The organism is Cupriavidus sp. 291-E7, assembly GCF_057798835.1.
This window is the reverse complement of record NZ_JBYOJV010000004.1, coordinates 1-57,671: the sequence shown is the minus strand read 5'-3', so window position 1 is coordinate 57,671 and position 57,671 is coordinate 1. Positions and strand designations below refer to the sequence as shown.

General features: G+C 65.8%; 45 protein-coding genes and 2 pseudogenes. 25 read left to right on the top strand and 22 right to left on the bottom strand.

Translation table 11 applies throughout. The annotated features are described in order from the left end of the window. Positions 1-37: 37 nt before the first annotated feature. From AC3FLX_RS08840 to AC3FLX_RS08820, 5 genes are all read right to left on the bottom strand, one after another. On the bottom strand, positions 38-637 hold the full coding sequence (locus tag AC3FLX_RS08840; RefSeq protein WP_488695700.1) for a helix-turn-helix domain-containing protein: 600 nt from the start codon (positions 635-637) through the stop codon (positions 38-40). 470 nt (positions 638-1,107) lie between these two features. Next, positions 1,108-2,484: a sigma-54-dependent transcriptional regulator gene (locus tag AC3FLX_RS08835; RefSeq protein ID WP_488695698.1), complete on the bottom strand. Its 1,377-nt coding sequence runs from the start codon at positions 2,482-2,484 to the stop codon at positions 1,108-1,110. Then, positions 2,474-4,366, bottom strand: a complete 1,893-nt coding sequence (locus tag AC3FLX_RS08830; RefSeq protein ID WP_488695697.1) for a sensor histidine kinase — start codon at positions 4,364-4,366, stop codon at positions 2,474-2,476. Before AC3FLX_RS08830 ends, AC3FLX_RS08835 begins: the two co-directional genes overlap by 11 nt. A 236-nt stretch (positions 4,367-4,602) precedes the next feature. Beyond that, the gene (locus tag AC3FLX_RS08825) at positions 4,603-5,907 is read right to left on the bottom strand and encodes a dicarboxylate/amino acid:cation symporter (RefSeq protein WP_488695695.1); all 1,305 of its coding nucleotides are present in this window, start codon (positions 5,905-5,907) and stop codon (positions 4,603-4,605) included. Positions 5,908-6,208: 301 nt separating this feature from the next. Further along, positions 6,209-9,580: a diguanylate cyclase gene (locus AC3FLX_RS08820; RefSeq protein WP_488695694.1), complete on the bottom strand. Its 3,372-nt coding sequence runs from the start codon at positions 9,578-9,580 to the stop codon at positions 6,209-6,211. A 312-nt stretch (positions 9,581-9,892) separates the two neighbouring features. On the opposite strand from AC3FLX_RS08820, the gene AC3FLX_RS08815 reads away from it, so the two are divergent. The 4 genes from AC3FLX_RS08815 (at position 9,893) to AC3FLX_RS08800 (ending at position 14,189) form a co-directional block, all read left to right on the top strand. Beyond that, positions 9,893-10,285, top strand: coding sequence for a nuclear transport factor 2 family protein (locus AC3FLX_RS08815; RefSeq protein ID WP_488695692.1), 393 nt, complete (start codon positions 9,893-9,895; stop codon positions 10,283-10,285). Positions 10,286-10,418: 133 nt separating this feature from the next. After that, positions 10,419-11,297 (top strand): c-type cytochrome, encoded by an 879-nt coding sequence (locus AC3FLX_RS08810; protein WP_488695690.1) that lies wholly within the window; start codon positions 10,419-10,421, stop codon positions 11,295-11,297. 164 nt (positions 11,298-11,461) lie between these two features. After that, positions 11,462-11,926 carry a (2Fe-2S)-binding protein gene (locus AC3FLX_RS08805; RefSeq protein WP_488695689.1) on the top strand — a complete coding sequence of 155 codons (465 nt, stop codon included), beginning with the start codon at positions 11,462-11,464 and terminating at the stop codon, positions 11,924-11,926. Positions 11,927-11,936: 10 nt separating this feature from the next. Further along, positions 11,937-14,189 (top strand): xanthine dehydrogenase family protein molybdopterin-binding subunit, encoded by a 2,253-nt coding sequence (locus AC3FLX_RS08800; protein ID WP_488695687.1) that lies wholly within the window; start codon positions 11,937-11,939, stop codon positions 14,187-14,189. A gap of 82 nt (positions 14,190-14,271) precedes the next feature. On the opposite strand, the gene AC3FLX_RS08795 is transcribed toward AC3FLX_RS08800, so the two are convergent. Next, positions 14,272-15,069, bottom strand: a complete 798-nt coding sequence (locus tag AC3FLX_RS08795; RefSeq protein WP_488695685.1) for an anti-sigma factor family protein — start codon at positions 15,067-15,069, stop codon at positions 14,272-14,274. Then, positions 15,056-15,670, bottom strand: coding sequence for an RNA polymerase sigma factor (locus AC3FLX_RS08790; protein WP_488695683.1), 615 nt, complete (start codon positions 15,668-15,670; stop codon positions 15,056-15,058). The genes AC3FLX_RS08795 and AC3FLX_RS08790 overlap by 14 nt, the downstream gene beginning before the upstream one ends. 176 nt (positions 15,671-15,846) lie before the next feature. Between AC3FLX_RS08790 and AC3FLX_RS08785 the strand changes: the two genes are divergently transcribed. From AC3FLX_RS08785 to AC3FLX_RS08765, 5 genes are all read left to right on the top strand, one after another. After that, entirely contained in the window at positions 15,847-16,773 is a 927-nt protein-coding gene (locus AC3FLX_RS08785; RefSeq protein WP_488695682.1) for a metallophosphoesterase family protein, read from the top strand. 4 nt (positions 16,774-16,777) lie between these two features. After that, positions 16,778-17,131, top strand: a complete 354-nt coding sequence (locus AC3FLX_RS08780) for a cupredoxin domain-containing protein (protein WP_488695680.1) — start codon at positions 16,778-16,780, stop codon at positions 17,129-17,131. A gap of 165 nt (positions 17,132-17,296) precedes the next feature. Beyond that, positions 17,297-17,581, top strand: a complete 285-nt coding sequence (locus tag AC3FLX_RS08775; protein ID WP_488695678.1) for an ArsR family transcriptional regulator — start codon at positions 17,297-17,299, stop codon at positions 17,579-17,581. A 117-nt stretch (positions 17,582-17,698) separates the two neighbouring features. Then, positions 17,699-18,988 (top strand): MASE1 domain-containing protein, encoded by a 1,290-nt coding sequence (locus tag AC3FLX_RS08770; protein ID WP_488695677.1) that lies wholly within the window; start codon positions 17,699-17,701, stop codon positions 18,986-18,988. Further along, positions 18,985-20,199 carry an alpha/beta fold hydrolase gene (locus AC3FLX_RS08765; RefSeq protein WP_488695675.1) on the top strand — a complete coding sequence of 405 codons (1,215 nt, stop codon included), beginning with the start codon at positions 18,985-18,987 and terminating at the stop codon, positions 20,197-20,199. The genes AC3FLX_RS08770 and AC3FLX_RS08765 overlap by 4 nt, the downstream gene beginning before the upstream one ends. A gap of 3 nt (positions 20,200-20,202) precedes the next feature. Here the strand turns inward: AC3FLX_RS08765 and AC3FLX_RS08760 are convergent, their stop codons facing one another. Further along, positions 20,203-22,509 (bottom strand): patatin-like phospholipase family protein, encoded by a 2,307-nt coding sequence (locus AC3FLX_RS08760; RefSeq protein ID WP_488695674.1) that lies wholly within the window; start codon positions 22,507-22,509, stop codon positions 20,203-20,205. 318 nt (positions 22,510-22,827) lie between these two features. Here AC3FLX_RS08760 and groES point away from each other — a divergent pair, with 318 nt between their 5' ends. Both groES and groL read left to right on the top strand, forming a co-directional pair. Beyond that, entirely contained in the window at positions 22,828-23,118 is a 291-nt protein-coding gene (gene groES, locus AC3FLX_RS08755) for a co-chaperone GroES (protein ID WP_008644494.1), read from the top strand. Between the two features lie 90 nt (positions 23,119-23,208). Next, positions 23,209-24,852 (top strand): chaperonin GroEL, encoded by a 1,644-nt coding sequence (gene groL, locus AC3FLX_RS08750; protein WP_488695673.1) that lies wholly within the window; start codon positions 23,209-23,211, stop codon positions 24,850-24,852. A 171-nt stretch (positions 24,853-25,023) separates the two neighbouring features. On the opposite strand, the gene AC3FLX_RS08745 is transcribed toward groL, so the two are convergent. The 3 genes and pseudogenes from AC3FLX_RS08745 to tssG form a co-directional block, all read right to left on the bottom strand. Continuing rightward, positions 25,024-25,812 carry a metallophosphoesterase gene (locus tag AC3FLX_RS08745; protein WP_488695672.1) on the bottom strand — a complete coding sequence of 263 codons (789 nt, stop codon included), beginning with the start codon at positions 25,810-25,812 and terminating at the stop codon, positions 25,024-25,026. Positions 25,813-25,960: 148 nt separating this feature from the next. Further along, a complete protein-coding gene (gene tssJ / locus AC3FLX_RS08740; protein ID WP_488695671.1) occupies positions 25,961-26,593 on the bottom strand; it encodes a type VI secretion system lipoprotein TssJ in 633 nt (210 codons plus the stop codon). 32 nt (positions 26,594-26,625) lie between these two features. Then, positions 26,626-27,321 (bottom strand): annotated as a pseudogene (gene tssG, locus AC3FLX_RS08735) (type VI secretion system baseplate subunit TssG); the annotation flags it as partial. A 41-nt stretch (positions 27,322-27,362) separates the two neighbouring features. Between tssG and AC3FLX_RS08730 the strand changes: the two are divergent. Continuing rightward, positions 27,363-29,051, top strand: a pseudogene (locus AC3FLX_RS08730) (AAA family ATPase); the annotation flags it as partial. Further along, complete coding sequence (gene tssE / locus AC3FLX_RS08725; protein WP_488695669.1) at positions 29,051-29,482, top strand: type VI secretion system baseplate subunit TssE; 432 nt, start codon at positions 29,051-29,053, stop codon at positions 29,480-29,482. The pseudogene AC3FLX_RS08730 and the gene tssE, both read left to right, overlap by 1 nt. An 85-nt stretch (positions 29,483-29,567) precedes the next feature. Here tssE and AC3FLX_RS08720 read toward each other — a convergent pair whose 3' ends face one another. After that, complete coding sequence (locus AC3FLX_RS08720; RefSeq protein ID WP_488696210.1) at positions 29,568-30,485, bottom strand: LysR substrate-binding domain-containing protein; 918 nt, start codon at positions 30,483-30,485, stop codon at positions 29,568-29,570. Between the two features lie 90 nt (positions 30,486-30,575). On the opposite strand from AC3FLX_RS08720, the gene AC3FLX_RS08715 reads away from it, so the two are divergent. Next, positions 30,576-31,838, top strand: a complete 1,263-nt coding sequence (locus AC3FLX_RS08715; protein WP_488695667.1) for an MFS transporter — start codon at positions 30,576-30,578, stop codon at positions 31,836-31,838. 50 nt (positions 31,839-31,888) lie between these two features. On the opposite strand, the gene AC3FLX_RS08710 is transcribed toward AC3FLX_RS08715, so the two are convergent. The 3 genes from AC3FLX_RS08710 to AC3FLX_RS08700 are packed head-to-tail and all read right to left on the bottom strand — an operon-like array spanning position 31,889 to position 33,869. Next, positions 31,889-32,404: a TPM domain-containing protein gene (locus AC3FLX_RS08710; protein WP_488695665.1), complete on the bottom strand. Its 516-nt coding sequence runs from the start codon at positions 32,402-32,404 to the stop codon at positions 31,889-31,891. An 11-nt stretch (positions 32,405-32,415) separates the two neighbouring features. After that, a complete protein-coding gene (locus AC3FLX_RS08705) occupies positions 32,416-33,243 on the bottom strand; it encodes a TPM domain-containing protein (RefSeq protein WP_488695663.1) in 828 nt (275 codons plus the stop codon). Positions 33,244-33,266: 23 nt separating this feature from the next. Continuing rightward, positions 33,267-33,869, bottom strand: coding sequence for a LemA family protein (locus AC3FLX_RS08700; protein ID WP_488695661.1), 603 nt, complete (start codon positions 33,867-33,869; stop codon positions 33,267-33,269). 364 nt (positions 33,870-34,233) lie between these two features. Here AC3FLX_RS08700 and dapA point away from each other — a divergent pair, with 364 nt between their 5' ends. Beyond that, positions 34,234-35,127 carry a 4-hydroxy-tetrahydrodipicolinate synthase gene (gene dapA / locus AC3FLX_RS08695; protein ID WP_488695659.1) on the top strand — a complete coding sequence of 298 codons (894 nt, stop codon included), beginning with the start codon at positions 34,234-34,236 and terminating at the stop codon, positions 35,125-35,127. On the opposite strand, the gene hemL is transcribed toward dapA, so the two are convergent. After that, positions 35,114-36,406, bottom strand: a complete 1,293-nt coding sequence (gene hemL, locus AC3FLX_RS08690; RefSeq protein WP_488695658.1) for a glutamate-1-semialdehyde 2,1-aminomutase — start codon at positions 36,404-36,406, stop codon at positions 35,114-35,116. The genes dapA and hemL overlap by 14 nt on opposite strands. A gap of 254 nt (positions 36,407-36,660) precedes the next feature. On the opposite strand from hemL, the gene AC3FLX_RS08685 reads away from it, so the two are divergent. The 6 genes from AC3FLX_RS08685 to AC3FLX_RS08660 all read left to right on the top strand — a co-directional run bounded on the left by AC3FLX_RS08685 (position 36,661) and on the right by AC3FLX_RS08660 (position 46,953). Further along, positions 36,661-36,831 (top strand): rubredoxin, encoded by a 171-nt coding sequence (locus AC3FLX_RS08685; protein ID WP_414221383.1) that lies wholly within the window; start codon positions 36,661-36,663, stop codon positions 36,829-36,831. Positions 36,832-37,192: 361 nt separating this feature from the next. Next, positions 37,193-37,687, top strand: coding sequence for a response regulator (locus tag AC3FLX_RS08680; RefSeq protein ID WP_488695656.1), 495 nt, complete (start codon positions 37,193-37,195; stop codon positions 37,685-37,687). Between the two features lie 33 nt (positions 37,688-37,720). Continuing rightward, positions 37,721-38,089, top strand: a complete 369-nt coding sequence (locus AC3FLX_RS08675; RefSeq protein WP_488695654.1) for a response regulator — start codon at positions 37,721-37,723, stop codon at positions 38,087-38,089. Between the two features lie 124 nt (positions 38,090-38,213). After that, on the top strand, positions 38,214-38,756 hold the full coding sequence (locus AC3FLX_RS08670; RefSeq protein WP_488695652.1) for a chemotaxis protein CheW: 543 nt from the start codon (positions 38,214-38,216) through the stop codon (positions 38,754-38,756). A 179-nt stretch (positions 38,757-38,935) separates the two neighbouring features. Continuing rightward, entirely contained in the window at positions 38,936-40,993 is a 2,058-nt protein-coding gene (locus AC3FLX_RS08665) for a methyl-accepting chemotaxis protein (RefSeq protein ID WP_488696208.1), read from the top strand. Positions 40,994-41,031: 38 nt separating this feature from the next. After that, positions 41,032-46,953, top strand: coding sequence for an Hpt domain-containing protein (locus AC3FLX_RS08660; RefSeq protein WP_488695650.1), 5,922 nt, complete (start codon positions 41,032-41,034; stop codon positions 46,951-46,953). Positions 46,954-47,150: 197 nt separating this feature from the next. Here the strand turns inward: AC3FLX_RS08660 and AC3FLX_RS08655 are convergent, their stop codons facing one another. The 4 genes from AC3FLX_RS08655 to AC3FLX_RS08640 form a co-directional block, all read right to left on the bottom strand. Beyond that, the gene (locus AC3FLX_RS08655; protein ID WP_488695648.1) at positions 47,151-48,464 is read right to left on the bottom strand and encodes an MFS transporter; all 1,314 of its coding nucleotides are present in this window, start codon (positions 48,462-48,464) and stop codon (positions 47,151-47,153) included. A gap of 50 nt (positions 48,465-48,514) precedes the next feature. After that, positions 48,515-49,276, bottom strand: a complete 762-nt coding sequence (locus AC3FLX_RS08650; protein WP_488695646.1) for an SDR family oxidoreductase — start codon at positions 49,274-49,276, stop codon at positions 48,515-48,517. Between the two features lie 95 nt (positions 49,277-49,371). Next, positions 49,372-49,611 carry a hypothetical protein gene (locus AC3FLX_RS08645; protein WP_488695644.1) on the bottom strand — a complete coding sequence of 80 codons (240 nt, stop codon included), beginning with the start codon at positions 49,609-49,611 and terminating at the stop codon, positions 49,372-49,374. Beyond that, complete coding sequence (locus tag AC3FLX_RS08640; protein WP_488695642.1) at positions 49,604-51,040, bottom strand: aldehyde dehydrogenase family protein; 1,437 nt, start codon at positions 51,038-51,040, stop codon at positions 49,604-49,606. The genes AC3FLX_RS08645 and AC3FLX_RS08640 overlap by 8 nt, the downstream gene beginning before the upstream one ends. Positions 51,041-51,223: 183 nt before the next feature. Between AC3FLX_RS08640 and ppa the strand changes: the two genes are divergently transcribed. Further along, on the top strand, positions 51,224-51,751 hold the full coding sequence (gene ppa / locus AC3FLX_RS08635) for an inorganic diphosphatase (RefSeq protein ID WP_488695640.1): 528 nt from the start codon (positions 51,224-51,226) through the stop codon (positions 51,749-51,751). 134 nt (positions 51,752-51,885) lie between these two features. Next, complete coding sequence (locus tag AC3FLX_RS08630) at positions 51,886-52,461, top strand: cytochrome b (RefSeq protein WP_488695638.1); 576 nt, start codon at positions 51,886-51,888, stop codon at positions 52,459-52,461. A 22-nt stretch (positions 52,462-52,483) separates the two neighbouring features. Here the strand turns inward: AC3FLX_RS08630 and AC3FLX_RS08625 are convergent, their stop codons facing one another. Beyond that, positions 52,484-53,674: a GNAT family N-acetyltransferase gene (locus AC3FLX_RS08625; RefSeq protein ID WP_488695637.1), complete on the bottom strand. Its 1,191-nt coding sequence runs from the start codon at positions 53,672-53,674 to the stop codon at positions 52,484-52,486. Between the two features lie 166 nt (positions 53,675-53,840). On the opposite strand from AC3FLX_RS08625, the gene AC3FLX_RS08620 reads away from it, so the two are divergent. Both AC3FLX_RS08620 and glnK read left to right on the top strand, forming a co-directional pair. Next, a complete protein-coding gene (locus AC3FLX_RS08620; RefSeq protein ID WP_488695635.1) occupies positions 53,841-55,913 on the top strand; it encodes an NAD(+) synthase in 2,073 nt (690 codons plus the stop codon). Positions 55,914-55,978: 65 nt separating this feature from the next. Then, positions 55,979-56,317, top strand: a complete 339-nt coding sequence (gene glnK / locus AC3FLX_RS08615; RefSeq protein WP_006162803.1) for a P-II family nitrogen regulator — start codon at positions 55,979-55,981, stop codon at positions 56,315-56,317. Between the two features lie 54 nt (positions 56,318-56,371). On the opposite strand, the gene AC3FLX_RS08610 is transcribed toward glnK, so the two are convergent. Then, the gene (locus AC3FLX_RS08610) at positions 56,372-57,592 is read right to left on the bottom strand and encodes an ISL3 family transposase (protein ID WP_488694692.1); all 1,221 of its coding nucleotides are present in this window, start codon (positions 57,590-57,592) and stop codon (positions 56,372-56,374) included. Positions 57,593-57,671: the final 79 nt, after the last annotated feature.

Below are 57,671 nucleotides of genomic sequence, written 5' to 3'. Positions count from 1 at the left end.
ATCTGGGCTGTTTTTCAATTCTGGCACTGACGATACGTTAAGCGCCCCCGCGCCCCATCATCAGTTGTGCGCGCAGGAAGCCCTTGATTTCCTCAAGCGATGGCGTCTTCAGGAACACCATGATGCCCCATTGCTGCAGCGCGTCGGCCACGCCGTCATAGGCCTGGCGATTGGTAATGACCGCGAAGATCACGCGCTGGCGCGCAAAGAAATTCTGCAGCTTCTCGATCGTCGCCGATTCGGCATCGTTGAGCTCTTCCACGTAGTAGAGCACCACGCGCGGACGGGAATCGACCGATGTGATGACGGTATCGACCACGTCTTCCAGCACCTGGGTCTTCAGCGGTAGCGACCATTTGCCAAGCTGGGCGCTGATGCGCAGTGCCTCAGTGTGGTTCGGATGGAAGACCACGAGGTCGAGGTTGTGTTCGACGCTGGCGTCCGGCATTGCGCGGTCGGCAAGCAGGCGGTGCACGGTTTCCTTGTGAATGCGCCGGTGACCACCATTGGTTTTCCAGGCACCAAGCTCGCCGCGTTCCACCATTTTCTGAACGGTGCCTAGCGATACATTGAGAAGTTTTGCAGCGGTTCGCGTGCTGTAGTACGGCTTTTCGGCCAGTTCTGGATCCAGTTTCATCCAATCACCCGTAGTGTCGATCAGCAGCACAGCACGACTGGCGTACTGCACGGGCGTCCTCGGACACGCCTCGTCGGTCATTGACCGGGCTGCTGTTTTTACTGACCCTGATGCTTGTTGCGACCCGCTCCCCGGCCGGTCTTTTTTGTTGCTTTGATTCCAGTTGACGTAGCAACGGCTTCAGGTGGCCGTTACACGCTTTCAGCAATACGTACCTCCAACACGCTCCCATTGCCGAACGCCAATAGTATGGCTTCAAGATGATTCGTTGCTACAGGGAAAGCAATGATTGGCGTCACACTTTTGTTGTTTAACGAACATCGTTGCAATTCGGTGGACAACGTTGCATTCCTGCCATGACGCTCGACATGTATGCCGAGGACGTCGCGCACACGATCACTGACCGCTCATACGCCACGCGGGTTCCCGCGCGATATACATTTGACACATTTGTGCGCCCGGTATTGCACTCAGCCTGCCGATCCGGAAGACAAACCGTACTTTCGCACCTTGTCGAACAGCGTTGTCTTGGCAACGCCCAATGCTTCGCCCGCGCGCGACAGGTTGCCGGCATGGCGGCGCAATGCGTCGGCGATCAACGCCCGCTCGAACTGTTCGACGGCCTGTGGCAGCGGCAGCGCGGCGGGAGCCGAGTCACCCTGCGCGGGGTCGCAGCCCAGGCCCAATACGTGCCGTTCAGCCAGATTGCGCAGTTCTCGCACATTGCCGGGCCACGGATAGGCCACCAGCGCTGCCATTTCCGCGGCAGTGGCCGGCATGGCTTCACGTTCGAAACGCAATGCGGCCTGGGCGACAAAGTGTTCGAACAGCAGCGGCACGTCTTCGCGGCGCTCGCGCAGCGGCGGCAGCTCCAGCGTGACGACGTTCAGCCGGTAGTAGAGGTCGGCGCGGAACTGGCTGGCATCGGCCAGGGCCAGCAGATCGGCCTTGGTGGCCGCCACCACGCGCGTGTTGACCGGCACCGGCTGGTTCGAGCCGAGGCGCTCCACCACGCGTTCCTGCAGCACGCGCAGCAACTTGATCTGCATCGGCATCGGCATGCTCTCGATCTCGTCGAGGAACAGCGTGCCGCCCTCCGCGTGCTCGATCTTGCCGATACGGCGCTTGGCCGCGCCGGTGAACGCGCCGGCCTCGTGACCAAAGATCTCCGATTCGAACAGCTGCTCGGGCAGTCCGCCGCAGTTGATCGGGACGAAGTGCCGCGCGCGGCGGCCACTGGCTTCGTGCAGGCAGCGTGCCACCAGTTCCTTGCCGGTTCCGGTTTCGCCGTGGATCAGCACGTTGGCCGCTGTATCGCCGATGCCGGCGATCATCTGACGCAGCCGTTCGATGGCCGGTGAATGACCGATCAGCCGCGCGGCCAGGCCTTCGCGCCCGGCCAGCCGCGCGCGCAGCTCCGCCACTTCCAGCGCAAGACGGCGCTTGTCCAGCGCGCGGCGGCACGTGGCGACGAGCCGTTCCGGCGAAAACGGCTTCTCCAGGAAATCGTAGGCGCCTTGTTTCATTGCCTGCACCGCGAGCGTGACATCGCCATGCCCGGTGATCATGATCACCGGCAGCGATGCGTCGCGCGTGCCCAGCTCGCGCAGCAAGGCCATGCCGTCGGCACCGGGCAGGTGGATGTCGCTGACCACGATGCCCGCAAAGCCGGTTTCCACTTCGCGCAGCGCCGCTTCCGCGCTGCCCACGGCGCGCGTGGCGATGCCTTCGAGCCTGAGCGCCTGTTCGCAGCCCAGCCGCACATCGGCATCGTCCTCGACGATCAGCACCGTCAGCGCGGCCGGCGCGCTGGCCGGCTCCGGGATTTCGATCGGTTTAGCCGACATGACGGAGTTCCTCGCGTGCCTTGGGCAGCGCCACGGTAAAGCAGGCGCCGCCGTCGGGGTGGTTGATCGCGGTAAGGGTGCCGCCGTTTTCGCTCAGGATGCCGGCGGACAGCGTCAGGCCCAGCCCCAGGCCCTCGCCGGCGGGCTTGGTGGTGAAGAACGGCTCGAACAGCCGGGCGAACGCGGCCTCGGACAGGCCGGGGCCGTTGTCCCGCACGGTCAGGTGCGCCATGCCGCCGGACTCGTAGGCGTGCAGGGACAGACGCGGATCACGGCGGTCCTTCAGTGCGTCGAGTGCGTTGCCGATCAGGTTCACCAGCACCTGCTCCAGCCGGTTGGGATCGCAGGCCACCACCAGGTGTGCGTCGATGTCGCGGTCGATGCGCGGCGCCACGGCAGCCACGCGCGTTTCCAGCAGGAACAGCGCGTTGTCCACGGCGTCGGCCAGTTGCGCGATGTGGCGCTGACCGGCGGCGGGATTGCGCGCGAACGATTTCAGGGCGCCGGTGATGCGTCCCATGCGCTCCACCAGGCTGATGATCCGGTCGAGGTTGCCTTGCGCCGTGTCGTAGTCGCCGTGCGCGATGAACTTGCCCGTGTTGCCGGACAGCGTTCTCAGCGCGGCCAGCGGCTGGTTCAGCTCATGTGCGATGCCGGCGGACATCTGGCCCACCGCGGCCAGCTTGCCGGCCTGCATCAGGCCGTCCTGCGCCTGGCGCAGGTGCGATTCGGTGCGGATGCGTTCGGACACCTCGGTCTGAAGCAGCTGGTTGGTCGCGGACAGATCGGCGGTGCGCTCGGCCACCTTGCGTTCCAGCTCGCTGTTGGCGGCTTCGAGCGCGGCCCGCGCGGCCAGACGCTCGCCGATGATGCGGCGGCGCACGTTCCACGCGGCGGCCAGCAGCAGCACGAAAGCGGTCAGCACGCCAGCCAGCGCGGCACTGTTGAGCGCGGCCACGCGCGCTTGCGAGGTATTGGTCAGCAGTGTCAGATCCCAGTCGGTACCGGGCAGCGCCAGGTGCTGCGCCAGCATCGGCGGACCCTGGCGCAGCCGCACCAGCGCGTCGCCACCCTGGGAAGGCCCGTTGGCCAGCGTGCGCACCGTGCTTAGTTCCAGTTGCGGCAGCGGGGCGCGGTTGTATTGCAGGCTGCGGTCCAGCCGGGTGCGTTGATCGTCGGAAAGCGGGCGCAGCGCCGCCAGCTTCCAGGATGGGTCCGAGGCCAGGATCACCACGCCGTTTTCGTCGGCCAGCAGCATCTGGGCATCGTTGCCTTGCCAGCGGTTTTCCAGCGGTTCCAGACCGATCTTGACCACGGCCACGCCGACCGGCTTGTCGCGGTCGCCCAGCGGGGCGGACAGGTAGTAGCCCGATTCACTGCGCGTGGTGCCCACGCCATAGAAACGGCCGAGCTGGCCTTCGATGGCGGCGCGGAAGTAGGGGCGGAAGCTCAGATCCTCGCCCAGATAGCTGTCGGGGCGCTGGAAGTTGCTGGTGGCCAGCACCTTGCCGCGAGCGTCGAGCAGGTAGATCACGCGCGTGCCGGCGCGGCCGTTCAGGGCGGCCAGGTAGGCGTTGGCGTCGGCCACGCGCGCGGACGATGCGGGCTGGCGCAGCAGGGCATCGATTCGGGCATCCAGCGACAGCAGGCTCGGCACGTAGTCGTACCGGGCCAGCTCGCTTTCAAGGGCCTGCGCGTACAGGCGCATCTGTACCTGGCCGCGTTCGGCCTGGCGGCCCAGCGCGGTGTCATAGGTATAGCGGTAACCCAGCCAGCCCGCCCCCGTGACCAGCACGGCCAGCGCAAGCAGGGCGACGAATGGGGCAGCACGGCGCCACATCGATTGGGACGTATGGGTGCCGTCGGAGGGGGACACAATCATGCGGATTCGGGAATGCGGACGCTGCCAGGTGGCGTATCGGACAGTTCGCATGGCGCAAAATTCCATGCGCGAGCCGTACAAGTCCATCGGCAAGGCGACGTTTTACCACACCCCGCGCTGCGTCCGGCCGAAGTGCCGGCGGTGGCGTCCCCCGTTCGGGTCTTTTCGGGGGCCGCGTAAACGCAAAAAGGCCCGGCTGCCTGATCAGCAGCCGGGCCCTGGCACGCCTGGGCAGCTTACTTGCTGGCCAGGGCCTGAGCGGGTGTCAGGCCGGCATCGTCCGCCGAGGTGTCAGCCTCGTCAGACAGTTCCGGCGCGCCAATCGCGTTCTCGCTTTTGGCGACAACGGTCGTGGCAATGGCATTGCCAAGTACATTGGTCACGGTGCGGCCCATGTCCAGGACATGGTCGATGCCGAGCACCAGCAGGATGCCTGCCTCGGGCAGGCCGAACATCGGCAGCACGGCGGCCACCACCACCAGCGATGCGCGCGGCACGCCGGCGATGCCCTTGCTGGTCACCAGCAGCACCAGAAGCATGGTGATCTGTTGCGACAGCGACAGCTCGATGCCGTACACCTGCGCCACGAACAGCGCGGCGAACGACGTGTACATGATCGAACCATCGAGGTTGAACGAGTAGCCCAGCGGCAGCACGAAGTTCGTGATGCGGCTCTTCACGCCAAAGCGGTTCAGCTGGTCGATCACCTTCGGGTAGGCCGATTCGCTGCTGGCCGTGGCAAAGCCGATCATCAGCGGCGCGCGCAGCTGGCGGATCAGCTTGAAGACATCGCGGCCCAGGAAGAAGTAGCCACCGGCGATCAGCGCGATCCACAGCAGTGCCAGCGCGGCGTACACGCTGCCCAGCAGCTTGGCGTAGACCACCAGCACGCCCAGGCCCTGCGAGGTGATCACGGCCGCCACGGCGCCGAACACGCCGATCGGCGCAAACGCCATCACATAGTTGGTGACCTTGAGCATGATGTGGCCCAGGCCGTCGATGCCAGCCAGCACGGGCTTGCCCACGCCGTCCTTGAGCGTACCCAGCGCGAAGCCGAAGAACAGCGAGAACACCACGATCTGCAGCACCTCGTTGGTGGCCATCGCCTCGACAAAGCTCTTCGGGAACATGTGCGCGATGAAGTCACGCAGGTTCAGCGCGCCGGTCTTCAGGTTCGACGCGGCGTCAGCGGCCGGCAGCGGCAGGTTCATGCTATGCCCCGGCGCCAGCAGGTTGGCCATCGCCAGGCCCAGCAGCAGCGACGTGATCGATGCCGCCATGAACCAGGCCATCGCCTTCAGGCCGATGCGGCCGACGGTCTTGCCGTCGCCCATGCTCGCAATGCCGGACACCAGCGTGGCGAACACCAGCGGGCCGATGATCATCTTGATCATCCGCAGGAACACGTCGGTCAGGATCGACAGCTTGTCGGCGATCGACTTCGCGGTTTCGGCGTCGGGCGCCATGTTGTGCGCGGCGGTGCCTGCCAGCACGCCGAGCAGCATCGCAACGAAAATCAGGGTTGGCAGTCGTTTTGTCATCGTGGGTCCTTCCTCCTTTGTGCCGGTTCGGGCACGCGACCCGATTGGGGGAGGTCTGCGCGGCCGGCCGGGATGTCATACGGCGGCGGCTAGAGTGCACGTCCCGTGCCAGCGCAGTTGCGTCTGGATACAGATGTAAAACGATGAATACAAAGGGATTTTTCGGAGGGCTACGAAGGTGCGTTCGGAAAACCGGACAGGGAAAGCAAAACGCCGTTCGGAAATCCGGACGGCGTTCGAGGGAAATGTGAGGCCGGGCGCATAACGAGCGCCCGGCGCGTGGGAAGGGGTCAGGCCGGGGTCAGGCCGGCAGGCCTTCGCAGGTGTCGAGAAAGGCTTCCAGCGGCATGGGCTTGCCGATGGCGTAGCCCTGCGCATAATCCACCCCGATGGCTCGCAGCGCATGGAGCGTGCCTTCGTCCTCGACCCATTCGGCCACGGTGCGCACGCCGAGCCGATGGCCGATGTCGTTGATCGAGCTGACGATCTCGCGGTCTACCGCGTTGCGGGACAGGTTGCGGATGAAGCTCCCGTCGATCTTGAGGTAATCCACCGGGAACTGCTTCAGATAGGCGAACGACGACAGGCCCGAGCCGAAGTCGTCGAGTGCCACGGTGCAGCCCGCGCTGCGCATATCGGCCACCACGCGGCTGGCGGCGGTCATGTTGTTGATCAGCGCGGTCTCGGTGATTTCCAGTCGGATGCGGTCGGCCGGCAGGGCGGAGTCTTCGAGCGCGGCATGCAGGAACGGCAGCAGGAACGGCTCGCCCAGCGAGTTGGCCGACAGGTTGATCGACACCGACAGCCCCGGCACGCTGGCCAGCCGTTCGCCAAACTGCTGCAGCACGTTGCGGATCACCCAGCGATCGATATGGCCCATCAGGTCGTAGCGCTCAGCGGCCGGGATGAATGCGCCGGGCATGATCAGCGTGCCCTGTTCGTCCACCATGCGCACCAGGATTTCCACGTGGCGCGAATCGTCCTGACCCGGACGCAGCGAGCGGATTTCCTGCGCGTAGAGCCGGAAGCGGTTTGCCTCCAGCGCCGAATGGATGCCGGCCGCCACCTCCAGTTCACGGTGATGGCGGCGCGCGTCGCTTTCATCGCGGCGATAGACCGACACCCGGTTGCGGCCGGCGGCCTTGGCCGCATAGCAGGCCACGTCGGCACGGCTCATCAGTTCGCTGACGGGCGGCACGTCGTTGTCGATGGCCGCGATGCCGATGCTGGCGCCCACGTCATAGACGCGGCCGTTCCACGGGAAGCGGCGCTCGCGTACCGAATCGATGACCTTCAGGCACACCTGCTCGGCGTGTTCCACGCTGCAATCGTTGAGCAGCAGCGCAAATTCGTCGCCGCCCAGGCGGGCCAGCAAATCGTCCGGACGCACCTGGTGGCGGATCACGTAGCCCAGTTCGCGCAGCAGCACGTCGCCGGCGCCGTGGCCTGCCGTGTCGTTGACGATCTTGAAGCGATCCAGGTCGATGAAGCAGAGCGCGGCGCGGTGGCCATGCAGGCGGGCGTGCTCGCAGGCTTCGCGCAGGCGTTTTTCGAACCAGGCACGGTTGGGCAGCCCGGTCAGCGCATCGTGCGTGGCCGAATGCGCCAGTTCGCGCTGCAGCGCACGCGAGGTGGTGATGTCCTGGAACACCAGCACCGCGCCCAGCACGCCGCCGTCGTTGGCCAGCACCGGCGCGGCGGAATCCTGCACGTCATGACGCTCGCCGGTCAGGCTTTGCAGCACCGCGCCTTCCTGCAGATAGGCTGGGCGCAGTGTTTCCAGGCACTGCTCGACCGGGCTTGGAATCGTCAGGTCGGTGTCTTCGTCGACGATGCGGAAGACCTGCTCCAGCGGCTGGCCCATCGCGGCGTCCATGCTCCAGCCGGTCAACTGCTCGGCAATCGGATTCATGAAGGTCACGCGCATGACGCGGTCCGTGCAGATCACGGCGTCGCCAATCGAGCGCAGCGTGATATGCAGCCGCTCCTTTTCCTCGAACAGCGCGCGGTTCAGGTTGCGTTGCTCGGTGATGTCCCAGTTCGTACCGACCAGCGCGCGCGTGGTGTCGTCCTCATGGCGCGAGATGGTGGCCATCGCGCGCACGTGGCGAATTTCGCCAGTGGGGCGCACCACGCGATATTCGGTATCGAAGCGGCGCGTGCCGCGGATGGCCTGGCGCATCTCGGCGCTGACACGGCTCACGTCTTCGGGGTGGACCATCGCGATCCACTGGGCCAGCGTGGGCGGCCCCAGTTCCGGCGCGGTGCCGTGCAGCGCGTGCATGCGCGCGTCCCAGGTGATGGCTGCCTGGGTGAAATCCCATTCCCAGATGCCCACGCCCCCGGCTTCCACCGCCAGCTGGGTGCGGCGCGTCAGCTGTTCGAGCTGCTCCTGCGCCAGCTTACGCGTGTGGATGTCTTCCACCTGCGAGATGAAATGGTCGGGGCGCCCGGTGTTGGCGTCGCGCACCAGCGACACCGCCAGCAGCGTCCACAGGTAGTGCCCGTCCTTGTGGCGATAGCGCTTTTCCAGCCGGTACGAGTCGATCTCGCCGGTCATCAACTGTTCGACCAGGTGCAGGTCCGCGGCGAGGTCGTCGGGGTGGGTCAACAACTGGTACGGCAGGTCGCGCAGTTCGTCGGCCGTGTAGCCCAGCAGGTCGATCATGGCGCGGTTGACCATCTGCCAGTGTCCGTCCAGACCGACCAGCGCCATGCCGATGGCCGAATGCTCCATCGCCTGACGGAAGCGCCGCTCGCTGCTGCGCAGTTCGATCCGGCCCTTGCGGTTCTGTTCCATCATGAACGCGATGCAGACCGGGAACACCATGATCAGCGCCCCCGACAGCGGCATCGAGCGCGAGGCCAGGAATTCCATGCCCGACACCAGGCCGATGCATTCGGCGGCCGCCGCGGACAGCAGCGTCAGCAGTGCCGTGGCAAACGGATTGCTGGCCAGCGCCACGATCACCAGCGGCAGCGACATCACCACGAACGGGTCGTGCCCGGCGCGGATCGCGCTGGCGCCAATCGCCACGCATAGCGTGAAAAGCCCGACGATCCGAATCAGTTGCGGACGCTGGTACGTGGCGCGCACGCGCTCGCGCGAGATCGACACCATCAGCGGCAGCAGCAGCACCATGCCGATGGCGCCCGCGTTCCACCAGTTCCACCAGACTTTCGGGAACGGCGTGCCATATTGGGCCGCAATGACGGAAGCGCCGAGCAGGCCGCTCAGCGCCGGGCCAACGGTGGAGGCAATGCCAAGCGTCAGCGCGAAAGTGCCCAACTGACTGGTACGGGCAATCGCATTGCGGCCGGCCATGAATCGCAACAGCAGCGCGGAGCCTCCCATCTCGGCCAGGTTCGCCACGGATAGCAGCAGCGCGGACCCAGGCGGGTGGCTGGCGCCAAGCATGTCGGCGGCAATGTTGGCGGCCAGCATGGCAGCCAGCAGTGACGGCGCCTCGCGGCTTGGACGGTGTAGCAGCAGCCCCAGGCCGAAGGCGTTGGCCATCCATACGGCGGCGGCGTGTCCCGGAATGCGTGCCAGCCACAACCCCGCAACGGCCAGGGCGAAGTAGCCCGCGGCCGCCAGCAGCAGCGGGCGCCAGTGGCGCAAATTTGCCCTGGACGAGGTATCGGAAGGAGGCGCGGCCGTGTCAGGCGTCATCTGTTTCGGGTTCCTTGGCGCGCCACGCGCGCCGAAAGCGATGCCGGCAGGGATGCGATGGCCGCACCGTGCCCAGCGTAGGTGGCACTTTAGTCGCGCCAGGCGGAATTCGACAGTGGGGAAAGGGGCAACTGCACGGCTTTGTTGGGACTGGCGCTGTACGCCGAAATTTGGTATGGCGGCGAGGGCGGACCGGACTGGGACTGGCGGGGAATCGCCGTGATTACCTGAGGCGTAATCGCGCGCCGGGCGGCCGGCATCCATCATGAGGCCATCACGCAAACGCCAACCGCTGATACAAAGGAGCGCAACATGACCGTAACCGCCCCCAACCCCGCCCTGATCGCCCTGGCCGACCGCTACCTGGCAGCCTGGAACGAGACCGATGCGGACCGCCGCCGTGCGCTGATCGGCCAGACCTGGACCGAATCAGCCGTCTACGTGGACCCGCTGATGCGCGGGGAAGGCCATGCCGGCATCGACGCGATGATTGCCGGCGTGCAGGCCCGCTTTCCGGGATTCGTGTTCCGCCGGGTCACGCCGGTGGACGCGCATGGCGAACACCTGCGCTTTACCTGGGAGCTTGGCCCGGCCGGCGAGTCCGCGCTGGTCGTCGGGACGGACTTTGCCACGGTGTCCGACGATGGCCGGCTCAAGGGCATGACCGGCTTTATCGACCGGGCGCCGGCCGGACTGGCTGGCTGAGCAACACCGGCCCCCCTCGGCTGGTCGCGGCGCGGCATCTTCTGTACGATCCCGCACGGAACAAGTGGCGCCGGGCCGATTCAATCGGGCGGCGCAATCTGCGCACATCCGATGGCCGCTCACGGGGGCACTCATGGACGTCAAGCGATTCTTCCGCATCGCCAGTTCGGCGATGGTTGCCTTCACCGTCTTTGTGGTGCTGGCCGTTGGCAGTACGTATTGGTGGGGCGGGCGCAAGCTCGTGCGCAAGATCGACGTTCCGGTGCAGGCGGTAGCCATCCCGACCGATACCACGGTCATCGCCCACGGCAAGTACCTTTACGAGTCGCGCGGCTGCGCCGATTGCCACGGCGGCAAGGGCAACGGCAAACAGGTGTTCGACGAAGCCAATGGCTTCCGGGTGTTCGCCCCAGACCTGACCCGAGCCAATCCGGATATTGCGAAGTATCAGCCGGAGGATTGGGATCGCGCCATCCGGCACGGCGTGGCGCCGTCGGGCCGGCCGCTGCTGGTGATGCCGAGCGAGGATTACAACCGCTTGTCCAACGATGACTTCGGTGCACTAGTGGCCTACGTCCAGAGCCTGCCTCCGGCCGAGGGCCGGCGTGGCGAGATTCATCTGCCCTGGTATATCCAGGGCATGTACGGCGCGGGTGTGATCAAGGACGCGGCGGAGAAGATCGATCACAGCCTGCCGCCCGCGGCGCCGGTCGCCGCCGCGGTGAACGTGCAATACGGCGCCTACGTTGCCAATTCCTGCAAGGGTTGTCACGGGACGGAACTGCGCGGCGGCCATATCCCCGGCGCGCCGCCGGACTGGCCACCCGCCGCCAACCTGCAGCCGGGCGGTGCGATGAAGGCGTACCCGCAGGCCGACCTGTTCGTGGCCATGATGCGTACCGGCAAGCGGCCCAACGGCACCGACGTCAGTCGCGTCATGCCATTCAGCGCCTTCGCCAAAATGAATGACACCGACCTCCAGGCGCTCTATCTGTTCCTCAGCCAGAAATAATCCCGATTATGGTGCGCGCAGCATGATGTGAGTGGTGCTGCGCAAGGATTTCATATTTCTACTATGCTCCTCGGGTTCGCCGGGTGGCCAGGGATCGTTTTGCCATTGGCCCGGCGTGACTTGCGAATAACCGACTGGGCCAAGCACCCAAGGAGTTCCCCCAAATGACGACCCTCACCCTCAACGGCAAGACCGTGGAGGTGGACGCCGATCCGTCCACGCCACTGTTGTGGGCCCTGCGCGACAACCTCGGCATGACCGGCACCAAGTTTGGCTGCGGCATGGCGGCGTGCGGTGCCTGTACCGTCCATATCAATGGCGCGGCCACGCGCAGCTGCGTGATGCCGATCTCGGCCACCGCCGGCAGCAAGATCAACACGATTGAAAGCATGGCCGACGACAAGGTTGGCAAGGCCGTGCTGGCATCCTGGCTCAAGCACGACGTCGCGCAATGCGGCTACTGCCAGAACGGCCAGGTCATGAGCGCCGTGGGATTGCTGCGCAGCAAGCCGCGGCCCACCGACGCCGACATCGACCAGGCGATGGCTGGCAACGTCTGCCGATGCGGCACCTATCAACGGATTCGCGCGGCCATTCACGATGCCGCGCGCGCCATCGCCAAGGCATAAGGGGGCAGTCATGCGTATTAGAGGCATTGAAGCCCTGGCGGGCGGCAGCGGCGCGTCCGCCGCGCAACCGGAAGCACCGGCCACGCTGTCGCGGCGCAGCTTCCTGAAGCTGTCCAGCCTGGCCGGCGGCGGGTTCGCGCTGGGTATCGCGGGTCTGGAAAGCGCGCAGGCGCAGCAGGCCGGGGCCAAGCCGGCCACGCCGCCGCAGGCGTTTTTGACGATCGCGCCGGACAACACGGTGACGATCGCCGTGAACCGGCTCGAATTCGGGCAGGGCGTGCATACGGCCCTGCCGATGGCGCTGGCCGAAGAGCTGGACGTCGACTGGAAGAACGTGCGCGCCATCCTGGCCCCGGCCGGCGATGCGTACAAGGACCCGATGTTCGGCATCCAGATGACCGGCGGCTCCACCGCGTTGAACCACTCGTTCGAGCAGTACCGGGAACTCGGTGCGCGGGCGCGCGCCATGCTGATTACGGCGGCTGCCCAGAAATGGGAAGTCGACCCTGCCAGCTGCACCGCGTCGATGGGTGTGGTGACGTCGGGCAACAACCGCGCTACCTATGGCGAGCTGGGCCAGACGGCCATGAGCCTGCCGGTGCCGGCACAGGTCAAGCTCAAGGACCCGGCCCAGTTCCGCATCGTCGGCAAGCCCACGCCGCGTCTTGACTCCGCGTCGAAGCTGCATGGCGACGCCGTGTTCGGCATGGACGTCCGGCTCAAGGACATGATGGTGGCCGTGGTGGCCCATCCGCCGCGCTTCGGCGGCAAGGTCAAGTCGTTCAACGCGGACAAGGCTCGCCAGATCAAGGGCGTGGCCGACGTGATGCTGGTGAACACGGACCGCGGCGGATCGGGCGTGGCCGTGGTGGCCGACGGCTACTGGCCGGCCAAGACCGCGCGCGACGCGCTGGAAATCGTCTGGGAAGACACCGGATCGACAGTCAGCACCTCCGCGCTGTTCGACCAGTACAGCAAGCTGGCCGCGCAGTCCGGCATCGTCGCCAAGCCGCTGGAAGGCGGCAGCATCGATAGCGCACTGTCCGGTGCGGCCAAGGTCATCGAGGCTGAATACCGGGTGCCGTACCTGGCCCACGCCCCGATGGAGCCGCTGAACTGCACGATGCAACCCGAAGTCACCGCCAACAAGGTGACGGCCGTGAAGGTGTGGGTGGGCTCGCAGTTCCAGACCATCGACCAGGCTGCCATCGCACGCACGTTGCAGGTTGCGCCGGAGAAGGTGGCGCTGAACACGATGATGGCCGGTGGCGGGTTTGGCCGCCGCGCGGTGCCGACGTCGGATTACCTGGTCGAATCGGCCAACGTGCTGCGTGCCTGGGTGGCCAATGGCCACACCGAGCCGCTCAAGGTGATGTGGAGCCGCGAGGACGACATCAAGGGCGGCTACTACCGTCCGCTGCACGTGCATCGCGCGCGCATCGGCGTGGATGCGCAGGGCAAGGTCGTGGGCTGGCAGCATACGATCGTCGGCCAGTCGATCATCACCGGCACGCCGTTCGAGCCGATGATGGTCAAGAACGGCGTCGACGCCACGATGACCGAAGGCATCATCGAAAACGACTACGACCTGCCGCTGCAGCTGCACGTGCATCATCCGAAGGTGGATGTGCCGGTGTTGTGGTGGCGCTCGGTGGGCAACACGCACACCGCGTTCGTCAAGGAAACGCTGGCCGATGAAATGGCCACGGCGGCAAAGCAGGACCCGGTGGCCTGGCGCATGGCGCGGCTCGACGAAAAGAAGCACGCGCGCCACCGCGCCGCGCTGCAGCTGGCCGTCGACAAGTCCGGCTACGGCAAGAAGAAGTTGCCGAAGGGACATGCCTGGGGCGTGGCCGTGCACGAGTCATTCGGCTCGGTGGTGGCCTACATCGTCGATGTGTCGGTGGTGAAGGGCGAGCCGCGCGTGCATCGCGTGACAGCCGGGGTGCATGCGAACCGCGTGGTCAATCCGTTGACCGCCGAGGCGCAGATCCAGGGCGGATGCGTGTTCGGTCTGTCGATGACCAAACCTGGGTTTGCCATCGAGATCGAGAACGGCGTGGTCAAGAACAGCAACTTCCCTGACTATCCGCCGCCGCGCATGCCCGATGCGCCAGTGGTGGATGTGTTCTTCGTGCCGTCCAACGACAATCCGACCGGCCTGGGCGAACCCGGTACGCCGAGCATCGCGCCGGCCGTGGCCAACGCGCTGTTCCGCATCACGGGCAAGCGTCAGCGGCAGTTGCCGTTCGTACTGGCCTGAGCGGGTTCTCCCTGCTCATGGTCTGCTCCCCTCTCCCGCCTACGGAGAGGGGAGTCAAGCAGCGGTCTGGTCCTTCCACACCTCACCGCTGCTCCCCGTCCTCCGCATTCCGCCACGCCTGCACGAACTTGCGCAGATCGCCCGCCGATGCATCGGTGATGGCCACAAAGCGCATGTCATTCGCCGTCCAGCTTTCGAGCTGATATCCCTGCCGTACCCGTTCCCCCACCCCTGAGCCTGCACCTGGAATCACGAACACGTCGACCGGATGCTGGTTGCGGCGATAGACCAGCACGGCCACGCGCCGGCCGTCGATGAAGTCCACGCGGCCGCCGACGAGCGGAAAGCCCGCCGAGGCCAGGTCGCGCACATCGGGCGCGTAGTCGATGCGGCCGTTGAACCAGGGTTTGACCGTGTGGCTGTCGGTGGAGATCACGTCGCTGGCGCGGTTCGAAATCAGGCCACGCACATGGCTGGCGACAATGGCGTTGGCCAGCAGGTCGTCGGGCGATGGCCGCGCCTGATACTGGAACACGCCCAGTCCCACGGCAGCCGCGGTGATGGCCGCGAGCGCGGCGTTGGCCCCCGGCGACCACGTGAACCAGCGGCGCCAGCCCGCCTGCGTTTCCGGCACGGCATCGAAAAGGTCATCTTTCGGCGGGGCGGGCAGTGCATCGATGATCCGTGCACGCAGTTCGGCAGGTGCGCGATGGTACGAGGCGCCACGGCGCGTGGCGCGGCGCAGCGCCTGCAGGTTGCCCAGCGCCTGCACGCAGCCGTCGCAATCTTCGAGATGCCGTTCGAGCCGCACGCTGTCAGCCGCGCCTACCTCGCCGTCGGCGGTGGCCTGCAGCAGGTTGCGGGCCTCATTGCAATCCATGACGCGGGCCTCCTGCGGGTGGAATGGGGTCGGCGGATGCCGGCTGATCTTGCGCGGTGTTGCGCGGCGGGCCATCGCGCAGTGCCACCACGGCCGCGGCCAGCATGCGCCGGCCACGCGCCAGGCGTGACATCACGGTGCCGACCGGGATGTCGACGATCCGCGCAATATCGCGATAGTGCAGTTCCTCAAGCTCACGCAACACCAGTACCTCCCGAAATACCACCGGCAACTGCTCCAGCGCGGCGTGTACCAGGCGCACGTCTTCCTCGCGCAGCAGCCACTGCTCCGGGTCGCCCGGCGCGCCGTGCCAATCGGGCAGGTCGATATCGGCCTGCGACTCGTCATAGCCGGTTTCCGCGGCGGCCTTGCGCTTCTGCCACGTGGTGAACCACGTGTTGCGCACGATGGCCAGCAGCCAGGGCCGTGGCTGGTCTCCGCGGAAACTGGCGAACAGCCGGAACGCGCGCAGAAAGGCCTCCTGCACCACGTCGTCGGCATCGCCCGTATTGCCGCAAAGCCAGCGGGCAAGGTTGTACGCGGCGTCCAGGTGCGGCAGCACCAGGGCGTCGAATCGGCGGCGCATATTGGCGGCGTCCAAGTCAGTCCTCGAGGGGCGGATCGGCAGGGCACTGCATCATGGGGCGTCTCCCTTGTATTACCGGCGCTGCGCCGATTCTATTCCCGCAGGATTCAATCCGCCAATGGTGTTCTCCCTCCCCCACACGCGGAAGGTGGGGCGCCGTCCATCGGGAATAAATCCGGTGCGGCGCCGGTATGACAGACACCATCCAACCAATGGAGACGGTCATGAATGGAAACTGGAGCCGGCGCGACATCCTGCGCCTAGCGGGCGCGGCCGGCGGCGCCGTATGCGCTTCGGCATTGCCCGGCTGGGCGGCCACCCGCGACGAGGATTTCGTCTTCGTCCAACTGTCCGATGCGCATTGGGGCTTTGAAGGGCCACCCAATCCCGATGCGCGCGGTACCTTGCCCAAGGCAGTGGCGGCGGTCAACGCATTGCCACAGCCGCCGGATTTCGTGATGTTCACGGGCGACCTGACGCATACCACCGACGACCCGGCGGAGCGCCGCCGCCGCATGCGCGAGTTCCGCGACATCATCGCGCCGCTGCGGGCCGGCGCCGTCCACCTGATGCCCGGCGAACACGATGCGAGCCTGGACAACGGCGCCGCTTATCAGGAGTTGTTCGGCCCCACGCACTACACGTTCGACCACAAGGGCCTGCATGCGATCGTGCTCGACAACGTGTCCGACCCCGGCGGACAGGTGGGCGACGCGCAGCTCGCATGGCTGGCCGCCGATCTTGCAAAGCAGCCGCGCGATGCACGCATCGTCGTATTCACGCACCGGCCGCTGTTCGATCTCTATCCACAATGGGACTGGGCCACGCGCGACGGTGCCAAGGTGATCGATCAGTTGATGCCGTACCGCAACGTCACCGTGTTCTACGGGCATATCCACCAGGAACACCACCGCATGACCGGCCATATCGCGCACCACGCGGCACGCTCGCTGATGTTTCCACTGCCTCCGGCCGGGTCGCAGCCGCGCCGGCTCCCCGTGCCGTGGGACGCCGCGCATCCGTATCAGGGACTGGGCTGGAGGGAGGTGAACGCGACGGCAACGCCGGGCAAGGACGCGTTCCGGCTGGCCGAGCAGCCGGTGACCGGGAGGGGATGACGCCATGCCAACCGTGAACCGGCGCAAGTTGCTGGGCCTGATACTGATCGCCGCTATGACGCCCATGCTGGGCGCCGCCGCGCCGCGCGTGATTCCGATGCGCGCGCGGCGCTTTGTCTTTATCCCCGACCGGATTTCGCTCAAGCCTGGCGAGACGGTGGTGCTGGCGATCACGGCGGAGGACGTGATCATGGGGTTTTCGGCGCCCGACTTTGCCGTGCGGGCTGACGTGCCGCCGGGCAAGGCCGTGGAGGTGCGGCTGACCGCGCCGAAGCGGCGGGGCAGCTATGCCTTCCTGTGCGACATCTTCTGCGGCTCGGGCCACGAGAGCATGGGCGGCACGATCGAGGTGGCCTAGCCGGGGCGGCCGCCGCGCCCGGCGCGCCTGACGCCGGGTGTGCAGCCGCGCCACACTCTCCCGATCCCCCGATTCGACGGGCGTATGACCGTCTTATTTGAGCGTACGATGGCGGTGCATTGAGGCATCATCGGGCTTGCGGCCAATACCTTTCAGGCGGACACCATGGAAACCCAGGAAAGCACCTTGACCCTTGCATTGCTGACGGTGCCGGCCCGCGCGGCCATCTGCCGCGCGCTGCTGGCGGCGGGCGAGGATGGCCTGCCGGCCATCGTGCTGGCCGAGGCGTCGGGCGTGACGCTGCGCCGCGCGGCCCACCACTTCCAGGAGATGGTCCAGGCCGAGGTGCTGGCGCTCGCCATCCGGGATCACCAGGTCTGCTATATCCTCAAGGCCCGTCGCGCCGTGCGCGAGGCGCTCGAATACGTCGATCGCAGCGGCCTCAACTAGCAGTGCCTTTCCGGGCGCTTTTTTGACTGCGCCGGTCAACTGGCCGGCGGGGTTCTCCGTTCATCCAGCGTGGCCCGCGTCCCTTGCGCGTCGCGCCTCGCATCAGGAATCCCAACCGTGAAACTCGCAAACCGGATCGTCACGCTGCCGCTGTGGGCGATCCTGTACTTCGTATTCGGCTACGCATCCCACAAGATCAATGGGCCGTTTGCCGCGACCGGCTATATCTGGCTGCCCGCCGGGGTGACCGTGGCCGCGTTCATGCTGGCGCCGGCGCGCCGCTGGATTGGGTTGTCCCTGGCGTTCCTGGTCGCGCAGATGCTGCTTGGCGTGGTCGAAGGACGCGATCCGTTCCGCATGCTGCTGTTCTCGCTGGACGAGATCGGCTTTGCGGCGGTGGCCGTGGCGCTGGTGCACATGATGCGGTTTTCGCTGGAGGGGCTGGCGTTTCTGCGTGGCCTGCTTGTGGCCGCCGTGGTCAGTAGCGTCGGCGGCGCGGTTTTCGGCGCGGGCTGGTTCTGGCTGTTCATGGATGTGCCGTTCTGGGCCACGGCCAAGGTGTGGGCGGCCGCGGACTTTGTGGGCGTGCTGATCGTGACGCCGGTGTTCGCGGGATGGGGCCGCTTCAGCGCTGCCCGCTCCGGCGGCCGGCGCCGCGGTGAATTCCTGGCCGGCATTGCCGCGCTGCTGGCCGTACTGGTTGCCGTGGCCGCCGTGTTCGACGGCACGCGGCTCGTGCAGCTCTCGCTCGGTGTGGCCTACGCACTGACCTATATTCCGCTGTTTTTTGTGGCAATCGTGGCGCTGCTGCTGGGTGGGCGCGGTGGATCGGTGGCGGTGGCGTTGCTGTCGGCACTGGTGTTGCTCAATACCGCGCAGGGCGATGGCCCGTTTGCAGACACGGCCGTCTATCACGGCTATTCGCTGCTGGTGGCGCAGCTCTATCTGGCGGTGGCGGCGCTGCTGACGCTGCTGATCAGCACGCTGCGCACCGCGCGTGAGCAACTGCACGAGGCGGCCGCCAGCCGGCAGAACGACGTGGAGCTGGCACTGGCGGCCAGCGGCCAGCTCGTCTACAACCTCGATCCGCACAGTGGCCGGTTGCGCTGGAGCGGCAGCGTCGAACAGGCGTTTGGCTTGCCTGAGTCCGCCTTTGCCACGCTCGACGATGTGCTGGCCAGCGTGCATCCCGACGATCGCGCCGAGGTGCGCCGCCGCTGGCTGCGCGAAAGCGACGGCGAAGTGCGCGGCGATCTGACGTTCCGCCTGCTGCTGCCGGCGGGCGCCACCACGACCGTCGTCGACATGAGCGGTCCGCTGCTTGACGGGGACGATACCGTGGCGCTGATTGCCGGTGCCTGGCGCATCGTGGCAAGCCACGATACTGAAGGACGGCGCGCGGCATGACGACCGATCGGGCCCCGCGCGTCGGGGCCTTGCTGATCCACGGCCTTGGCGGTACCCAGTACGATCTGGGGCCGATGCACAAGGTGCTGCGCCGCGGCGGCGTGGAAACGCACGCCGTCACACTGCCGGGCCACGGCGGCACGCCGGAAGACCTGCTGGCCGTGCGGGCCGAGCAGTGGATCGATACGGTCACCGAGGCGTACGACGCGCTGGTGGATCAGTACGACACGTTCCACGTGATCGGCATGTGCATGGGCGCGCTGTTGGCCGTTGCTTTGTGCGACCGGCGGCAGCATCGCAAGGGCCTGCTCGTGGCGCTGTCCGCGCCGGTCTATATCGACGGCTGGTCGACACCGCCTTACCGCTGGCTGCGGCACGTGGTGTACCACCTGCCTGTGCTGCCCACCCGCATCAAGGTGGAAGAGAACGAACCGTTCGGCATCAAGAACGACCTCGTGCGTGCCATCGTCAAGGCCAAGTTCGAACGGGGCGACAATTTCCACTATCGCTGGGTGCCGCTGACTTGCATCCGGCAGGTGGATCGGCTGCGGCGCTGGGTCATCGACGGCGCGCACCGCGTGCCATGCCCGACGCTGGTGGTTCATGCGCGCGAGGACGAGCTGACGTCGGTGCGCTCCGCCGATTTTCTGATGGCCAATGTGCCGCAGGTGCGCGGCGTCGTCGTCGAGAACAGCTATCACATGATCTGCGTCGACAACGATCGTGAGCAGGTCATGGCCAGCGTGGTCGAATTTCTCGGGCTCGATGCCTCGGCCCGCCCCATCCGCGCGCGGCGCGCGGTGGAAGCGCCGATGTCGGCCGAAGCGGTGCAGGCGCTGGTCCGCGACTATCTGGCCGCGCTGACCACCCGTCATTTCGAGGCAATCTATCCGCAGCTGGACCCCGCCATCGTCTGGCGCCATGTGGGCGACCACCCACTGGCCGGCGAGTACGGCGATCGTGACGCCGTGATCGGCCTGTTCGAGCGGCTGTCGCAACTGGCAGGCGAGTCGATCCGTATCGAAGCAGTCGGGGCGCCGCGCATCGACGGCCTGACCGTGGAGGTCGATATCGCCGTGTCCTACCTGCTCGATGGCATGCCAATGCACGGACACGGCGTCCAGACCCTGCAACTGCGCAATGGCCGCATTGCCGCCGTGGAGTACCGTTCGGCGATGTCAGTGGACAACCCGGCCGCGCTGGCCGGCTAGCGATCAGAACACGCGGCCGAGCTGGAGGTAGATGTTCCACACGCCCGCCGGCGCCGCCGCGAATCCGAAATAGAGCGGCCCGATCACGCTGTTGCCGCCAATGAACACACTGGCGCTGGACTTGTACGGGCCGCTGCCGAAATTGCGCCGTCTGAGCCAGACATCGCCCATTTCGAGGCTGGAACCAAAGACCGTGGTGCGCAGGCCCGGCAACGTGAACTCGCGCAGTTCGTTCAGATAGGTCAACCGGCCATACAACAGGTAGTTGCCCGAGAACTGGTCCGGCGCATAGGCCGACAGACGCTGGAATCCGCCCAGCGTGAAGCCCAGCCCGCCGCTGACGCTGTTGTTCGAGCGATGGTCGTTGTAGGTCATCGCTCCCTCGGCGGCCAGGTTCAGCGTGTGGCGGCCATAGCTGCCGGCCCAGAGCGCCTTGGCGTGGACGTCGTCGAAGCTGTTGTCGGTGCCGCCGAACGAGAGCTGGTTCACCGCAAAGAGGTAGTAACCCTTGCGCGGATAGAGCGGGTCGTCGAGCTGGTCGATGGTCAACTGCGCCCGAACGACCGGCTGGCGCACGCTGGCGCTGAAGCGGCCGTTGGGCATGCCGGCCAGCAGATAGTCGGAGTCGTAGCGCACCTGCTGGTAGTTCGCGCCGACGCGGAACTCGCCCAGGCGGCCGATCGGCAGGCCGAGATCGACACCCGCCAGCGCGGTGTCGACACGCACGGCCGTCAGTGGCGTGGCGTTGCGCTTGTCTCCGTTATCCGGATAGATATCGACGTGCTTGCGGCCATATTCCAGATACGGGGCAATGTAGAAGCCCAGCCGGTCGAAGATGGGCTGGCGCAATTCGGTGTGCCACTTGGCCTGGTTGCTGCCCAGCACGATGTCATTGCGCCATTCCAGCCCGCCCTGCGTCAGCCACGGATAGCGATGGCCGAGTTGCAGGTTGAACGCCCCCTTGCCGTCGAACGTCGTCGACAGGCCAAAGCCGAACAGCAGGAACTGCGGCCCCCACGATTTTTCCTGCGCGTCGACCTTGAGCACGGAGCGTCCGTCCCTGGTGATCAGCTCCTGTGTCACGCTTTCGAAATCCCCGCTGGTCGATAGCTGGTCCAGGTCATGGTTGATGGCCGCGGTGTCGTAGCGGTCGCCTTCGCGCACGCGCAGGTATTGCTGCACGTATGAAGCCGGGATGCGGCCCGACGTGTGAATCTCGATCGCATCGACGCGGCGTGGCTCCAGCGTGGCCATGCGCGTGGCACGCGAAGCCACATACTGGTCCCACGCCTCGCGCGGCAGGGCCAGCGCGGCCAGCCGGGGCGCGATGGCTTCGGCCGCGGCATAACCCTTCTGCACGCCGTCGTGGGCGTGCGAGAAATCGGTAAATGACAGCGTGCCGAGATCCGGCTCCAGCAGTACGTCGCGCGGTCCGAGCAGGGCCTTTTGCGTCGCCACGTTCTGATTGGTCAGGATCGTCACCATCTGCTGCGTGACGGCCGCCGGCGAATCGAGATTCGCGGGGTCGTCCAGCGGCGTGGCCACGTTGACGGCGATGACGATGTCGGCGCCCATGTCGCGCGCCATCTGCACGGGCAGGTTGCTGACCAGGCCGCCATCCACCAGCGTGCGCCCATTCACCTTGAATGGCGCGTACAGGCCGGGCACGGCGGCACTCGCGCGTATCGCGTGCGGCAACGAGCCGTGGTCCAGCACCACCGGTGCGCCGGTGGCCAGGTCGGTGGCGATCGTTCGAAACGGGACGGGCAGGCTGTTGAAGTCGACGTCACCGGGCCATGCCGCCGTCCAGTCCTGCAGCAGGGTCAGCAGTTTGTTGCCCTGGACCAGCCCCACCGGCAGCTTGACGCCTTCCTTGCCCAGACCCGCGGAGATGCCGATCGGATACTGGAAGCTGTCCTCGCGCAGCGTCTGCGGCAGTTGCGCGCGCTCGTTGCGGTCGAACACGATGTCGCTGAGGGTCACGCCGGACAGCCGCTTGTCCAGCTCGTCCGCGCCGATGCCGCCCGCATACAGCCCGCCGACCACGGCGCCCATGCTCGTGGCGGCGATGCAGTCCACGGGCACATGCATCCGCTCCAGCGCCTTCAGCACGCCGATATGGGCATATCCGCGCGCGCCGCCGCCCGACAGCACCAGGCCGATGCGTGGCCGTGCGGTTGCGCCGTTTGCGTGGCCGCCGTCACACGCCGCGTGGGCGTGCTGCCAGGGCAGCAGCCCGAGCAGAAACAGACCGAACAGGACAGTCCACCCCGATGGGGCGCGGTGCGGCGCATTGGCTTGGCGAAACATGGCGTGACTTCGGAAGAGGGGGCTTGCAGCGTTGTGGACGGACCCATCTGCGAACGCCGCAACGGGAGTTTTCGTGGACATTTTCGGCGGGAAGTGCCCAAAAGTGGCGAATCGGCAGGCCAGAAACCGGTATTTCATCGCTCTACGGGAAAACCCCCATTCAGGTCTCGTCTTGAAATCGAAATACCCCGTCCCTATAATTAGCACTCGCTGGGGGAGAGTGCTAACAGTCCTTCCCCGCGGTACCCAACCCTGATGGCCGTTGCAGACAACGGCCATTTGTGAATTGAAACTCACTTTTTGTATTTAGGAGTCCGTATGAACCTGCGTCCTCTGCACGACCGTGTGATCGTGAAGCGTCTGGACAATGAAACCAAGACCGCGTCCGGCATCGTGATTCCCGACAATGCAGCCGAGAAGCCGGATCAAGGCGAAGTGCTCGCCATTGGCCCGGGTAAGAAGGATGACAAGGGCAACAACATCGCCCTCGACGTGAAGGTGGGTGACCGCGTGCTGTTCGGCAAGTATGCCGGCCAGGGCGTGAAGGTGGATGGCCAGGAACTGCTGGTCATGCGCGAAGAAGACATCATGGCCGTCGTCAACAAGTAATCGACGCCTGTCTCACCAGACAAAACCCCAGATTCCAGAACGTCCCGCCATGTGCGCGGGGCGTTCGATCCAGATTCGGAGATTCAAGACATGGCAGCAAAAGACGTAGTGTTCGGCGACGCCGCACGTGCCAAGATGGTTGAAGGCGTGAACATTCTCGCCAACGCAGTGAAGGTGACCCTGGGCCCGAAGGGTCGCAACGTGGTGCTGGAGCGCAGCTTCGGCGGCCCGACCGTGACCAAGGACGGCGTGTCCGTGGCCAAGGAAATCGAACTGAAGGACAAGCTGCAGAACATGGGCGCCCAGATGGTCAAGGAAGTGGCTTCCAAGACCAGCGACAACGCCGGTGACGGTACCACCACCGCTACCGTGCTGGCCCAGTCGATCGTCCGCGAAGGCATGAAGTTCGTGGCCGCCGGCATGAACCCGATGGATCTGAAGCGCGGCATCGACAAGGCTGTTGCCTCGGCCGTGGAAGAGCTGAAGAAGCTGAGCAAGCCGACCACGACCAGCAAGGAAATCGCCCAGGTTGGCGCCATCTCGGCCAACAGCGACGCCTCGATTGGTGAGCGCATCGCCGAAGCGATGGACAAGGTCGGCAAGGAAGGCGTGATCACCGTGGAAGACGGCAAGTCGCTGGCCGACGAGCTGGAAGTCGTGGAAGGCATGCAGTTCGACCGCGGCTACCTGTCGCCGTACTTCATCAACAACCCGGAAAAGCAGGTTGTTCAACTGGACAGCCCGTTCGTCCTGCTGTTCGACAAGAAGGTTTCGAACATCCGTGACCTGCTGCCGGTGCTGGAGCAAGTGGCCAAGGCTGGCCGCCCGCTGCTGATCATCGCTGAAGACGTGGAAGGCGAAGCCCTGGCCACGCTGGTGGTGAACAACATCCGTGGCATCCTGAAGACCGCCGCCGTGAAGGCTCCGGGCTTTGGCGACCGCCGCAAGGCCATGCTGGAAGACATCGCCATCCTGACCGGCGGTACCGTGATCGCCGAAGAAATCGGCCTGACGCTGGAAAAGGCTACGCTGCAGGACCTGGGCCAAGCCAAGCGCATCGAGATCGGCAAGGAAAACACCATCATCATCGACGGCGCCGGCGACGCATCGGCGATCGAAGGCCGCGTGAAGCAAATCCGCGCCCAGATCGAAGAAGCGACCTCGGACTACGACCGTGAGAAGCTGCAAGAGCGCGTGGCCAAGCTGGCCGGCGGTGTTGCCGTGATCAAGGTTGGCGCCGCCACCGAAGTCGAAATGAAGGAAAAGAAGGCCCGCGTGGAAGACGCCCTGCACGCCACCCGCGCTGCTGTGGAAGAAGGTATCGTCCCCGGCGGTGGTGTGGCCCTGCTGCGTGCCCGCGCTGCGATCGCTGCTCTGCAAGGCGACAACGCCGACCAGAACGCCGGTATCAAGATCGTGCTGCGCGCGATGGAAGAGCCGCTGCGCCAGATCGTGCTGAACGCTGGTGAAGAAGCCTCGGTCGTGGTTGCCAAGGTCATCGAAGGCAAGGGTAACTACGGTTACAACGCTGCTTCGGGCGAGTACGGCGACCTGGTCGAAATGGGCGTGCTGGATCCGACGAAGGTGACCCGCACCGCGCTGCAGAACGCCGCTTCGGTGGCTTCGCTGATGCTGACGACCGACTGCGCCGTGGCCGAAACGCCGAAGGAAGAGTCGGCTCCGGCAATGCCGGGCGGCATGGGCGGCATGGGCGGCATGGACGGCATGATGTAAATCACGCCGGACTGCTGAGCCAATCAGCCTGTCTGAAAAAACCCCCGAGGGTGCGAACCCTCGGGGGTTTTTGTTTTGTGGCGCGGTGAGGTGCGGTGAGGTGCGGTGTGGCTAGGTGCGGCGCGATGTGGCGTAGCGCGAGGTACCTCGCGCAGGGCGCCGGGCTACGCGTTATACCTCGACGACCTTCCCCCAGTCGAACACCGGATTCTCCGGCGCGCCGGTGCGCCGCGAGATATATCCGCGCGGGTTGCAGACCACACGCGTATCGTCGATCCAATAGTCGAAGCTCGTGTGGGTATGGCCGTGAATCCACAGATCGGCCTGGGCCACCAGGTCGGGCCGCCGTGAAATGAAGCCGGCGGACACGATGTCATGCGCATAGCGCGCATCGAGACTGCCGAGGTCGGGGCCGTGATGGGTGACTACCACGGTCTTGCCGTCGAACGGCCGGGCCAGTGCGTCGGCCAGCCATGCGGTGGCGGCGCGATGGCGCGCAAGCGCATCGGCCGGCGTGAACATGCGGGGTTGGCCGTCATCGCCAGCGGTGTTGATCAGCCGATGGTCAAACATGACCTTGCTGCAGGCCGTCATGGCTTCGTCGATGCGGTTTTCGCCGTACAGCGCGTAGTCCGTCCACCATGTGGTGCCGATCACGCGCACGGGCCCGCCATCGGCGCCCGCGAACTCGGCAATCGAGCCGTTGAGCAGGGTTACGTTGCCCGATTCGGCTGCGCCTTCGTCCATCAGGTGGTCTACCGTATCGAACGTGCTTTCGTAGTATTCGTGATTGCCAGGCACGTAGAGCACGGGCCCGCCGAATACGCGTGCCGCCCAGTCGATGCCGTCGCGGCCGTTGGCGATGTCTCCGGCCAGGATCGTGAGGTCCGCGCCGCAGGCGGGGACGGCCTCGGGCATGTTGTGTTCGATGTGCAGATCGCTCAGGATGCGGATCTTCATGCTGAGGGCTCCCGGATGACCGTGCGGACGGGCTGAGAAATGGGGATGGGTTTGTCCAGCATTTTTCAGAAGACTGGCGCGCGGGTCAAGCCGCCTGCCAGGGCAGGTCACTCACGCATTGCCGCCGCACAACGCAGAAAAGCCCGGCCTAGCCACGGCGAGCGGCTCCTTCGGGTTCGCTTGCGGTCGGTGTCGGCGCCGCTGGAACACTTTGCTGTGGCGCCTGCGGCTTGGCGGGCTCCGGCTTTACACCGGCCAGCTCCAGCACGTTGTCGTTCGCAACGATCTTCACGGGGTCCGTCGCCTTCCACTGCTTCTTCGGGATGATCAGCTTCCACACGGCGCTCTTGCCACTGTCCCGGAACAGCGCAACGACGCCCACGTACTGCGCGTCCTCTTTCATGGGTTCGCTGATGCTCGCCGCGGCGTCGGGCCTGAGCACGACATCCTTCGTGGCCAGCAGGTCGGCCTTCAATCCATCCAGATCGTCGGCCTGGAATTGCGCGTAGCTCAATTGCTCAAACGCCTGCGGTGTTTTCAACTGGTAGATTCTCACCACGGTCGACAACGATTGTCCGCCGCCGTTTTTATTCAACGACGCCCGGCTGGTGAGGTCGATATTCATGGTCTTCACCTGCGTCGTGAACGCCCACTTTGCTGCCGCCACCGTGTTGTCCGTCACAGCCTGGCCCATGCCGCAGCCGGCGGCGATAACGGTGGCGCAAAGCACTGCGAGGAAGTTCTGAAACTGCCGCCTCATGTTGTTGGTCCTTTCGGTCATTCGTGTTGCTGTCCTGCGTTGGCGTTGGCGCCTCAATGTGGTTTCCGGCACTGAGGCGCGTAGCCGCGCCAGGTTCCCAGTTGAACGCGGGTGAATTCTTCATCGGTTTCCGCAGCCGCTTGCGTCGGGCTTGAGCAAAGCTGTGTCGTGTACCCGAGGCTGACTTCCCGCGAATTCAGCGCCGGCGGCGGCATCAGGGAGCGCCGCACGTGCATCTCCAGATGCGCATTCACTTCATAGCCGAGGTAGAAGCGCAGTAGCTCCATGACCTCGCGGTGTGTTTGACGCCCCGGCATCAGCCCGAGCACTGACTCGCGCAAGGATGGGGTAATCACGACTCGCACCGTGTTGGAGCGGTCGTAGAAGCCGCGCCCCAGCACGCAGTTCTCCCCAAGCGGTGTCCGTTCGGGGGATTCGATCGGCACCCAGATCGCATGAAATTCCGCGACCGTGATCGTCGCATCGGGCACAGCATGCTGGAGCACGCCTGCCAGACCTTCGGCTGTGCGCGTGCGCTGGCTGGCCAGCCCGAGCATCGACAGAAGCTTGCGCGTGGGCACGGCCTGGTCCGCTGACGGTTGCCCGAAGCCCAGCCCCAACAGGCTTAGCAGACAGCGCGATACCTCATCCTCGCCGCTCTTGCGAAAGCCCACCGGATAGCGGTACTTGCGCGCCACGCGGTAGAACTGCGTGACGATCCGGTGGTGAAACAGGTCCAGGAAGGCTGCGAACCCGCCGCGCATGCGCGTAATGCCTGCCTCACGCAGTCCTTTGCGCGGCAGCATTGCGCACGATCGCCGCCACTACATGGTCCGAGTACAAACAGTATTTCGAACGAGACGCGGCGCTGGAGCGGCGCTTCCAGATGGTGAAGGTCGATGAGCCGGACGATGAAAGCGCCTGTCTGATGCTGCGGGGGCTGAAGGAGCGCTACGCACTGCACCACAGCGTTCACATCACCGACGCGGCCGTGGCGGCCGCCGTGCGTCTATCGCGCCGCTATCTGACCGGGCGCCAGTTGCCGGACAAGGCCGTTGACCTGCTAGATACGGCGGCGGCCCGCGTGCGCATGAGCCAGGAGGCCACACCCGTCGCCATTTCGATTTGCCAAGCGGAACAGGCGGCCCTTGAAGTCGAGCGCACGGCGCTACAGCAGGACCAGGGCGCTATGGGCACCGGGGATCAGGAGCGCCTGGCAGCCATTGAGATGCGGCTCACCGCGCTGGCTGCCGAACGCACACGACTCGACCATGCGCTTGCCGAGCAGAAAGATGCGGCCGAAGTGCTGATGTCCCTGCGCGAACACTGGCAATCGGCTCCGGATGACACAGCGCGGCGGGACCTGGAGCCGGCGATCGCGGCCACGCATGAAGCGCTGGTGCAGCCAGGCCGGACCGCGCTGATCCATGTGGAAGTCGATGAGAGTGCCATCGCACAGGTCATTGCCGATTGGACCGGAGTGCCGGTCGACAGCCTGCTGTCCAACGAGCTCACGACGCTGCTCGAACTGGAGTCGCGCCTCGGCACCGTCGTTGTGGGCCAGGAAGATGCGCTGGCGGCAGTGGGCAAGAGCCTGCGTGCGGCCAAGGCTGGACTGAAATCCGAGGATGCGCCACTGGGCGTCTTCCTGCTGGTCGGGCCGTCCGGGGTTGGCAAGACCGAAACAGCGCGCGCGCTCGCGGATCTGATGTTCGGCGGCGAGCGATCCCTCATCACCATCAACCTGTCCGAGTACCAGGAAGCCCATACCGTCTCCCAACTGAAGGGTTCGCCACCGGGTTACGTTGGCTATGGGGAAGGCGGCATCCTCACCGAGGCGGTGCGCCAGCGGCCCTACAGCGTGGTGCTGCTCGATGAGGTCGAGAAGGCCCACCGCGACGTGCTGAGTCTGTTCTACCAGGTGTTCGACCGTGGCGTTATGCGAGACGGCGAAGGCCGGGTGATCGATTTCCGCAACACCGTTATTCTCATGACGTCGAATCTCGGTGGCGATGAAATCCTGGCAGCAAGCCAGGCTACCGTAGAGGCAGGTGGCGACGTGACGCCCGGCATGCTGATGGAAACCATCCGGCCGAAGCTGGTGGACCACTTCCAGCCTGCGTTGCTCGCGCGCTTTCAGACCGTCGTGTACCGGCCGCTTGCCGCGAACGCGATGGCCACGATTGTGCGCATGAAGCTGGCGAACGTTGCCGCCCGTATCGAGCGCCGGTTCGATGTGCCGCTGCAGTGTGACGACGCGCTCGTGGCCGAGCTGGTCCGGGCCTGCCTGTTGCCGGATTCTGGTGCCCGCAACATCGACAGCCTGCTCGATCAGCAGATCCTGCCGGTGCTCTCGCGTGAACTGCTTGTGCGCGTTGGTGGCGGACAGATCCCGGCTTCGATCCGGCTGTCGTTCTCCGACGAGGATGGCATCGGCGTGGAGTTCGACGAAAGGCCCGATGCCGTGGAGCAAGGTTGATGCGCGGCGGACCGGGGCTGTTTGAAGCCGTGACAGGATACTTTGCGAACGGCGTGGCGGTCGACGAGTTCGACCCGGCCACGCAGACTTTCCTGTCCGTGCAGGACAACATCCAGCGCATTCTCAATAGCCGCCGCGGTGGCCTCGCGCATCTGCCGGACTACGGGCTGGGCGATCTGTCCCGCATCTACCGCCATCTGCCGGCGTCCGCCCACACGCTCAAGCGAGAAATCGAAACCACCCTGCTGCGTTATGAGCCGCGCCTGAAGTCCATCGACATTGCGATCGAGGAGACCGAGCCTGGGATGCTGCTCAGTTTCACCATGAGCTGTCACCTGCATCAGGCTGGGCTCGTGCGATTCGGCACTCACTTCACCCCGGACGGAAAGACGCGGCTCAAGCTGCTCAGGGCCGGCCAGGATCGGTACTAGGCGGCCATGTCAGGTGACACGGCACATGAAATCCATGCAATGAAGTCATTGACCCGCACAAGCACCGCTGCCAACACGAAGTGATTCAGGTGGGAAGCGGGAATGCCGATTCTTCCACCTGGTCACGCAGCCAGGCGTGAAAGCGCTGAATGGCCTTTTCGCGCGGGTTGCCTTCGCGCCAGGTAACCCAGTAGTGCAGGCTCGACGCGATACGGGTGGTGCCGATCTGGACGAGCTGGCCGCTGGCCAGGTAGTCATGCGCCAGCTGGGAGCGCGCCGTGGCCACGCCAAGCCCGGCCACGGCCGACTGCAGCATCAGTCCGGCGTCCTGGAAGATCGGCCCGCGCTCGGGCTCGACGGGCGGCAGGCCCGCCATCAATAGCCAGTCGCGCCAGGGACGCAATGCGAATCTCAGCATCGGCAGCCTGGGCAGGTCGGCAACGGTGAAACCGGGGTATTGCGCCAGCAGCGTGGGACTGGCTACCGCGATCACATAGTCCTCGATGAGGTTGTGGCACTCGAAGCCGGGCAGGTCCACACGCTGGTGCCAGATACCGACATCGACCGAGTAGGGGTCCGGGGGCGAAATCTCGGCGTGCAGGCGCAGGTGCAGATCCAGCTCCGGTGCCTGCGCATGCAGACTGGGCAGCCGACGGATCAGCCAGGCATTGGCCAGATCCGCCATCACGCTGACCTGCAGCCGCACCACCGGTGGGGCGGCCACGTCGCTTGCCTCCCGCAAGGCTACTTCGAGCTGGTCCAGGGCGCCGCGCACCTGCTCGGCCAGCCGGGCACCGGCGCTGGTCGGGGTCATGGTCAGCCCGGTACGCTGGAAGAGCTTGGTGCCAAGGTTGTCTTCGAGCGCGCGGATGTGATGGCTGATGGCACTGTGGGTGAGTGCCAGCTCTTCGGCTGCACGCGAGAAACTGCGGTGCCGCGCGGCGGCTTCGAGGGCGCGCAGTGCCTGGAGCGGGGGCAGGTGAGGGGGGCGCTTGGTGACCATGTCGGATTTGAGTGTCGTCAAATTCTACTCACAATTGTCGCAGGTATCTTTCGCTGGTCTTGCACCACACTGGTGATCACAATGCAGGGCATGAACACTTCCACCGCTCATCCCACGCATCCGTCCGCCGCCTTGCCGCAGCCGAACCATGCGTCGCCGGCCCGTTGGCGTGTGCTGGCGTTCTTCTCGCTCGGCTTTCTGGTGTCATACATCTTCCGAGGCGTGAACCTTGGCTTCGCGCCTTACCTGACGCGCGAACTGGGCCTGACCGCCGGCGACCTGGGCCTGCTTACCAGCTTCTACTTTCTCGGCTTTGCCTGCGCGCAATTGCCGGCGGGCATCCTGCTGGACCGTTTCGGGCCCCGCCGCACGGAAGCTGCGCTGCTGATGCTGGCCGTGGCCGGCTCCCCCGTGTTCGCCTGGGCGCCGGGCATGGCCGGCCTGGCTGTCGGGCGCGCGATGATCGGCGTGGGTGTTTCGGTTTGCCTCGGTGCGGCGATCCAGGCACTGTCGATGTGGTTTCCGTTGTCGCGCATGCCCTTGCTGAACGGCCTGGTCATGGCCATCGGCGGACTGGGCGCCGTGGTGGTGGGCGCGCCGCTATCGTGGCTGCTGTCATGGACGGATTGGCGCACGCTCAGCGCGGGCCTGGCGGCCATCTCCTTTGGCATGGCCGTGCTGCTGTGGTTTGGTGTGCCCGATGTGAAACGGGTCGGCAAGGAGAGCTTTGCCGAGCAACTGCGCGGTACACGGCTGATCTTGAGTAGCGAGCGTTTCTGGCGCGTGGTGCCGCTGACGTTGCTGAACCAGGGAATTTTTCTGGCCGTGCAGACGCTGTGGGTCAGCGCCTTCATGCGCGATGTGCAGGGCCTGTCTGCCCACGAAGGGGCGCGGCTGGTGTCGGTGATCGGCTTGGCGATGATGGCGGGCTGCGTCGGCGCAGGCTGGGCCGCACGCCACCTGGAGCGTCGTGGCATCAGCCTCTATGCGTTTGCCGGCTTCGGCATGATGGCGTTCATCGTCATTCAGATTCTGCTGATGGCGCGGCTGCCATTTCTGCCGCTTGGCCTGCTATGGGGCGCCTACGGCGTGTTCGGCTCCAGCGGCATCCTGACCTACGCCCTGCTGGCGCGGCGCTTTCCCGATGCGCTGATCGGCCGCGCCACCACTGCCATGACGCTGACGGTATTCCTGGCGACGTTCGTGTTCCAGGTCGGCATCGGTTTCGTGCTCGACTTCTTTCCGGTGGCGAATGGCCACTACCCGGTGTCCGCGCACCTGTGGGTCTGGGCCGGGCTGGTGCTGGTTCAGATCCTGGCAGCGATCTGGTATCTGATGGAGAAGCAGCCGTAACACTGCTGCCCATATCCAACCGCCAGCGCCGCCGACGCGGACGCGGACGGTCAGAGGATGATGGGCCGATCGTCGAGTTCGTTGGGATTGCGCCCGACGCTGGCCGGGAAATGGTCGGTCAGGAGTGCGTGGATCTGGACGATGGCATCGAGCACCGGCTTGACCGACAGATCTCGCGCCAGGCCTTGCGTCAACTGCGCGCAGATACCTTGCCAGGCCTTTGGATCAACGCAGGCGTCGATGCCGCGATCGGCAAGCAATTCCACGGCATGGTCGGCCAGGTTGATGTAGAGCAGCACGCCCGAATGGTCCTCGGTGTTCCAGACCTCCAGCGCGCCAAACAGCGCACGGGCGCGCTCGCGTGCCGATGTGCCGCGCCACGCCAGCGATAGCGGAAGACTCGCCTCGATGACCACGCGCACTTCGCCGCGGTGATGCTGCTCGCCCTTGTGCACGGCTACCTGGATCTGCCGTCGCGCTTCCTCGGGAAATGCCTTGCGCGCCGCACCGGGGCCAGTGCCCAGATGGCGCAGCGCGCGTGCGATCGAGGCCTTCGATTTGGGCATCGATGTCTCCTTCACCAGTTCCCGGACGCGCCGCCACCGTCGAAGCCGCCCCCGCCACCGCCGCTGAAACCGCCGCCGCCGCCACCACCACCGCCGCCACCAAAACCTCCGCCGCCACCGCCACCCCAGTGGCGCCCGATCTCATAGCCGGTCATGCCGCCCAGCCCGCCGGCCGTGCCGGTGGGCCAGCCCCGGCGGCTGGTCACGACGTGCGGCTGTCCACCGCGCCGCAGCATGGCCGACAGGAAGAAGAACACGATGATGGCCAGCGGAAACAGCACTGGCAGCCAGTCGCCAATCTCGACATTGCCCTGTTTGCGGCGGTCCGGCGCGGCCAGTCCTTCCTTGTCGATGGAAGCCTGGATGGCCGAAATGCCAGCGGCCAGGCCGCCGTAGAAGTCGTTCTGCCGAAAGTGCGGCGCCATGACGTCGCGCAGGATGCGGCTCGACATGGCATCGGTCAGCGAACCCTGCACGCCGCGCCCGACTTCAAGGCGCATCTTGCGCAGTCCGGGCGGGTTGTCCTTAGCGATCAGCACGATCACGCCATCGTCGATACCCTTGCGGCCGGCGCGCCAGGCGTCGGCCACCCGGATGCTGTAGGCGTCGATGGTCTCCGGGTCGGTGGTAGGCACCATCAGCACGAAGATCTGGCTGCCGCGCTGCTGTTCGTATTCGGCCAGCACGTTCTCCAGTGCATTGCGCTGGTCCGTGCTCAGGGTGCCGGTCAGGTCCGTGACGCGCGCGTTGAGCGGCGGCACGGCGACGAAGCCGTCGGCCGCCCATGCGGGCATGGCCAGCACGATTGCCAGGAACCAGAGCGTGACGAGCCTGCGCATGATGGCGTCTTGGTGTGGGCCGGTCAGAACTTCACGGCCGGCGGCGTGGAAATGGCTTTTTCGTTTTCCACGGTGAACGATGGCTTGACCGGATATTTGAAGACCATTGCCGTCAGGTTGGTCGGGAAGCTGCGCGCCAGTACGTTGTAGTCCTGTACCGCGGCAATGTAGCGCTGGCGGGCTACGGTAATGCGATTCTCGGTGCCTTCGAGCTGCGACTGCAGGTCACGGAACGACGCATCGGCCTTGAGGTTCGGGTAGTTCTCGGACACCGCCAGCAGACGCGACAGCGCGTTGGTCAGCTGGCCCTGCGCCTGCTGGAAGCGCGCAAACGCCTCGGGGTCGTTCAGCGTTTCCGGAGTGACCTGGATGCTGGTGGCCTGGGCGCGCGCCTTGGTGACGGCTTCCAGCGTTTCGCGTTCGTGGCTGGCGTAGCCCTTCACGGTGGCTACCAGATTGGGAATCAGGTCGGCGCGGCGCTGGTACTGGTTGACCACCTCGCCCCAGGCGGCCTTGACGGCCTCGTCCTTCTTCTGGAAATCGTTATAGCCGCAGGCGGAAAGCAGGCTGGCCAGCATGGCGAGCATCAACCAGCGAAACAGGGCGGGGGTAGTATCGGTGCGCATCAAGGAACTCCTCGATCTCCGGAATGGGCAATTCTGGAGTGTAGCGCAGCGTTGTAATGCTGCCGGCCTAAGTGCGTTCCGCTTGACTATCGTCGCGGTGGGCCGGTAGATTCATGGCCATGCCGCGCCAAGCCCGATTCTTCTCCGTCGTGTCCGCTCCCGTCCTGGGCGCGGCAGACCTGGCCGCGCGCGCCAAAGCCAAAAAACAGTCGCTCGTCTGACCGGAGCGCGCTGTTCCGTCAGATGGGCGACGGAACAGCACCTCGGCTGGAAGGGCGGTCCTGCCTCTTTCCAATCCTCCCAGTGGGTCCTGCATCGTCGCGCATCGGCGGTTTTCCGAACCGGTCGATCCGGAGATGTATTGATGCAAGCCACACGACATTCGATCCACGGTATCTGGTTGCCGCTGGTGACCCCATTTCTCGCTAACGGTGCTGTCGACCATGCCGCGCTGCGGCGCATGGTCGCACGCTATCGTGCCACCGGCCTTGCCGGTCTCGTTGTTTGCGGCAGCACCGGCGAAGCGGCGGCACTGGAGGAGACCGAGCAACTCGCGGTACTGGACACCGTGCTCGATGCCGCAGCCGGGCTGCCGGTAATCATGGGACTGGCCGGCAACCATCTCGGCCACGTCCTGTCACGCCTGGAATGGCTCAACAATCGTCCGCTGGCCGGCGTGCTGGCGCCGGCGCCGTACTACATCCGCCCATCGCAGGCGGGTTTGCGCGACTGGTTCGAGCGGCTGGCCGATGCGTCGCGCGCGCCGGTTGTGCTCTATGACATCCCATACCGCACCGGCGCCACGCTGACGCAGCAAACGCTGCTGGCACTGGCCCCGCACGACAATATCGTCGCCATCAAGGATTGCGGCGGCAATGCGCAGACCACCCAGGCGCTGATTGCCGACGGCCGGCTGTCAGTGCTTGCAGGGGAGGATCATCAGTTGCTGGGTACGCTGGCGCTGGGTGGGCAAGGGGCGATCATCGCCTCGGCGCACTTCCGGCCGGAGATGTTCGTGGCCATCTGGCGCGCGGTGGTGGAAGGGCGCATCGAGCAGGCTCGTCACCTGTTCCACGCACTGATGCCGCTGATCCAGGCACTGTTTGCCGAGCCCAATCCGGGCCCGGCCAAGGCATTGCTGGCGCGGCTGGGCTGGCTGGCCGATACGCTTCGGCCACCCATGACACCGGCATCGCCGGCGCTGGCGGACCAGCTCGCGGCGCTGCACGATGCGCTGGACGGCGTCAGCTTGCCTTGAACGCTTTTTCCGCGGCCTGGATCGTCCGCGCGATGATTGCGTCGTCGTGCTTGGCCGAGACAAAGCCGGCTTCGAAAGCCGACGGCGCCAGGTAGACGCCTTCGGCCAGCATCGCGTGGAAGAATCGGTTGAAGCGGCCCACGTCTGCCTTCGTCACTTCGGCAAAGCTCGCCGGCACGTCGTTGGTGAAGTAGATACCGAACATGCCGCCGATGGCGTCGGCCGAGAACGGCACGCCGGCGGCCCGTGCCGCGGCGGTCAGGCCATCGGCCAGCTTGCGTGTCTGCGCGGTCAGATTCTCATAGAAGCCCGGCGCCTGGATCAGCTTCAGCGTGCTCAGGCCGGCGGCCACGGCAAGCGGATTGCCCGACAGCGTGCCGGCCTGGTAGACCCCGCCCAGCGGCGCCAGTTTGGCCATGATGTCGCGCCGTCCGCCGAACGCCGCCGCGGGCATGCCGCCGCCAATCACCTTGCCCAGGCAGGTCATGTCCGGGCTGATGCCGTAGTGCGACTGCGCGCCGCCCAGCGCCACGCGGAAGCCCGTCATCACTTCGTCGAAGATCAGCACGCTGCCATGCTCGCTGCACAGGTTGCGCATCGTCTTCAGGAAGGCTTCGCTGGCGCGAACCAGGTTCATGTTGCCGGCCACGACCTCGACGATGACCGCCGCGATCTCGCCCTTGTGACGCGCGAACGCTTCTTCGAGCTGGGTCACGTTGTTGTACTCGAGCACCATCGTGTGGCGCGTCACGTCGGCGGGCACGCCGGCCGACGACGGCGCATTCTGCGTGGTGTCGGCAAAAGTCAGCAGCCCCGATCCGGCCTTGACCAGCAGGCTGTCCGCGTGGCCGTGATAGCAGCCCTCGAACTTGATGATCAGATCGCGGCCCGTGAAGCCGCGCGCCAGCCGCAGCGCGCTCATGGTGGCTTCGGTGCCGGACGACACCAGCCGCACCTGCTCGATCGACGGCACGAGCTTGCAGATTTCCTCGGCCATCACGATCTCGGCCTCGGTCGGGGCGCCGAACGAGAAACTGTGCGCGGCGGTTTCCTGCACGGCGCGCACCACGTCGGGGTGCGCGTGGCCGACGATCATCGGACCCCAGGAGCCGATGTAGTCGATGTACTGCTGGCCATCGGCATCCCACATGTATGCGCCTTCGGCCCGGGTGATGAAGCGCGGCGTGCCGCCGACGGAACGGAAGGCGCGCACGGGCGAGTTGACGCCGCCAGGAATGGTCTGCTGGGCGCGGTCGAAGAGCTGCTGGTTACGGGACATGGAAATCTGGCCAAAAGAGAAGACTGGAGGATAGACAGGCGTCCGGCCGGGGGCGGCCAGGCGGGCTTTGCCGCCGGTTGCCGGAAAAGCTGGCAATCGCGGGTCAAAGCGTGCCGTTCAGACGGCATCTGCACGCCAAATTGCACGAACGCGGCGATATTGGGCCGAATATGCCGGCCCACGGGTGGCGTCATCGGCGCCGATTGGGTACCATCATGCGCTGGATTTTAATTGAGACTGGCAAAAGCCTGCATATGGAATACAAGACTTGGATGTGCCTGATTTGTGGCTGGATCTATGACGAGGCCACCGGTGCGCCGGAAGACGGCATCGCCCCGGGTACCCGATGGGAGGATGTACCCATCAACTGGACCTGCCCGGAATGCGGGGCACGCAAGGAAGATTTCGAGATGGTGGCCATCTGAGGCCATCCTCGGAAAATGGCCGCGCGTCGCGTCAAAGCGACAGAACGGCCCGTGGCGCCGGGGTGTCCGGATTGACGGCCCCCCCACGAGTTGTCACACTCTGCGGCAAAACTGAACATCCGTCCGGCCGCGCCGCCAATGGCAAGGCAGGCTGAAGACGGGGTGCCGCGGCACAAAAACATGCAGTAACCGGGCAGGCGCAGATCAGAAGAGCGCCGCCACCGGCTCGGGTAGCCGGGTTTTTTGACTGGGAATTGGAAAATCGGGGGCCGCCGGCCCGCCATGCGTGGCGCCGTGCGGAAGTTCTCAAGTGAATGCCTACGCCTGTTGTGTCACGCAGGACGCGGGTCGCGGGAACAAGATGCGGGTCACTCAAACAGAACACGACACGTCTGTCGATGGGGTCAACGCCGGCGGCACCGCCGGTGCCAGCGAGGCATCCACAGTGGGCAAGACCGCTGTGAAGGTGCTCGTGATCGACGACTCCAGCACCATCCGCCGTACGGCGGAAATCTTCCTGACGCAGGCCGGATTCCAGGTCATGCTGGCCGAGGACGGCTTCGAGGCGCTCGCCAAGGTGGGCGACCTCCATCCGGACGTCATCTTCTGCGACATCCTCATGCCGCGGCTCGATGGCTACCAGACCTGCTCCCTGATCAAGAAAAGCCCGCGCTTCCACGCCATCCCCGTGATCATGCTGTCGTCCCGCGACGGTGTGTTCGACCGCTCGCGCGGCAAGCTCGTGGGCGCCCATAACCATCTGGCCAAGCCGTTTTCCCGCGAAGCCCTGCTGCAGGCCATTCAGACCTGTCTGGCGGGCTGCGCGCAGGAGCCGCGCCCGGCCGTGGCGGCATGATCGATGCCGCCTGAAGTATCCAGGAACAACACAATGACCATCAGCAAAATCCTTATCGTCGACGATTCGCCCACCGAAGCCCTGTTCATGTCCGACCTGCTCGGCAAGAAGGGCTTCAAGGTTTCGGTGGCCGGCAACAGCGAACAGGCGATGTCGCGCCTTGAGGCGGAAGCATTCGACCTGATCCTGATGGACGTGGTGATGCCGGGCCAGAACGGCTACCAGGCCACCCGTGCAATCAAGCGCGATGACCGCTTCAAGGACATCCCCGTGATCATGTGCACCAGCAAGGGCCTGGAAACGGACCGCATCTGGGGCATTCGCCAGGGCGCTTCGGACTACATCGTCAAGCCGGTGGACGGCGAGGAACTGCTGTCGAAGATCGCCGCGCTGGCGCACTGAGCGCAACGCGGCAGCCCTGGGGCCGAAGTGGGCGCGGGTGTCCCGACCGGGGACGCCAGCGGCGTCCGCGCACGGCCCCGTCACTGGTTACATCACTGGTTTCACGTTTCACTGGTATCCGATCATGACCGCGCCGCGCCAAGATATCCGAACCCGCCAGACCCGCCTGCATGACTACCAGGCCATGCTGGCACGACGCCTGCGCGAGGCGCGCAACCTGCCCGCCGTGGATAGTTACCTGGGCGTGCTGGTGGGCCAGCGCAACTGGCTGCTGCCGCTGATGGAAACGGGCGAGGTGCTGGAAATGCGCCCGCCCGCCGCGGTGCCGCTGACGCAGCCGTGGTATCGCGGCCTGGTCAACGCGCGCGGCAACCTGCTTGGGGTGATCGACTTCGGCATGTTCTGCGGCGAGGGCCAGACGCCAGTGCAGCCCGGCAGCAAGATCGTCGTGCTGTCGCGCCATGTGGAACGCGCCTGCGGCATCATCGCCACGCGCGTGGTGGGGCTGCGCCATGCGGTGGACCTGACGCCGGCGGGAGGTGCCGAGCCCGAGGGCTGGCGCGGCGCGGGCTTTGCGGACCGGGAGGGGCGCGACTGGCAGGTACTCGATATCCGCCAGTTGCTGGAGGCGCCGGCATTCCTGCAGGCCGGCCGCATCGCGGCCTGAGCACAAGAACCATACAGAAAACGAACGAACAGAGGGTTGCTATGGGTATCAAGAAGATCGGCCTGGGCCGTCGCACCGCCGCTGCAGGTGCTGCCGCGGAAGCAGCCGCGCCTCGCGCGTCGGTATTCGCCAAGGGCGGCGCGGGCAAGAGCGGCCCTGGCCAAACGCCGGTGGAACTCATGACGGGCTGGCTGTCGCGCATGCCGTTCTCGACCCAGCAACGGGCGCTGACCGGCGGCGTGGTGGTGTCGCTGCTGGCGCTGCTGGCTTCGGTTTATCTCGATAACCGCCAGGCAACCAACGGCGCGGCGCAGATCGAGATCGCCGGTAGCATGCTGATGCACTCGCAACGTCTGGGTAAAGCGGTGCCGGTGGCGCTGCTGGGTAACGCGCAGGCGTTCACGCAGCTCAAGCAGTCCAAGGAGAAGCTGACCGCCGACCTGCTGGCGCTGCAGAACGGCAGCGACGAATTGCACGTGCGCGCGACCACGGGGCCCGCCGAGCCGCTGCTCGAGAAAGCCTTCGGTTCCTGGAAGCGCTCGGAAAAGAGCGCGGCCGACGTGCTGGCCCAGCAGCCCATTCTGACCACGATCGGCCAGACGCTGCAGATCTTCAACGCATCGAACCCCGAACTGCTCGAAGCGGCCGAACAGGTGGCCGCCATCAAGCTGCAGGCCGGTTCGAACACCCGCGAGGTTGCGGCCTCGGCCCAGCTGGTGATGCTGACGCAGCGCCTGGGCAAGAACCTGAACGAGTTTCTTTCGGGTGAAGGCGTGAACCCGGAAACCGCGTTCCTGCTGGGCAAGGACACGAACACCTTCCGCGAAACGCTGGACGGCCTGACCAATGGCTCGGAAGCGCTGCGCCTGTCGCCCGCCACCGATCCGGAAACGCGCAACTACCTGCAGCAGCTGTCGCAGCGCTTCGAGGCGGTGCAGAAGACCACGCAGACGATTCTGCAGAACCTGCCCGGCCTGATCGCGGCCAAGCGCGCACAGCAGCAGATCTTCAACGACAACGAAGCGCTGCGCGGCGAGCTGGAGCAGCTGCAGGTCACCTACGCGGAAGGCGCGCGTTACCGGCCGTGGACGTTCGGCGCAATGGTGGTGTCGGCGATCGCCACGCTGCTGTGCCTGGCCGGCCTGGCGGCGCTGTACCTGCGCGACTCGCGCGTGCGTGCACTGGAAGCGGAAGCGCGCGAGCGTGAAGCCGAAGCGCGCCGTCTCGATGAAAAGCGCAACAACGACGCGACCCAGAAGGCCATTCTGCAGCTGATGAACGAGCTGCAGGACATCGCTGACGGTGACCTGACGCGTCAGGCTACCGTGACCGAGGACATCACCGGCGCCATTGCCGACTCGGTGAACTACACGGTGGAAGAACTGAAGGAACTGGTGGGCCGCGTGCAGCAGACCGCCGGACAGGTGCAGCACGCTTCGTCGCAGGTGCAGGACACCTCGGTGCAGCTGGCCGCCACGACCGAAGAGCAGTCGCGCCAGATCCGTCAGACCGGCGAGTCGGTGGTGGAGATGGCGGACCGCATCACGCAGGTATCGCGCGGCGCGGCCGAATCGGCCAACGTGGCGCGCGCCTCGCTGGCGGCGGCCGAGCAGGGCCAGCAGGCGGTGCAGAACGCGATTGCGGGCATGAACGACATCCGCGACCAGATTCAGGAAACGTCGAAGCGGATCAAGCGCCTGGGCGAGTCGTCGCAAGAGATTGGTGAAATCGTCGAGCTGATCTCGGACATTACCGAACAGACCAACGTGCTGGCACTGAACGCTGCCATCCAGGCGGCGTCGGCAGGTGAAGCGGGCCGTGGCTTCTCGGTGGTGGCGGAAGAAGTGCAGCGCCTGGCGGAACGCTCGGGCGAGGCAACCAAGCAGATCGGCGCGCTGATCCGCACGATTCAGACCGATACCCAGGACGCGGTGCACGCTATGGAGCAGAGCACGGCTGACGTGGTGGAAGGGGCGCGGCTGTCGGATAACGCCGGTGCCGCACTGGTCGAGATCGGCCGCGTGTCGCGGCAACTGGCCGAGCTGATCGAACAGATCGCGCAAACCACGTCGCACGAGGCGGGCCTGGCTACCAACGTGGCGCACCACATCGACGGCATTCTGCAGGTTACCGCGCAGACTACGGCCGGTACGCGCCACACCGCCACTTCGGTGCGCCAGCTGACCGCACTGACCGAAGAACTGCGTAACTCGGTGTCCCGATTCAAGATCGCCTGACGCCAGCCCGTACGTTGACGGCTGCACCGGAACTGGTCATGTCCCTGAATTCCATCCTCACCAGCGACGAGGCCGATCCGGCCGCGCCGCAAACGCATGCCACGCCGGAAGCGGCCGCAGCCGGGGCACCGGCTGCCCCGCAGCGCGACCTCTCCGTGCTGGCCTGGCTGGCGCCGAGCCTGCGCACCGCGCTCGACGATGCCGCGGCCGAACTCGGTCACTACGTCGACGAAATCCGGCAAACGCCGGAAGCGCTCGGTGCGCGCGATACCACGTCGCTGCGGCTGGCGGGCCAGCATCTTCACCAGGCGGCAGGCGCCGTGCATATCGTGGGCCTGCGCGGCGTGGATGCCTATTGCCAGGCACAGCGCCGGCTGCTGGAGGCCATCGACGCTGGCACCGTGGCGGCCGATAACACCGCGCTGGCGGTGTTCCGCACCGGTGTCCAGGCACTGGCCGAGTACGTCGACGACTTGATGGCCGGCGACGCCGAAGATCCGTTGCGACTGTTCCAGCCCTATGCCGCCGCGCTCACGCTGATGAAGGAAGAGCGTGTGCATCCGGCCGACCTGTGGCTCGAAGAACTGCAGATGCTGCCCGGAATTGTGCTGCCCACGCGCTCGGCATCGGCCGTCACGCGCGCGCGCCAGCGTTTCGAGGCCGCGCTGCTGAAGGCGCTGCGCCTGCCCACGCCGTGCACGGAAACGTCGCTGCTGCGTGAGGCCTGGCTGCCGCTGCAAGTGGCGCTCGACGAAGTGCGCAACAGCGAGCAGGACGCCCGCCGCACCACCGATACACCGGACCGCGGCATCTGGCACACGCTGGCGATGGTGTTTCGCGGGTTGGCCCACGGCTTGCTGCCGTCCGACCTGCTGGCCAAGCGCTTTGCCGCGCGTACCCATCTGCTGGTGCGCCAGTACCTGCAGGGACAGGTGCGCGTGCCGCAGGCGCTGCTCAACGATGCCATCTTCCTGCTGGTCAGCACCGGCCTGACACCGGATGGCCACGACGACATGACGCCGCCCGTGGTGCAGGCCGCCGTGCAGGTGCTGCGCATGGACGTCGCGCGCAGTCTGCAGGCATACCGTGTGGACCCCGCGCACATCGTGGCACGGGCCGACTACCGGCAGCGCTACTACGGTTGGCTCGACCCCATCGATACCCGCAATCTGCAGCATGCAGCCACGGCCATCGAGCGTGCCGCGGCCGACGATCAGTCCGGCTGGGAACTCGCGCTGGCATCGCTGGCCGAGGCCGCGATGCCGCTGGCGCAGCCCGCGCTGCAGCAGTGCCTGACCGCCGCCGCAGCCTATGCGGGCCAGCGGCCGGCCGGCGAAGCGCTGGGCCGTGGCGGCGTGGCGCTGTTTCTGGCGCGTGCGCTGGCCATGCCGTGGCGCGTGCACGGTAAGTCGGGCCATGCATCGGCCAAGGAATTCGCTGCCCGATGCGAGACGCTGGCAGCCTGCCTGGCCGACCCGCAGGCGGCAGCGCCGGCATGGCTGGCCGACATGGTGCAGTCCGCCAGTGGCCAGGCACAGCGCGCCGAGGCGGTGGCCCAGGCTCGCGCCCAGCTCGATAGCGGCGAATCGTGGCTCGACACGTATGACCGCAACGCGGCACGTGCCGACGCAGGCAATGCGCTGGACGATGCCGCGCAGGCATTCGGTGCGCTGCTGGCCACGATCGAACGCATTCACGGCAGTGCCGCGTTGCCCGAGGGCATCGACGACGAGACCGATGCCGCGATGGCAGCGGTGCGCACCGTGCTGCAGCGCCTGGGCGTGCTGCGCGAGACGACCGATCACGACGCGCGTATCGCCCAGCTATCCGATATCGCGGCGGACCTCGGCGCGGTGCACGCGTTTGCCGATCTGCTCGAATTCGGCCGCAAACAGCGCGATACCTTCGGCGACGACCCGCTCGCGCCCGGCGCACGGCGTCAGGAATCGGCGCCGCAGGGTGCGCTGGGCACGGCGCGCAGCGCCGCGATGGACGCCATCCGCGTTGCCGCCACCGCCGACTCGCCCGAGATCCAGCGCCTGCGCGCAGCGCTGCAGGCTGTGTCCGATCAGGCCGCCATCGACGACGATGCCGCGCTGCGCCGTCAGGCCAGCGAAGCTACTACCCAGCTCCACGCATGGCTGGCGGGAAGCGAATCGGCCGCCGAGCGCATGGTGGTGGCACTGGCCGATCCGATGCCGGTGGCCACGTCGCCTGTTGCGGGCACACCGTCCGCCGCGCCGATGCCGGCCGATACTGCCGCCATCGACGCCGAACTGCTGGACATCTTCCTGTCCGAGGCCGAAGAGGTGCTCGGCAACATCACCGCCGATCTGTCTGGCGGCCTGGATGCATTGCGCGACGCCGACGTGCTGAGCCGCATGCGCCGTGGTTTCCACACGCTGAAGGGATCGAGCCGGATGGTCGGCCTGAATCGCTATGGCGAGGCCGCCTGGGCTGTGGAACAGGTAATGAACCTGTGGATTGCAGAGGCACGCGAGCCGGCGCCCGAACTGCCGGCGCTGCTGATGCAGGCCTACGATCTGCTGCGCGACTGGGCGCTGGCGCTGCGCGACGACCCGTCGACGCTGCGCGAGATCGGCCCGCTGATCGATGCCGCGCAAGCGCTGCGCGAACCCGGTGGTGCGGTGCCGGCGACCGGCGGGATCGACTCGCTCGATGCGCTGCTGGCGCAAGCGGCCCTGCCGGAAGCGCCGGTGGCCGTGGAAGCCGCCGCCGAGATGGATGCGGCAACGGCGGAAGACAGCAACGTGCTGCCGTTCCGGCTGTCCGGTGGCCTTGCCGATGACGACGAGGGCTACAAGGTCATCGGCCCGGTTCGTATCGGTCTGGCGCTCTACAACGTCTACTTGCAGGAAGCCGACGATCTGCTGCGGCAGTTCGCCACCGACCTGTCCGAGTGGAAGCACGAGAATCATCCGTGCCCGAGCGAGCTGGCACTGCGCGTGGCGCACACGCTGCAGGGCAGTGCGTCGACGGTGGCGCTGGAGCCCGTCCGCGAGATCGCCGAAGCGCTGGAACATCTGTTGCTGCTGCTGGGCCGTCATCCGGTGGTCATGCATCCGGCCGACTTCAGGCTGCTGGATCTGGCCGTCGATCGGTTGCGCGCGATGCTGCACCAGTTTGCCGCCGGTATCTGGCCGGACAGCGATGCGTCGTTGTGCCGGGACCTGAACGACTTTGGCGAACGCGCGCTGGTACGTCCGCGTGCCGTCGTGCCGGCCGATCAGTCGGCGGGCCAGGAAGGTTCGGTGTCGCAGTTGTTCGGGACCCAGGCGCAACAGCCGTTGCCCGAAATCGACGAAGCCGTGCAGGCGCCGCCGGCCGAGCTGCCGCCGGTGAAGCTGACGCCGATCACGTCGCTGCCGCCCGTATCGGCGCCGGCCACTTCCGCACTGACGCCAGTCACGCCGCTCCACGACGCCGTGGTGATCTCGCTGCCGACGCCGTCGCGCCACGACTCGATCGCCGTGGCGCACGTCACGCCCGACTCGCCCGACACGCTGCCGCTGGAAGACACGTCGACCGATGCGTCGTTGCTTGATCCGGCACTGGTCGAAATCTTCCTGGAAGAAGCGCACGGCACGCTGCCCGACCTGGGCAAGATGGTGCGCACATGGGAATCCACGCCCGACGACGCGCAGCATGGCGGCCTGATCCTGCGCGGCCTGCACACGCTCAAGGGCAGCGCGCGCATGGCCGGTGCGATGGCACTGGGCCAGGCCGCGCATGAAATGGAAACGCTGCTGGAGACCAGTGTGCGCGGCCAGCGCGTGACGCCGGACCTGTTCGGCAAGCTGTACGCCTGGTACGACCGTATTCTGGCGCACGTGGACGCGCTGCAGAATGGCCGCCTGCTGCCGGTGGACGATGCCGATGTGGTCAACGGCCTGGTCGCCGCTCCGACGGCACCGGTGTCTGAGACGCAGGAAGCGTCGGCGCCCGCCGTGCCTGGCAACGCGCTCGTGCCGGCGACAACCGCGCTGATGCCGGCGGCGCCCGTGACGCTGCCCACCGATACCGAGCGCCAGCGCGCGCTGGTGCGCGTGCAGGCCCGCACGCTGGACACGCTGATCAACGACGCAGGCGAGGTGAGCGCCACGCGCGCACGCCTGGACAGCGAACTCGACGCACTGCGTAGCTATCTGGGCGAACTGAACGATAACGTGGCACGTCTGCGCATGCAGCTGCGCGAAATCGAAATGCAGGCCGAAACGCAGATGGCATCGCGTATCGCCGACCAGCAGCACAACCAGGAATTCGATCCGCTGGAATTCGACCGCTTCACGCGATTCCAGGAACTGACGCGGATGATGGCCGAGTCGGTCAACGACGTGGCTACCGTCGAGCAGAACCTGCAGCGCGGCTTTGACCGCGCGTCGGGTGACCTGGCGGCTCAGGCGCGGCTGACGCGGGGGCTGCAGCGCGGCCTGATGCAGGCGCGCATGGTGCAGTTCGATGCGCTGGCCGAGCGGCTGTATCGCGTGGCGCGCCAGTCGGCCAACGAGACCGGCAAGGAAGTGCGGTTGCTGATCAAGGGCGGTACCGTGGAAATCGACCGCTCGGTGCTGGACCGCATGGCCGGCCCGATCGAGCATTTGATCCGCAATGCCGTGGTGCATGGCATCGAGGCGGCCGAGGTGCGCCGCGCAGCGGGCAAGGCGGTCACCGGTGCACTGACCCTTGAGGTGCAGCAGGAAGGCAACGAGGTGGTGCTGACGTTCTTTGACGACGGCGGCGGCCTGAACCTGCAGCGTATCCGCGAACGTGCCGTGGCACGTCAGCTGATGGCGCCAGATGAAGATGCCAACGACGCGCGCCTGACGGAGATGATCTTCGCGCCGGGATTCAGCACGGCTGACGCCGTTTCGGAACTGGCAGGGCGTGGCGTGGGCATGGATGTGGTGCGCGCCGAGACCGTGGCGCTGGGTGGCCGTATCACGCTGTCCACTGAAATGGGCCGGGGCACCAGCTTTACGGTGCACCTGCCGCTGACCACGGCCATTACGCAGGTGCTGCTGGTGTCGCTGGGCGGGCGCATGTTCGCCATGCCAAGCGGCATGATCGACCAGGTTCACCAGTTGCGCGAGAAGCCGCTGCTGGAAGCCTACAACGCGGGCCGCTTTGCGGCCGCCGGTATCGAGGTGCCGTTCTACTACTTCGGCGCGCTGCTTGAGGAAACCTCGGCAATGGCGTCGGGACGCAAGTATTCGCCGGTGGTGGTGGTGCGTTCCGGTGCCGAGCGGGTGGCCGTGCATGTCGACGACGTGCTGGGCAACCGAGAAGTGGTGGTGAAGCACATCGGCCCGCATCTGGCTCGCCTGGAGGGTATTGCCGGGGCGACGACGCTTGGTGACGGCGAGATCGTGCTGATCTACAACCCGGTGGTGCTGGCGCAGCGCTGGGTGCGCGAGCGCGGTGCTGCGGCACCGGCCTTGCCGGCGCCGCTGTTGGCGGAGCAGGTGGGCGCCGTGGCCGAGTTTGTCGACGCCGGTACGCCGGTGCCGGTGGCGGGGCTGATGACGCAGCCGACCGTGATGGTGGTGGACGATTCGCTGACGGTGCGCAAGGCCAGCCAGCGCCTGCTGACGCGTGCCGGCTATCAGGTGGTGCTGGCGCGCGACGGTGTGGATGCGCTGCGGCAGTTGCAGGAAGTGATGCCCGACGCGATGCTCGTCGACATCGAGATGCCGAACATGGATGGCTTCGACCTGACGCGCAACGTCCGCGCCGACTCACGTACCAGCCACATGCCGCTGGTCATGATCACGTCGCGGACGGCGGAAAAACATCGCCGCTATGCCGCGGAAATCGGCGTGAACGTCTATCTGGGCAAGCCGTTCAACGAGGACGAACTGCTGCGCACGCTGCAGCAACTGATCGGCGAGAAGGCCGCCGCGACGGCGTCGTCGGTGGCACAGATGCTGGGCGAAGCGTAAGCAAGCTGCGCCTGGTTTGCTCCCCTCTCCCGTGAAACGGGAGAGGGGCCGGGGGAGAGGGTTCAGTGGTGACAACTGCCACGGTCGGCAAGCAGCACCTCGTTGCCCTCTCCCCCAACCCCTCTCCCGCCTTGCGGGAGAGGGGAGCAAAATCTTCCCAGGGACGCAGGGAGAGGGGAGTGCCTACGTCTGACCAATCACTCAGTCTTCCGCCCCACCATTTTCGCCGGCACCGACAGCGTCAGTGCCGCGCCCACGACCATGCATGCGGCCAGCAGGTACATGCCCGAGTCCGTGCTCTGCGTCAGGTCCTTGAGCCAGCCCACGGCGTAGGGGCTGATAAAGCCTGCCAGGTTCCCTAGCGAGTTGATCAAAGCGATTCCGGCTGCCGCGCCCGTGCCGGCCAGGAAGGCCGTCGGCAGGCTCCAGAACAACGGCAGCGTGGTCAGGATGCCGATCGTGGCCAGCGTCAGTGCGACCATCGCCATCGTGGTGTCGCCATGCCACTGTACCGACAGCACCAGGCCCACGGCGCCCAGCAGCGCGGGCACCGCGATATGCCAGCGGCGCTCGCCGCGGCGGTCCGCGCTATGGGCGAACAGGATCATGCCGATCACTGCGCAGCCATACGGAATGGCGGTCAGCAGGCCCACATCGAACGCGCCCTTGACGCCGGTCTGCTTGATGATCGTGGGCAGCCAGAAGCTCACGCCATACAGGCCCATCACGAAACTGAAGTAGATCGCGCTCATCAGCCAGACGCGCGGGCTGAACAGCACCTCGCGGACGGGCGGGTCTTCCTTGTGCTGGTCTTCGGCCGCGATATTGCGTTCCAGCAGCGCGCGCTCGTCGGCGGTCAGCCACTTGGCGTGCGAGATGCGGTCGTCCAGGTACAGCAGCACCCAGATGCCCACCAGGATCGACGGAATGCCTTCGACCAGGAACATCCATTGCCAGCCGGCCCAGCCGTTGTGGCCGTCGAACGATTGCATGATCCAGCCCGACAGCGGCCCGCCGATTACGCCCGACAGCGCAATCGCCGTCATGAAGAACGTGGTGGTGCGCCCGCGCCGGCTGGCCGGATACCAGTAGGTCAGGTACAGGATGATGCCCGGAAAGAAACCGGCCTCCGCGATACCTAGCAGGAAGCGCAGCACGTAGAACATCGTCGGCGTGGTCACGAACATCATCGCCGCCGATATCAGGCCCCACGTGATCATGATCCGCGCGATCCAGATGCGCGCGCCCACCTTGTGCAGGATCACGTTGCTCGGCACCTCGAACATGAAGTAGCCGATGAAGAAGATGCCGGCGCCCAGCCCGTAAATGGTTTCGCTGAACTGCAGGTCATTGAGCATCTGCAGTTTGGCGAAACCCACGTTGACGCGGTCAAGATAGGCCACGACGTAGCAGAGCAGCAGGAACGGCACCAGACGCCAGCTGACCTTGCGGTAGACGGCGTCCTCGAAGCCGGCGTCGCGCGCGCCGGCATTGACTGCGGTGGTAGTCATCGATGTCTCCTCATTGGGATGGTTTTTTTTCTGATGCGGATGATCGGAGGTCAGACGCAGCGCCCGCCGTCTACCTCGATGCAGGTGCCCGTGATGAAACTGGCTTCGTCCGATGCCAGGTACAGGCAGGCATTGGCCACATCCTGCGGCGTGGACATGCGACCCATCGGAATCGTGGCCAGGAATTTCGCGCGGTTCTCGGGCGTGTCCGGCAGGCCCATGAATTGCTCCAGCAGGCCCGTGGCACCGATCACCGGATTCACGCAGTTCACGCGGATATTGTCGGGGCCCAGCTCGGCTGCCATCGCCTTGCTGGCCACGATGACCGCGCCCTTGCTGCCGTTGTACCAGACCAGGCCGGGACGCGGACGGATGCCGGCCGTCGACGCGATGTTGACAAAGTTGCCGCCGCCACGGCGCCGGAAGTGCGGGATGAAGTGGTGGGCCGACCAGTAGATGCTTTTGACGTTGACTGCGTAGACGCGGTCGAACTCTTGCTCGCTGACTTCGAGGATCGGCTTGTTGCGGTGGGTGGTGCCGGCGTTGTTGACCACGCAGTGCACGTCACCGAACGCGGCCAGTGTGGCGTCGCGCATGGCGGCCACGTCATCGCCCTGCGACACATCGGCGCGCACCGCGCCCGCCTTGCCGCCGGCGTCGCGGATGGCGGCGGCCACGCGCTCCGCTGCGTCGAGGTTCAGGTCGGCCACCATCACGGCGGCCCCCTCGCGCGCAAACGTATGGGCGATGCCTTCGCCAAAGCCCGAGCCTCCGCCCGTGACTACCGCTACCTTGCCAGCCAGTCTGGTCATTACCTGTCTCCTTGCTGTCGAATGAGGCCCGGCGCGGTTCTGTGCCGCGCTACGGGCGGGACTTCGTTACTGCGGAATCGGAATCGAAATCGGAATCAGTGGAAGGGACCCCTGCCGCGCAGTGCATTGGCCACCATCATGATCCCCAGAAGGAAGGGCAGGGCGACGTACATGCACCAGTGGATGCGGTCTCCCACGGTGTCGCCCCATTTGCGCTTGAACACCTGCAGACGAGGCATGCCCGACGGATTCGTGGCGCGCTTGTTCCTGACATGCCACGCCATCCAGAAAAAGAAGATCGCGAAGGCGACGGAAAGAAAGTTGATGCTACCCATGTTGAATGGCGATGGTTTTCAGAGTGGTAAATCCGTACAGGGCTTCGAAGCCCTTCTCGCGGCCATAGCCCGAATGGCCGGTGCCGCCAAACGGCAGCTCGACGCCGCCGCCGGCGCCATAGTTGTTGATGAATACCTGCCCCGCGCGCAGCTTGCGCGCCAGCCGCATCTGCCGGCCGCCGTCGCGTGTCCAGACGCCGGCCACCAGGCCGTACGGCGTGCCGTTGGCCAGGCGCACGGCTTCGTCCTCGTCATCGAACGGCATGGCTGCCAGCAGCGGGCCGAAGACTTCTTCCTGCGCAAGACGATGATTGTGCGGCACGTCGCGGAACAGCATCGGCACCTGGTAGTAGCCGGACTCCGGCGCGTCGCCCACGATCTGGCCCTGCGCCATCACGGCGATACCGGCGTGCTGGGCATCGGACACGAAATCCCAGACGCGCTGCTGCTGCTTGCGGCTGATCAGCGGGCCGCATTCCAGGTCGAGTTCCGAAGGCCCCACGCGCAGTGCCTCGAACACGCCTGACAGGCGGTCCAGCAGCGCCTCATAGACAGGCCGCTCCACCAGCAGACGGCTGCCGGCCGAGCATGTCTGGCCAGCATTCTGCACGATGCCGTTGACGACGACGGGCAGCAGCGCGTCGAGGTCGGCATCGGCAAACACCACCTGGGGCGACTTGCCGCCCAGTTCCAGCGTCACGGGCACGTGGTTTTCGGAGGCCAGCTGCGACACGAGCTTGCCGGTCTGGGGTGAGCCGGTGAAGGAAATATGGTTGATGCCCGGATGACGGGCCAGTGCGGCACCGGCCTCGTGGCCGTAGCCGGTGACGATGTTCAGCGCGCCTTCGGGCAGCCCCGCCTCGGCGGCCAGCTCGGCCACGCGCAGGATCGACAGGCAGGCGTCCTCGGCTGGCTTGACCACGCAGGCATTGCCGGTGGCCAGCGCCGCGCCGACGCTGCGGCCAAAGATCTGCAGCGGGTAGTTCCACGGGATGATGTGGCCGGTCACGCCATGCGGTTCACGCACGGTGAGGACCGTGTAGCCGGCGTTGTAGGGGATGGTTTCGCCGTGCAGTTTGTCGGCGGCGCCCGCGTAGAACTCGAAATAGCGGGCCACGGCGCGCGCGTCGGCGCGGGCCTGGCGCAGCGGCTTGCCGGTGTCGCGTGCTTCCAGCGCGGCCAGTTCGTCCTCGTGATCGATCAGCTTGAGCGCCAGGCGGTTCAGCAGGCGCACGCGGTCGGCCGGGTTCATCGCGCCCCATTCGCCCTCGAATGCCTGGCGGGCGGCGCGCACGGCCACGCTGATATCGGTGGCATTGCCGCGGGCGATCTCGGCGAACGGCTCGCCGCTGGAGGGGTCGAACACCTTGATGCGCAGGCCGGAATCGGGCGCGATCAGGCGGTTGGCGACGAAATGCTGGGCATGCATGCAGGTCTCCACGGCTCCGGTTATGGAGCAAATGCTGAAATCGGGAATGCCGCATTATCGCGCACCGCGCCGGACGCGCAAGGCATCACGCGTCACCCGGCGCGCAACGGTTGTCAGGCTGCGGTCAGGGCCGACCCGCTATAATGCCGCCCATCCCATTCCACAGGTATTCGGAGAACTCGCATGAGCTTCAACCTCGTCTCCCCGGGCAAGGACCTTCCCAACGATTTCAACGTCATCATCGAGATTTCGGCCCAGAGCGATCCGGTGAAGTATGAAGCCGACAAGGAAACCGGCCTGCTGTTCGTGGACCGTTTCATCGGCACGGGCATGCGCTACCCGGCCAACTACGGTTTCATTCCGCAAACGCTGTCCGGTGACGGCGATCCGGTCGATGTGCTGGTCATCACCCCGTTCCCGATCCTGGCCGGCGCTGTCGTGCGCTGCCGTGCACTGGGCATGCTGAAGATGACCGACGAGTCGGGCGTGGACGCCAAGCTGGTGGCCGTTCCGGTCGACAAGCTCAGCCCGGCTACCGCCAATATCAAGGGCCTGTCCGACGTGCAGCAAAACACGCTCGACCAGATCAAGCACTTCTTTGAGAACTACAAGGCACTCGAAGCGGGCAAGTGGGTCAAGGTCGAAGGCTGGGCCGGTATCGAGGAAGCCCACAAGGAAATCACCGACGGCGTGGCGAACTTCAAGAAGTAATCGCACCGCTGCCGTTGGCCAGGAAACCCCGCCGCCCGGCGGGGTTTTTTGTTGGCCGCGCTGATCCTTGGCAAGGTCGGTCCTCGGATGCCGGCGGTAAGCTTGGCTCGTTCCCCATAAATCTGGAGTTACCGATGTCTGTCCCGCAGACCAGCGTGCCCGTGCAGGGCGCGGCCGTATTCGCGCGTTATGACGCGATGGCGATCGCGTTTCACTGGCTGATGTTCATCCTGATTGCCGTGGCCTACGCGGCGATCGAGTTGCGCGGCTTTACGGACAAGGGCACAGCGGCGCGCATGGTCGTCATGGAACTTCACAAGTGGACCGGCGCGCTGGTGCTGGCACTGGCCGTGCCGCGCCTGCTCTGGCGCCTGATGCGCGGTGCACCCGCACCCGAGCCGGGTCCGCGCGTGGCGCATCTGGCCAGCGCGGCCGGGCATGGGCTGCTTTATCTCTTCCTGTTCGCCCAGCCTATCCTCGGCCTGGTCATGACCAACGCGGCCGGACGATTTCTGACGGTGCCCTTGCTGGGCATCGACCTGCCACCGATCGTCGCGCCGAATCCTGAGCTGAAGGACGTTGCGAAGGAAATCCACGAAGTCCTTGGCAAGGCGTTCTACCTCGTGATCGGTCTCCATGCGATGGCCGCGCTGTTTCACCACTACATGCTGGGCGATAACACGATGCGGCGCATGCGGTGGCGCCGCTAGCCGTCACCGAGCCGCGACCACTTCAATCCGCCTGTCTGGCAAACGGATTGCGATCGTTCAGTTCGTCCAGATAGGCGTCCATGCCCTGGCGCTCCCGTTCCAGGAATCGCTCCACGGCATCGGCAAACGCCGGGTGCGCGAGCCAATGCGCCGAGCGCGTGGCAACTGGCAGGAAGCCGCGCGCCATCTTGTGCTCGCCCTGCGCGCCGCCTTCGAAGGTGCCGATGCCCTCGGCGATGCAGAATTCCAGCGGCTGGTAGTAGGCGGTTTCGAAATGCAGGCAGGGGTGATGCTCCAGGGCGCCCCAATAGCGGCCATAAAGCGTGCTGACGGCGGGATCGGCATCGTAGACCAGCAGTGAGCTGGCGATGTCGCGGCCTTCGCGCGTGGCGATCACGAGCAGCAGGTTTTCGGGCATCGCCTCGCCGATGCGGCGGAAGAAGTCGAGGTTCAGGTAGGGCGAGGAATGATGCTCGCGGTACGTCTGCCGATAGCAGCGGTTGAAGAACTTCCATGCATCGTCGTCGATGTCCGCGCCCTTCAACTGGCGGAACGTGATGCCTGCTTCGGCAACGCGCCGGCGTTCGGCGCGGATATTCTTGCGCTTCTTCTGCGACAGCGTGGCCAGGAACGCTTCGAAATGCTCGTAGCCAGGGTTGGTCCAGTGGAACTGCACGCCGTGGCGCATCATCATGCCGGCCTCTTCCATCAGGTCGGCCTCGTGGTCAGACGGAAACAGGATGTGCAGCGACGACAGCTGGCTTTCCTCGGCCATTGCCAGCGCGAAACGGAGCAAGACATGGCGGGCCAGGTCATCTTCCGCGAGCAGCCGTGCGCCACGCACCGGGGTGAATGGCACCGCCGCGAGCCACTTGGGATAGTAATCAAGCCCGTGCTGGCGATAGGCGTCCGCCCAGGCCCAGTCGAACACGTACTCGCCATAGGAGTGCGACTTGGCATAGAGCGGCATGGCGGCCGCCAGACGGTCGCGCCCCGGGCCATTGCCGTCGGGCACCCAGAGCGTCAGGAAGCGCGGCGACCAGCCGGATTCGTCGGTGGCGCTGCCGCTGGCGTGCATGGCATGCAGGAACGCGTGGCGCAGGAACGGCGTGGGTTCGGGCTGGGCGGCGAGTAGCGCGTCCCAGTCGGCGGCATCGATCTCGGCAAGGTCCAGCACGATGTCCGTGCGGTATTGGGGACGCGGGTCACTCATAAACGGGTTGGCGTAGGTGCCGGCCGAGTCTACCGGAATTGAATTTGTGCTGCAGGCGTTGTCAGCGCGACGACGGGCGACGGCGTGCGGCAGGGCGTCGTAGAATGCGCATATCCGTTTTTCGATGTCCACTCCCCCGACGTTCCTTCCCGGTACGGGCCCAGACATGACGCACCCCTTCCACAATCTCTATTCCCACGGCTTTGCGCGCGTGGCCGTTGGCGTGCCCGAGTGCCGCGTGGCCGATCCCGCCTTCAACGCCGAACAGACCATTGCGCTGGCACGCCAGGCCGCCGACGGCGGCGCGGTGCTGGTGGCTTTTCCAGAACTTGGCCTGCCGGCCTACACCTGCGACGATCTGTTCCATCAGCGCGCGCTACTGCGCGAATGCGAGTTGGCGCTGCAGCGGATCGTCGAGGCATCGGCGGGCATCCGTGCCGCGATGATCGTCGGCATGCCGGTGCTGGTGGAACACCAGTTGTTCAATTGCGCGGTGGTGGTGGCCAATGGCACCGTGCAGGGCGTGGTGCCGAAGACCTATCTGCCGAACTACTGGGAGTTCTACGAGGCTCGCCAGTTCAGCAGCGCCGATTGCGCGGCCGTCGATACGGTTTCGTTGCTGGGTGCCGAAGTGCCTTTTGGCGCGAACCTGCTGTTCGATATCGAGAACATTCCGTTCTTCCGGTTCCACGCGGAAATCTGCGAAGACGTCTGGGTGCCGATTCCGCCGTCGTCGTTTGCGGCGCTGGCCGGTGCGACGGTGCTGGTGAACCTGTCGGCGTCGAACATCGTGATCGGCAAGTCTGGCTACCGGCATCAGCTCGTGTCCCAGCAGTCGGCCCGTTGCCTGGCCGCGTACCTGTACACGTCCGCCGGCAAGGGGGAATCCACCACCGACCTGGCCTGGGACGGTCAGGCGCTGATCTATGAAAACGGCGAGCTGCTGGGCGAATCGGAGCGGTTTGCCGATGCATCGCACCTGCTCTTTGCCGATGTCGACCTGGAGCGGCTGTCGCGCGAACGCATGCACCAGACGTCGTTCGGGCAGTCGGTGCGCCGTCACAAGGACGAAGTCGAGAAATTCGACGTAGTGGCGTTCCATATGGAATTGCCTACCGCGCAGGAGCTGCCGCTGGAGCGCAAGGTGGAGCGCTTTCCGTACGTGCCGGCCGACGCGCGGCGCCGCGACGAGCGCTGCATGGAGGTCTACAACATCCAGGTGCAGGCGCTGGTGCAGCGGTTGTCGTCAAGCCGGATCAAGAAGGTGGTCATTGGCGTATCGGGCGGGCTGGATTCCACCCACGCGCTGCTGGTTTGCGCCAAGGCGATTGACCGACTGGGCCTGCCGCGCGCCAATATCCTGGCCTATACGATGCCTGGCTTTGCCACGAGCGACCGCACGCTGAAGCAGGCGCGCGAACTGATGGAAGTGGTGGGATGCACGGCGCGCGAGATCGATATCCGGCCGAGCTGCATGGCCATGCTCAAGGACCTGGACCATCCCTATGCACGCGGCGAGCACGTCTATGACGTGACATTCGAGAACGTGCAGGCCGGTGAGCGAACCAACCACCTGTTCCGGCTGGCCAATCACAATGGCGCGATCGTGATCGGCACCGGTGATCTGAGCGAACTGGCGCTGGGCTGGTGCACGTACGGCGTGGGGGACCATATGTCCCACTACAACGTCAACGCCAGCGTTCCCAAGACACTGATCAGCCACCTGGTGCGCTGGGTGGCCGATACGGGCCAGGTGCTGGACACCGGCAAGGACGTGCTGCTGGCCGTGCTGGATACCGATATCAGCCCGGAACTGGTGCCCAGCGGGGCATCGGGCGACGGGCAGGACGAGGCGCCCGGCCAGAAGACCGAGCAGATCATCGGACCGTACGAGCTGCAGGACTTCAATCTCTACTACACGCTGCGCTACGGCTACGCGCCGTCCAAGGTGGCGTTCCTGGCGCTGCACGCCTGGGGCGACGTGGAGCGCGGCGTCTGGCCGAACGGCCCCCATGTGACCCGCAACAGCTACCAACTGCCGGAAATCAAGCGGATCCTCGGGATTTTTGTCGACCGGTTCTTCCGTACCAGCCAGTTCAAGCGCTCGTGCATTCCGAATGCGCCGAAGGTGGGTTCGGGCGGTTCGTTGTCGCCGCGTGGCGATTGGCGCGCCCCTAGCGACGGCGAATCGGCGGTCTGGATGCGCGACCTGGACCGCATTCCAGACCAGGCGAACTGACTGGGATGTGGTGTTTCGGGCTAGAATCTGTCATCTTCCGACACCTTTAGAGACAGAGGCCAGCCATGAAGCAGATTACCGCCATCATCAAACCGTTCAAGCTCGACGAAGTGCGTGAAGCACTGGCCGACGTGGGCGTGACCGGTCTGACGGTGACCGAGGTAAAGGGATTTGGCCGCCAGAAGGGTCATACCGAGCTATACCGCGGCGCCGAATATGTGGTCGACTTCCTGCCGAAAATCAAGATCGAGGTGGTGGTTGCCGAGAACCAGCTCGACACCGTGCTCGACGCCATCGTCAAGGCCGCCCACACGGGCAAGATCGGCGACGGCAAGATCTTCGTGACCGAGATCGAGCGCGTGATCCGTATCCGCACCGGCGAGCAGGACGAAGCAGCAGTCTGAGCAAAAACCGGGTTTGAGAAAAAAAGCCGGCCTTCGGGCCGGCTTTTTTTTGGTTCAACGAGGAATTCCGGGGAAGGCAGCCTTGATCTTCAGGAAGAAGTATTCCTCGTCGCGGTAGCCGTAGGCCCTACGCTTGATGACCTTGATGGTGTTGTTGATGCCCTCTACGACGCTCGTGTTCAGCGGGTGCCGGCATCGGGCGATGATGCCGTGCCAATAGGCTTTCAGGCGCTGGGCGAACAGTTCGAGAGCCGGAATCCGGCTCTGGCTTGCCTGTTCACACCAATGCTCCCACGCCTTTTGCGCCCATCCCGGGCGGCGGTAGAACCACAGCCGCTTGAGCTCGTCTCTCAGGATGTAGACCGTCAGCAACGGCTGATTGGCCTGCAGCACCTCGTTCAGATGCACGGCTTGAGGGTCGCTCAGGTTCTCCTTGTTGCGCAGCAGTAGCCAGCGCGTGGACTTGAGTACCCGTCTGGCCGGACGGTCGTGCCGCAGGCGGTTGGCCTGATCTACACGGACCCGGTCGATCACCTCGCGCCCGTACTTGGCCACGACGTGGAAGAGGTCGAAGACCACCTCAGCCTGCGGGCAATGCTCGCGGATCTCCAGTTCATAGGCGGTCGTCATGTCGATGGCAACGGCCTCGATGCGCTCTGCCGCGCCTGCCGGGAGTTGCGCAAAGAAGGCGCGCGCCGTCTCGCGCGAGCGGCCCTGACCGATCCAGAGCACTTGCCGCCCAATCGGATCGACCACCACCGTCGCATAGCGATGGCCCTTGTGCAGCGCGAATTCGTCCATGGCCAGGTAGCGGATGCTGGACCAGTCCGGCTCGACGACTGCCTCGCGCAGGCGCGCCTTGTCGATCGTCTTGACGGTATGCCAGCCCAGGTCATAGAAAGCCGCCACGGCCTGCACCGTGCAGTGACGCAGCAACTGCCCGCAGGCCTGCGCCAGCCTGGCTGTGACACGCTGGTAGCGCCCAAGCCATTCGAGCCGCTCGAGTCGCGGCCCCCCGCATTGATCGCACCAGACGCGCCTGCGGGGGACATGCAGCACCACCCGGTACTCGAACAGCGGAAGATCGCGCACGCGCCGCACCACCGTTTCATGGACCTGCCGGCACTTCGATCCGCATTCCTCGCAGTACATGACCTTGCTGACTGGCTTCAAGTACAGCGCCAGCGTACGGCTCTCCCCTTCAGGCCATACCACCCGATCCAGCCTGTAGCCATCCCAGCAGCCCAAGGCCTGCAGCGTCTTCCGATCCAGCATCCCGTTCCTCAACAGCCGTCTTAACGGCCATTAGGATACGGAATGTGGCAATTCAGTCCCCGGAATTCTCCGAAGAACC

Bases quoted from the DNA above. Each gene is read 5' to 3' on its own strand.
- AC3FLX_RS08840 (WP_488695700.1), bottom strand. From the start codon at position 637: ATGAAACTGGATCCAGAACTGGCCGAAAAGCCGTACTACAGCACGCGA.
- AC3FLX_RS08835 (WP_488695698.1), bottom strand. From the start codon at position 2,484: ATGTCGGCTAAACCGATCGAAATCCCGGAGCCGGCCAGCGCGCCGGCC.
- AC3FLX_RS08830 (WP_488695697.1), bottom strand. From the start codon at position 4,366: ATGATTGTGTCCCCCTCCGACGGCACCCATACGTCCCAATCGATGTGG.
- AC3FLX_RS08825 (WP_488695695.1), bottom strand. From the start codon at position 5,907: ATGACAAAACGACTGCCAACCCTGATTTTCGTTGCGATGCTGCTCGGC.
- AC3FLX_RS08820 (WP_488695694.1), bottom strand. From the start codon at position 9,580: ATGACGCCTGACACGGCCGCGCCTCCTTCCGATACCTCGTCCAGGGCA.
- AC3FLX_RS08815 (WP_488695692.1), top strand. From the start codon at position 9,893: ATGACCGTAACCGCCCCCAACCCCGCCCTGATCGCCCTGGCCGACCGC.
- AC3FLX_RS08810 (WP_488695690.1), top strand. From the start codon at position 10,419: ATGGACGTCAAGCGATTCTTCCGCATCGCCAGTTCGGCGATGGTTGCC.
- AC3FLX_RS08805 (WP_488695689.1), top strand. From the start codon at position 11,462: ATGACGACCCTCACCCTCAACGGCAAGACCGTGGAGGTGGACGCCGAT.
- AC3FLX_RS08800 (WP_488695687.1), top strand. From the start codon at position 11,937: ATGCGTATTAGAGGCATTGAAGCCCTGGCGGGCGGCAGCGGCGCGTCC.
- AC3FLX_RS08795 (WP_488695685.1), bottom strand. From the start codon at position 15,069: ATGGATTGCAATGAGGCCCGCAACCTGCTGCAGGCCACCGCCGACGGC.
- AC3FLX_RS08785 (WP_488695682.1), top strand. From the start codon at position 15,847: ATGACAGACACCATCCAACCAATGGAGACGGTCATGAATGGAAACTGG.
- AC3FLX_RS08780 (WP_488695680.1), top strand. From the start codon at position 16,778: ATGCCAACCGTGAACCGGCGCAAGTTGCTGGGCCTGATACTGATCGCC.
- AC3FLX_RS08775 (WP_488695678.1), top strand. From the start codon at position 17,297: ATGGAAACCCAGGAAAGCACCTTGACCCTTGCATTGCTGACGGTGCCG.
- AC3FLX_RS08765 (WP_488695675.1), top strand. From the start codon at position 18,985: ATGACGACCGATCGGGCCCCGCGCGTCGGGGCCTTGCTGATCCACGGC.
- AC3FLX_RS08760 (WP_488695674.1), bottom strand. From the start codon at position 22,509: ATGTTTCGCCAAGCCAATGCGCCGCACCGCGCCCCATCGGGGTGGACT.
- groES (WP_008644494.1), top strand. From the start codon at position 22,828: ATGAACCTGCGTCCTCTGCACGACCGTGTGATCGTGAAGCGTCTGGAC.
- groL (WP_488695673.1), top strand. From the start codon at position 23,209: ATGGCAGCAAAAGACGTAGTGTTCGGCGACGCCGCACGTGCCAAGATG.
- AC3FLX_RS08745 (WP_488695672.1), bottom strand. From the start codon at position 25,812: ATGAAGATCCGCATCCTGAGCGATCTGCACATCGAACACAACATGCCC.
- tssJ (WP_488695671.1), bottom strand. From the start codon at position 26,593: ATGACCGAAAGGACCAACAACATGAGGCGGCAGTTTCAGAACTTCCTC.
- tssE (WP_488695669.1), top strand. From the start codon at position 29,051: ATGCGCGGCGGACCGGGGCTGTTTGAAGCCGTGACAGGATACTTTGCG.
- AC3FLX_RS08720 (WP_488696210.1), bottom strand. From the start codon at position 30,485: ATGGTCACCAAGCGCCCCCCTCACCTGCCCCCGCTCCAGGCACTGCGC.
- AC3FLX_RS08715 (WP_488695667.1), top strand. From the start codon at position 30,576: ATGAACACTTCCACCGCTCATCCCACGCATCCGTCCGCCGCCTTGCCG.
- AC3FLX_RS08710 (WP_488695665.1), bottom strand. From the start codon at position 32,404: ATGCCCAAATCGAAGGCCTCGATCGCACGCGCGCTGCGCCATCTGGGC.
- AC3FLX_RS08705 (WP_488695663.1), bottom strand. From the start codon at position 33,243: ATGCGCAGGCTCGTCACGCTCTGGTTCCTGGCAATCGTGCTGGCCATG.
- AC3FLX_RS08700 (WP_488695661.1), bottom strand. From the start codon at position 33,869: ATGCGCACCGATACTACCCCCGCCCTGTTTCGCTGGTTGATGCTCGCC.
- dapA (WP_488695659.1), top strand. From the start codon at position 34,234: ATGCAAGCCACACGACATTCGATCCACGGTATCTGGTTGCCGCTGGTG.
- hemL (WP_488695658.1), bottom strand. From the start codon at position 36,406: ATGTCCCGTAACCAGCAGCTCTTCGACCGCGCCCAGCAGACCATTCCT.
- AC3FLX_RS08685 (WP_414221383.1), top strand. From the start codon at position 36,661: ATGGAATACAAGACTTGGATGTGCCTGATTTGTGGCTGGATCTATGAC.
- AC3FLX_RS08680 (WP_488695656.1), top strand. From the start codon at position 37,193: ATGCGGGTCACTCAAACAGAACACGACACGTCTGTCGATGGGGTCAAC.
- AC3FLX_RS08675 (WP_488695654.1), top strand. From the start codon at position 37,721: ATGACCATCAGCAAAATCCTTATCGTCGACGATTCGCCCACCGAAGCC.
- AC3FLX_RS08670 (WP_488695652.1), top strand. From the start codon at position 38,214: ATGACCGCGCCGCGCCAAGATATCCGAACCCGCCAGACCCGCCTGCAT.
- AC3FLX_RS08665 (WP_488696208.1), top strand. From the start codon at position 38,936: ATGACGGGCTGGCTGTCGCGCATGCCGTTCTCGACCCAGCAACGGGCG.
- AC3FLX_RS08660 (WP_488695650.1), top strand. From the start codon at position 41,032: ATGTCCCTGAATTCCATCCTCACCAGCGACGAGGCCGATCCGGCCGCG.
- AC3FLX_RS08655 (WP_488695648.1), bottom strand. From the start codon at position 48,464: ATGACTACCACCGCAGTCAATGCCGGCGCGCGCGACGCCGGCTTCGAG.
- AC3FLX_RS08650 (WP_488695646.1), bottom strand. From the start codon at position 49,276: ATGACCAGACTGGCTGGCAAGGTAGCGGTAGTCACGGGCGGAGGCTCG.
- AC3FLX_RS08645 (WP_488695644.1), bottom strand. From the start codon at position 49,611: ATGGGTAGCATCAACTTTCTTTCCGTCGCCTTCGCGATCTTCTTTTTC.
- AC3FLX_RS08640 (WP_488695642.1), bottom strand. From the start codon at position 51,040: ATGCATGCCCAGCATTTCGTCGCCAACCGCCTGATCGCGCCCGATTCC.
- ppa (WP_488695640.1), top strand. From the start codon at position 51,224: ATGAGCTTCAACCTCGTCTCCCCGGGCAAGGACCTTCCCAACGATTTC.
- AC3FLX_RS08630 (WP_488695638.1), top strand. From the start codon at position 51,886: ATGTCTGTCCCGCAGACCAGCGTGCCCGTGCAGGGCGCGGCCGTATTC.
- AC3FLX_RS08625 (WP_488695637.1), bottom strand. From the start codon at position 53,674: ATGAGTGACCCGCGTCCCCAATACCGCACGGACATCGTGCTGGACCTT.
- AC3FLX_RS08620 (WP_488695635.1), top strand. From the start codon at position 53,841: ATGACGCACCCCTTCCACAATCTCTATTCCCACGGCTTTGCGCGCGTG.
- glnK (WP_006162803.1), top strand. From the start codon at position 55,979: ATGAAGCAGATTACCGCCATCATCAAACCGTTCAAGCTCGACGAAGTG.
- AC3FLX_RS08610 (WP_488694692.1), bottom strand. From the start codon at position 57,592: ATGCTGGATCGGAAGACGCTGCAGGCCTTGGGCTGCTGGGATGGCTAC.